Here is a 57,671-nt window from a genome sequence, read left to right as displayed (position 1 = left end):
AGGTTCTCGCAAGTGGATCCCTGCAAAAAATAACCTCATCCGTCATGATTTCATTCCAGCCATTTTCCGGATCCACAAATATAACGGGGGTACTGCTCTTCAAATCATGATTCTCAGTCCACAATTTTTTTTTCAGTTTCATGGCATCCGTTTCCGCTATATACGCCACTTTTTCAGCCAACTGCCGCAGAATTGACTTTTCCTCGTCAGAAAACTTTAACTCCGTCTGCATTTTTGCCACTTCCGGATGCTTGTAAAGGAACTGCTCTCTGAAAAGTTCTTCTCCTCTTTTAGACGTTTCTGTACCGTTGCTCATTTTTTAACTTCCTTTCTTTACTTTTACTCAAAAATATAACATTTTTATCTTTTTCCAAATTGCAAGTCAGAAGCAGATAATGACTGTACATTTTTGATTTTCATGATAAAATACTCTTATACCTGTGTTTTAAAACAGTATAAAATATTTGGAAGCCTAATTCATCATACGCTACTTACTATTTATATACATTTTTTGACCTTTCAGGAGGTACTATGCCAACTTATAAACTTCAACCAATTGCTAAGGAAGCCGGAATCATCGAAAAAAAAGGGATTTATTTTCATGATCCTTCTGATTTTGCAAGAATGCACCTGTTTTATCCTTTTTTCGGAGCGGTCTATACCTGTGTTCCCCCTTACCGGGTCAGCAGACCAAACGATTATCCTCAGTTTTATTTAATACTGTACGTCCTCGAAGGAGAACTTCATGTACAGTATGACGGCAGGCACCAGACAGCCAGAACCGACGACGTTGTTTTTTTTGACTGCAGCCGCCCCCACCAATATTGGGCAGAAAAGCAGGTAACGTTCCAGTGGCTTCACTTTGAAGGTGGTCTTACCCCTCTTTATTGCGATCTTCTATCACAGGATGGAGTCTGTCATTCCGGAAAATCTGAGATTTCATTGCTGCTTGGAGATATTTTGAATCACATTAAAAATAAAGAAATCAGCGAACACCGCCTGTCCTCTTATATCTATGATATCCTGACCAGATTAACTGTACAAAATCCGTCCAGAGAATCATCTTCCATCCGGTCTGCTGTCCGCTACATGTCACAGTATTACCGGAAGGCTCCTTCCATTGAGGAAATAGCGAATCATGTTTCTCTGAATCCACAGTATTTTTCCAGGCTTTTTAAACGGCAGATGGGTTCTTCCCCACACAGCTATCTTTTATCACTTCAGCTGCAGAATGCCAAAACACTGCTCATCGAATCCACACTCAATATACAGCAAATCTCCGAAGAATGCGGATTTACGAGCAGCACGCACTTTATACGGGCATTTAAGTCTAAAAATTTAGTCACACCGATGGTATTTCGCAAATATTATAATGTTGCAGGATTTGAAAACTAAAAAGGCTCTTTATCAACCTGTCGTTTAGTAATTACGCCCATATTAAAGAGACAGGGCTCGCACCCTGTCTCTTCACTATCTTTTGAACTAAAGTAATAACTGCTCTTCAACAGTCTTAACTACGCATTTGTAATAATCCGAAGCACTCTCCTAAGCTTCAAAATAAGCAGGAAAATTTTTCTGTATCATCTCATAATCAACTCCCGTATGATCATGATGAACATCTAATATTTCAAGCAGTTTCTTTTCATCTCCGGAAGCGATGGAATCCAGGATTTCGCAGTGCTGCTGATAGGAGTTTTCCAGTTTCCCATCCAGCTGAAGATCCAGGATCACGAAGCGGTTGTAATGTGCCCTGGATGTAGAGATAATGTCCCATATCAGTTCGTGTTTTCCATAGGCAAACAATGCCTTATGAAATTCCTGATCCTTTTTCAGATACTCTATCACATTTTTTTTCTTGACCGCAGCACGCATAAAATATAATATCTCATCCACCGCGTCGTGCAGGTCCACCTTCTCCCTGCACAGCGTCAGACAAATCTCCGTATCCAGAATGTGTCTCATATATGCCACTTCATTTGCAAATGCAAAGTCAATCCTGGAGACATACGTCCCCTTCTGAGGATAAATATCAATGAGTGTCTCACTAGACAGACGGATCAGTGCCTCCCGGATAGGAGTTCTGCTTACCCCCAGTTCAGATGCCAGCTCCTGCTCATTGATCGTTGAACCGGGCATTAACGACAGATACTGTATTGCATTTTTTAATGTTTGGTAGACATCGACCTTATTTCCCGTATATATTTTTTCTAATTCCATTTTGTACGCCTTTCTTCATTTTGATTCATAAACCAAAATTTTCCCGCCCCACGCCTTATATACTAATATAATAGATTAATTCATTTCTGTCAACCATATATTCCAGAATACTACATAAGCAATACAAACTCAATATCGAAAGTCATTCATTTGATGTCCTTGTCTCCGGCCGTATGACTGCCCTCCAGCAGCGTGCCGACCGAGTCTGTCAAAAAGACAGAGAAAGCGATGGCACCCGCTATCAGCAGCGCTTCCAGGAGATATTCTTTGGCGAGCAGGTCGTTATCCGTCATCAGGTAATATACCGACCGGTACATTGCCACTCCCGGTACGATGGGAAGAATGCCTGGAATGAAAAACACCGTCACCGGCGCTCTCCTGAACCGTGCCATGATTCTGGAATAGACAGAGACCACGCACGCAGACAGAAAGCTGGAAAATACGGTGCTCCCTGTAAGGTTCCATACGAACAGGTATGAAGCCCAGCAGATAGCTCCTGCAATGCCTGCCGGCATGACCTGCTTTTTCGGTACTTCCAGAAGAACGCAGAATGCAGTAACTGCCGCCAGTGCATATATACTCTGCAGTAACATTTACAAACCTCCGCCATTTAAGGCTCTGTATAGAAAAATTATGATGCCTACCCCGAGAGCCGCTGAAAACGCTTTGACAAATGCCTCCAGAATGCGGGCACACCCCGAGACGAAGTCACCCTGCAGTGTATCTCTCGCAGCATTCGTAATGGCGACACCCGGTACAAGAGGCATCATGGTCCCGATGATAATAAGATTCGCATCGCGGACCGCGGGCAGAAAGTGGAAAAAGCTGACGGCAACTGCCGATGAAGCCATCGCTGCACACATTTCCACAATGAACGCATGCAGCGGCGTACACCTGCCGGCCCGCAGACAGAGTTCCAGCACGGCGCCGCACAGACCCGCGGCAGCGGCATCCAATGCCGTCCCGCCAAGAAGCGCCGTGAAGGATGCTGTTATGATGATCATACACAGAAAATTAAGTTTTCCGGAATACAGCTTCTCACCCCGGATGTGCTGCAGCAATATCCATACCTGTTCCAGAGAGATCTTTTCTTCGCAGTAGTCTCTCGACACCTGATTAACACGGCAGATCTTATTCAGGTTTGTCCCCTTGCTTTTTATTCTCCGGGCTGCCGTCACAGGATCCATGCCGACTGCTGCAGCTGTCGCCACAAAACTGGTGCTCAAGACGACCGTCTCTGCATGTGATATGGAAGCTGCAGTATAGAGCATGCGGTTGATGGTGTCTTCTACCCGGCAGGCCTCGGCTCCGTTTTCGAGCATGATCTCTCCTGCCAGCGCCGCCGTCTCCATTAACATTCGGTAATCTATACGCATTACAGACTCATTTGTATCATTCATCATATTATTTTTCATTTTATTTTAAAGGATACCCACGCGCTCCCCGGGTTTAGCACAGCCGTCCAGATATGTTTTAATTACATTACAGGTATTCATTCCCAGCAGACTGCTGTCCACACACAGCTGATAGTTTTCCGCTTTTCCCCATTCACGCCCTGTATAATGCTGATAATACAGGCTTCGGCGTTTGTCCATCTCACTTACCATCTGCCACTGCTTGATCTGATCCGTATCCTTTCCCGCCGGTGCATTCTCTCGCAGAGCCTTCTTGACAGCTGAACTGCTGATAAACACATTTACCACATTGTCAAAATCGCGCAGCACATAGTCTGCACACCGGCCTACAATGACAAACGGGCCCTGAAGTGCCAGGTTGCGGATCGTCTGCGACTGAAGCAGAAACAGCCTGTCATTCTGATTGCCTGGATCAAGCAGGGTAAGTGAAAGCTGATAAGCGCTCAGTTCCGCATTGAGCTGCTCAAAGGTAGCTTCGTCCAGTCCGCTCTCCTTAGCTGCCAGGGATATCAGCTGCTTATCATAAAACGGAATGCCCAGTTCCCTGGCAAGACGTTTGCCGATATCATGGCCGCCGCTTCCATATTCCCGGCTGATCGTGATAATAGCGTTTGTTTTTGCCGTATCTGAAGATGCGGCAAAGACCGGTTCCTTCTGACCTGCCTGCGGCGTTTTTTGCTTAACCACCGCTTTTTCAGAATATTTTCCAATCTGCAGTTCTCCGATAATGCCTGAATACTCCTTGTCCAGTTTATAACGCCACAGCAGAACTGCCAGCAGCCCCCAGGCCACAAAGGGCAGCAGGAGGTACAGAGAAGAAATGGCACTGTGTGCGGAAGCCGTCTGATATACTGCTGATTTCCCGTCAAACCCTGCGGCTTCCAGTACAAAGCCGATCCCCGCACTTGTCAGACCTCCTCCTATCTTATATCCAACAGTTGCCGCACTGAACAGGAGACCTTCTGTACGCACTCCCGTACGCCAGTGACCGTACTCGATCGCATCCGCCATCATGGCGTAGACTGTTGCCCCGATCGGTCCCACACCCGCCCCCTTCAACGCTGCCCCGATCAGCACAAAGGTCAGATTCTGCGGGCTGATCAGCATGATCGCCGCACCGCTCAATGAGACGATCGCCCCGGCCAGAGACAGGTTGCGTTTTCCAAATTTCTTGATAAAGGGAGCGATGGCAATCGTCACAAGAATGGAAGGCAGTTTTTCCACAATTGAAATAATACTCATCAGTTCATTATTGCCCAGCTGATACTGAGAATAGTAAGTCAGCATCGTACCGTTTAATGTTGTATACACCGACCATCCGAAAAACATCAGGGTTACCATCCACCAGTACTTATTGCTCAGCATACAGCGGAAGCTCATTCCCATCGATACCTTTTCATCGTCCGGTACTGCCGGTATATGTACGCGCTCCTTACATCCGAAAAAGCAGACCATCAGTAAGATCATTGCAATCACCGCATAAATGACAGTGACTGTAACCCATGCCTTCTGGTCCCCGCCCAGGCGGTTGATAAGCGGCAGTGTCAGGGCTGTTACAACCAGATTGCCGGCCGGCGCCATGGACATCCTGAACACATTCAGCAGTGAACGTTCATTCTGGTCACGGGTCATCAGGGCTGCCAGGGTACCGTAAGGCAGATTGAGCGCGGTATAGACGATGGTGACCGCAAAGTTATAGGTGATAAATACATAGATAGCCTGTACTACCGTAGTCGCATCAGCCGGAACCATAAACATAAGTACTGCCGACAGCCCGTAAGGAACCGTCATCCAGAGTACCCACGCCCTCGCTTTTCCAAACCGGGATTTTGTCTTATCTACCAGAAGGCCGATGATAACGTCAGAAGCTCCGTCAAAGAGCCTTGAAAGCATCAGGATTGTTCCCACCAGGGCCGCTGACATGCCGATGACATTTGTATAAAAATAAGTAGCCAGTGACATCGTCAGCGCAAATACAACGTTACATGCAACGTCTCCGGAACCATATGCCACTTTCTCGCCTATGCGAATCTTAACCGCATCATTCTGCCGGTTTTCCACTGTGTTTTTCATGTATTGCTCCTCCATATCTTTTTAATTTTTGTCATTTTACATCAGCTGTCCCTTAAGGAATTCTATTGCCTCCGCAATATTCTCCTGTTGGCAGACCAGAAAACTGTGGTTTTCATTTTGCACCGTACGTACAGCCAACCCGGGAATTGACAGTGCTTCCATGCGCGGTCCAAATCCCGGATCAATGACCGGATCTGCAGTCCCCAGGCACAGCAGCACCGGTTTAGCGCTTTCTCTGATCGCCTGCTCCACAGAAAGATTCTCTGCATCCCGAAGAAAATGGGGACCCATGTCAAATTCCACGCCCGCATATTCATGATGAACTGTTTCCCCGTCTCTGAGTTTTTCCCAGTTCTCATCTCCCATGATTCTGCTGAATACCTCAACCGGATACAGAACGGGCGCCCAGCCTACCGCTGTTTTTACTCTGTTTTCTTTAAGCGACAGCAGTGCGGCTCCCGCACCCATGCTGATCCCCATAGCTGCCATCCTCCCGGCATCTACCTCCGGCTGCTTTGCAGCAAAGTCAAACGCTGCCAGCATATCATCCCGCCATCCTCCGAGACACGTATGTTCTGCAAAATCACCGTCACTTTCACCGGACCCGACACAGTCAGTCCGCAGAACATAGAATCCGGCTTCACTGGCCTTTTTGCCAAACGACTCAAACAAACCATGTTCACTGCAGTTTCCCGTAAACCCATGGCATAACACAATTGCAGGTGCTCTGTCGGGCGTCTTTGGTATATGTGCCCAGCCGTGTACTTTATGATGTCTGCTGATAAAAGATATTTGTCGTTCCATCATCAAACTCCTTCCTTCATGTCTTTATTAATATATTAGTATATTATTATATCAGCGTCAAGGATACGAATGAGAATAAAATAATTTAGGCATTATAACCAATTTGATCCGGGTATTTTTAATGAAATCGCCAAAGCAAAACAGCAGGCATCAGGAAGCCTTAACGCCTGATACCCGCCGCAGTTTTTTATATCTGCATTATTTCTTTTTATTCGATGTAGAATCAATAACCACAGCCGCAAGTATGATAAGTCCCTTAAATATAAGCTGCATGTTAGATGAGACATTCAGCAGCGACAGCATATTGTTCAGGACACCGATCAGCAGTACGCCTATGATCGTTCCCGTTAATTTACCGCTGCCGCCTGACATACTGGTACCTCCGATGACAACCGCTGCGATCGCATCCAGTTCATAGTTCGTCCCGATCAGCGGCGAACCCGTTCCAAGACGCGCAGCTGTCATAATCCCGCCGAGGGATGCCATCACTGCACAGATCACGTAGCTGAAGATTACCGTCTTATTGACATTGATACCGGAAAGCCTCGCGGCCAGAATATTGCCGCCGGAAGCATATACATTTTTGCCGAACACAGTAGCCCTCAGGACGAAGATAAACGCCATAAGCAAAACCGCTGTGATCGCCACCAGAATTGACAGGCCTTCCACCTGACCCGTGATGCAGGCAGCATATCCAAGAATTGCAAATGCAAAGACTTTGAGGACGGCACTCATGCCCTTTTTCTTTTTGATATCCCGAATGAGGGAGTACGCGATATAAACACCCATCAGTGCAAAAATCACGACGCATACAGGAAACGGAATATTCCCGCTTCCGAGTTTTGTAACAGCTTTGCTGCTGATGGACACAGCGGTGCTGCCTGTAACTGTCAGCGCAATGCCACGGCAGATCGTCTGTCCCGCCAGTGTGACAATAAACGCCGGTATTCCCAGTTTCGTGATAAACCATCCATAGAGGCTGCCAAGAACACACCCGAATAACAGGATAATGAACGCAGCCGGAAAAAAGCCGAGTGTCGGTATCAGATAAGCAAACAGCACACCCGTCAGTGCGACAACAGCACCAGGGGACAGATCGATCCCCCCTAAAAGAATGACAAACTGCATACCGATGGCGAGAACTCCCTGAACGGCTATCTGCTTGGCAACATTCATAATGTTGATCGGATATAAGAATGTACTGCTCAGTACCGCTGATACGATCAACAGAATAATAAGTCCAATTGCTGAGGCATAATTCTGCCATTTGAATTTGTTTTCTTTTACCATCACCTTATCCATTACATTTTCCCTCCATCGCATACCTTACTAAGATTTCTTCTGTGGCGTCACGGACGAATATTTCACCCGCAATCTGTCCTTCTCTCATGACCATGACCCGGTCACTGATTCCCAAAACCTCCGGGAGTTCTGAGGAGACGACTATGATACCGACTCCCTTGTCCGCCAGCTCCTGCAAAATGTGGTAAATCTCTTTTTTAGCACCGACGTCTATGCCTCTCGTAGGCTCATCCAGAATCAGGATTCTTGGATTCGTCAGCAGCCACTTGCTGAGGACTACTTTCTGCTGATTCCCTCCGGATAAGCTGCTCACAGCTGTATCCAGGCTGCTGAGTTTGATCCTCAGCTTATGTACCATACTCTGCGCGGCTTCTCTTTCCTTTTCCGAATCCCTTTTGAAAAATTTCCCGACATAACTCTTGATAGAGGCCAATATAATATTATCCAAAATGCTGTGTATCGTAATCAGGCCTGAATTTCTTCTGTCCTCCGTAAGGAGCGCAATGCCTGTACGAATCGCATCACTTGTTGTATTTATCTTAATTTTTTTTCCATCCAGATATATTTCTCCTTCGCTGGGGACATAATTCCCTTCAAATATTGAAGTCACCAGCTCCGTTCTTCCTGCTCCCATCAGACCGTATATTCCCAGGATTTCACCTGATCTCAAAGTCAGGTTTGCATTATCCACAACCTTTTTGGCACTGCCCTTTTCTTTATACACGGACCAGTTTTTTATCTCCAGGACCGGCTTCTCAGAGAGGTATTCCATGTTTGTCTTCGGCGCAAACATATCTTCCAGTTTTCTTCCGATCATCCAGCTGATCAATGTATCTTTGGTAACCTCAGAAGTGTTGCCCTCATTCACATATTTGCCGTCTTTTAGAATAACAACGCGGTTACAGATCTGATATATTTCATCCATCTTGTGCGTCACATAAATCATCGTTATCTCTTCTTTTTTCAGCCTTCTCATCACCTCAAACAAAGTTTCAACCTCACTGTTGGTCAGGGAACTCGTCGCTTCATCAAAAATGATCGTATGCGGATTCCTGGAAATAGCTTTTGCTATCTCCACCATCTGCTGCATGCTGATTGATAAATCCCCCAGCTTCTTCCCGGGTTCTATCTCAACCCCCAGGCGCTGCATCGCGTTTCTTGCTACTTTTTCCATCGTCTCGAAATCAATCCTGCCCCCTCTGTGGGGCATATTTCCAAGACTGATATTTTCTGCCACTGTCATCTCGTCCACGAGATTCAGTTCCTGATGCACCATTACCACACCAGATTTCTCCGCATCCAGCGTATTAGAAAATTTAACTTCTTTTCCCTCTATTTTTATAACACCATCATATGACCCATGAGGGTAGACACCCACAAACACCTTACCCAGAGTAGATTTACCGGCACCGTTTTCACCGCACAGGGCAACAATGTCTCCTTTGTTGATTGCAAGACTGACAGAATCAAGAGCAACTGTGCCGGGAAATTTTTTTGTAATGCCTTCAAATTCGATAAACGACATATCTTTATCATCCTCTCTTATCAACCACTTAGTGTATTTTGGAGATGTATCTGATCCCGACACATCTCCAATCTGTAAATATCACTATTCAAATAAATCCGGATAGCGGCCGGCACTGAACGCTTTCACATTATCGGCATTCACCATAGTGGTCGGGGCATACCACACGTTAATCCCGTCTATCTCCTTTGTGTCCGGAATTGTCTCGCCGTCTGCCAGCATCCGGGCAGCCTCAACCAGAAATCTTCCCTGCGCCTCCGTACCTTTATCGACCGTCATGACATTATAACCATCCAGAATATATTTTACCATTTCCTCTTCATGGTCTCCGCCTATAAACCACATGTTATCAACTAATCCGGCGTTTTCAGCTGCTTTGAGAGCCCCCATGGTAATCTGGTCATTGTTTCCGAACACCGCCTGAATATTTCCGTTATTTGTGGAGATTGCATCCTCCATATAGGACATACCTTTATCACGCGCCCAGTCCATGCATGACTGTTCATAGACAAGTGTCAGATTCTCATATTCTGCAACCTGATCCCTCACGCCTGCAGAGATGGATTCTGCTACTTCGTCTCCCTGTGTACCGCTTAACAGTACGACATTTGCAGGTTCTGTCGTTCCCCATTTTTTAATAAATTCATCGACCTGCTGGACACCTACCTGATAGGAGTCGGCCGTCACCCATAAGTCGGGAGTAAAATTATCGATTCGTGCCTCAATAATGATGACCGGTATCCCCTGATTCTGAGCATCTGTAACCGTCTCTGACATGGATTTCTGATCCGCTGCTTCTACAATCAGCACGTCCGTCCCCGATGCGATCATATTCTCAATCTGACTTTTCTGTACACTTACATCGATATTACAATCCTGCCAGGAAAGGTCAATCCCCAGCTTATCCGCCTCCTCCTGCGCATTGTCCCTCATAACAATATATACGGAATCCCGAAGAGTTCTGGTGGCAGCGCCTACTTTTAGAGCTCCGCCTTCTGACGCTCCCCCCTCTTTTGGCTTCCTGGCATCTTCTGTTGTGCCTGCATCCGCTGCTGCACCTGCCTTGTCATCTGCTGCTCCACACCCTGCCAGTGTTGTGAGGATCATTGACGCCGCCAGCAGACCTGCTATCAGAGTTCTTTTTTTCATATTGCTTCCTCCCTTGCTCCATCCGGTATACGACCAGATTGATATATTAGTATTTTACCTGATGCTTACATTATAGTAATATTAACTAATTATTACAAGGTGACTGTATTCACTTTAGGGTAGACCGTATTTATACATCACTCCTTCTTCCGAAAAAGGATCTCCCTTCCGCAGATCGCGGTTAGTACGACCATCCCTCCGGCAACAGTGAAAATACTGGGTCTTTCTCCGTAAAAGATCATTACCCAGACCGGGCTCAGGATGGGTTCCAGGACTGTAATGACCGTTGCCTCCAGCGCTGCAACCCGGGGAATTGCCATCGTATAGAGTACATACGCCAGACCCAGCTGAAAAAATCCCAGAAACAGGATCAGCCCCGTGTTCACAGGTGAAAATTCAAGCTGCCCCATAAACGGCAGCATCAGCAGAAAGGTAAGAATATTCCCCCAGAACACATTTTCGGCAGGTGCACGGTTTCCTCCTTTACGCATAAATACATTCATCGCCCCATAGCATACACCGGACAGCAGTGCCAGCAGATTCCCAACCATCCGTCCGCCCGTCAGCCCATCATATAAAAAAAGGACAAGTCCCGATAAGACCAGTAAGATCGTAATGATATCTTTCCTGCGCACCGGTTCCTTCAATACCAGATACCCCAGGACTGCAGAGTAGACGGGAGCTGTATATTGCAGCAGTATTGCATTGGCCGCAGTCGTCAGCTTGGTGGAAGTCACAATCAGGGTAACCAGCCCTGCATAACACAGGACAGCAGCCATCTGATGTGGACTGCGCGGCAAATGCGGACGCCTGACAACCGCCAGCATGACTGCCGCCGCGAGCAGGCTGCGCAGCCCGGCAATTGCGCATCCATTCCATGACATCAGCTTAATTCCGATGCCAGAAAAGCTCCATAATATGGAAGTGATGACCAGCAGCAGTACGGCCCGTCTATGGTTTATCGTTTTATTCATCGCATTATTCCTTTTCTTTCACGGTCGACTGCGTGCCAACCCCTGAAACACTGTTTATCTCATGAGCTGTCCGCCGTTGACATCCAGTGTCACTCCTGTCAGATAGGAGGCTCTGTCGCAGGCGAGAAAGCAGACTGCATGGGCAACTTCCTCTGGAGAAGCGGCACGTCCCAGCGGAATATTGTCTGATGGTATCCCCTCTTCACGTGACATGGGTGTGTCTACCGTTCCGGGCGAAACAGCATTGACGGTAATACCATGTGCAGCGCCCCGCAGAGCAAATGATTTGGTCAGCGCCAGCAGTCCGCCTTTCGATGCCGCATAGTGAATGCCGGAGTACAGCGCACCGCGCTCCCCCGCTATCGAAGAGATATTGACAATACGGCCATATCCCCTGCTTTTCATAAGCCCGAATGCATCACGGCACAATAAAAACGGGCCTTTCAGATTAACATCCATCATCCGATCCCATTCATCCATATTTATCTCATCCATCGTATGGGTATTTGAGATCCCTGCATTGTTGACCAGCACATCCAGCCGGCCATAATCTCGTATGATCTTCTCCATCATGGCATCTACCTGCGTGGCGTCCCCGACATCACAGCTGATAAAATCTCCCGTTTGATCAGACGCCTTAATCAACCCGAGAGTCTTTTCAGCACCTGAACGTGACCGGCAGACCACGATGACATGATCTCCCCCCCGGGCGAGTTCAACCGCAACAGCCTGTCCGATGCCCCCTCCCGCCCCTGTCACCAGCGCGATCCTCTTGTTTTCTTTCATAATCCTCTCCTCTCCATCGGTGCCGGGCGCTCACACGTCGTTGTAAGTGTTACGGTTCTTTTCAGCGTACTGCTGTCCAGGAAAGCGTGCATGATCTCCAATACATGAACCGCAACCGTATCCGCGGCGCGATGTGGTTTATTCTGCTCTATGCTCTGTGCCATCTCTGCCAGACCGATTCCGCGGTTGTTCTCAGTATAAGCAAAGTTTACGGGTACTTTGTTAAAATTCTCCTCTCCCGCCTTCAGCACCTCAATCTCGCCGCCGAACCCGTCCGGGTCCGGCGCCCGCAGTGTCCCTTCCGTGCCGTAAATCTCGATGAACGGATGTCCGTGTCCCCATATGTCAAAGCTGATTGTCACAGTCACAAGAACTCCACTCTGAAATTTCAACACACCGGTCACATGTGTGGGTGTGCCTACTTCAAAGGACTCATTAACATGCGGCCCCGGACAGGTACAGGTCCGCCTCTCAAATCCCTTTCCAGCCATTGCAGTAACCGAATCAGCCGGTCCAAACAGAGTGACAAGTGCCGTAAAATAGTATGGCCCGTAATCGAAGACCGGTCCTGCTCCATACTGGTAAAGAAATTCGGGATTCGGATGCTCATGCTCCGGACCGTGCCATCCGAAAAACACATGAGCTGAGAGTGGTTTCCCGATGATTCCGCTGTCCAGGAGCTGCCTGCTGGTCTGCACAGCGCCGCCCAGTACCGTGTCAGGTGCACATCCCAGACGGACCCCCTGCTTTTCGGCGAGCAATTGCAGTTCCTTTGCCTGCTCAGTCTCCAGGCAGATCGGTTTCTCCGAGTAAACATGTTTGCCTGCGAGAAGCGCCCTCCGGGTGATCTCATAATGTGCATCCGGAGTTGTCAGATTTAAAATCAGCTGAATCTCCGGGTTTTGCAGCAGTTCATCCACAGAGCAGGCCAGAATGCCATACCGCCTGGCAGCTTCCCGTGCACTCTTCCTATGACGCGATGCACACGCTATAATATCCGTCTGGGGAAACAGTGTCGTTAAGTTTCTGATATAAATATCACTGACATTGCCGCACCCTATAATGCCTACACCAGTCCGTTCCATAAAAGTTACCCCCTTTAGAATGTGATGACGCCCTTAATATAGTCATCTGTATGATTATGTGCGATCATCAGCATATCCTGAATTTTATGGTAATCCATAATATGTGTGACCAGTTTTCGCTGATCGAAGACACCGGCTTTTACGAGGTTTGCGGTTTTTGCCGCCTGAAGAGGAAAATGCGGGTCTCTCGCATCCGAAGTATTAACAATTTCTATCCCGCGCAGATGCCACGGCGTACAGTTGATTGTGCGTTCTCCGCGATGCCACGCAAAATTTGAGATCGTGCCGCATGTTCTGACCAGATCGCAGGCCAGCTGCAGACCGGGCTGTGAACCGGAACATTCCACCACGAGATCAATGCCGCCCTTCTTTATCATGTCTTCTATAGCCGCCTTGCCCTCAGGGGAATCTGACAGATAACATTCATCCGCTCCGCATTCCCGGGCAATCTCCAGTTTCTTCGGATCAATATCAAAACAAATCAGCCTTCCAATCAGGCTCCGCCTGAATGCCTGTACGTTCAGGAGCCCCATATAGCCGCAGCCGATCACCGCCACATCGTCCCCGGGATGAACATCAATGCAGTTGATTCCGCTGATGACACACGCTGCAGGTTCACAGACATAATACGGGAAATCTTTCTCTTCAATCAGAGGCAGATGTGCCGCTTTTTCTGAAGAGATATTAATCATCTGGGCAAGTTCAGGTCCGCCTTCAATGCAAAAAACCTGGTCGCCTGCCTTAAATCCCGTAACTCCCTCACCGACCGCTGCAACCACGCCCACGGCCTCATGTCCGAACCGAAAAGGGAACGGCTCTGTCATATCTCTGCCTAGAAATAAATATGAATCCCAGGCACAGATACCGCAGGCCTTAACTTCAATCTGCAGTTCGCCAAGCCCGGGGGCATCCAACTCTACTTTTCTGATGTCTGTCTGCTTTTCCGAAACGATATAACATGCATCCACTGTCCTCATTTAATATCCTCCTTCTTTCCATCCGGCAATATAAATTGCTCTTAGTATATTAATATATCTTTACTTTTACATTGTATTAAGATTTTTCACCTTTAACAAGAAGGCTGTATTCACTTTAGGGTAGGCTGTCTTTTCCTGTTTCTGCAGAGATCATAACCAAATGCCATAATCAGCAGGAAACCACTGACGATATTTCTGTAATGTACGCCCGAAGAAGTCATCAGAATCATATACGACAGCCACGACAACGACAGTGTACTGAGAAACACTTGTGAAACCCTCCCCGTCCCGCCTTTTACACTGATTCCGCCCAGCAAGGCCGCCGTGACCGCCGTGATTTCTATTCCGTTTCCCATCCCTGTCTGGGCAGAGCCCATCCTGGATATATGAATCAAAGTGGCACTTCCGATAGAAATCCCATAAAATACAGAAGCCATGGCTTTAATGACCGTTACATTGATCCCGGACAATTCGGCAGCGGTATTATTACTCCCCACGGCATACATATATCTTCCGGGATACGTTTTGTGCAGAAGAAGAAATGCTGTCACAAATACCGCACATGCCAGTATAAACTGGACGGAAACCGGTCCCAGGTACCCCCTCCCGATATAGCGGAATGCATCATTGTATATCAGGATTGCCCTCGAGGTTCCTGTCAGGTCTACAATTCCCTGGTATAACGTCATCGTCCCTATACTTACGATAATCAATGGCAGTTTCAAAAAGATTGACAGGGAGATATTGATCAGGTTAAGAAGGATGCCCAGCAGCAGCGCTGTTACAACGACCAGGACAACCGGCATTCCATCCAGAGTCAGCATTCTTGCACACACGATCCCGATCAGGGATATCTGGGAACCGACAGAGATATCGACAGAACCGGAGATCATCAGCACTGCCATTCCCATAGTCACTGTGATGATATATGAGTTCTGTGTCAGAATATTCATAATATTTTTAACTGAAAATGAATATCTGGAATTCAGGGCAAAGGTCAGGAATATGACAATAAAAATGATCAGATTCATGTTGTTTTTCATAAAACCATAGATTCTACTCGTATCTTTCACTCGGCATCCCCCTCAGACATTTTATTATCACTCCCTCTTTAACCATGTATACACAGTCACACACGGCAAACATCTCTTCCGTATTGGAGGAGCTGTAAATAATGGGTATTCCCTCCTGGCGCATCTGAGTCACGTAATTCCAGATATGTTTTCTGAGGACCACGTCGGCAGACATGGCAGGGGAGTTCAGCAAAAGTAATGCCGTGTCTGCCAATTTCCATCGATTCAAGGCGATCATGGTGCGTTCATTGCGGTCCAGTTTACTGACTTCCGTCTTTAGTTTACGCCTGCTTAAGAATAACCCGGTTTTCCTTTTCATTGCGTACTGGCACAGGCGCTTATTGATTCCGATACCTTTATTCTTATAAACTTTATACATTTCCAGCTGCAGGTTTTCCTCGACGGTCAGATCTAAAAAAACATTGTCCAGAGAACTGTCTCTGTCTATATACCGGATACCCCGTCTTGCAATCTCCAGTCTGCGAAACGGCGCTACTTCTGTATTGTTTAAATACAGCTTTCCCCCTGCCAGACCGTACTCGCCTTTTATTAACAACAGTATTTTTTCATAAGTGGAATATTTTTCGTCTATAAATCCGATCACCTCACCTTTGTTAATACGAAATGTAATATCCTCTGCGATTTCCGGAACTTTTAAATGCATCGCCTCAAGTACAACCTCCGGCTGTATGAAACTTTCCTTATGTTCCTGCTCGAACTTTTCCACTCCGGTCAGTATCTTATGGAGGTATTTGGGTTTTACCTGGTCCGAATAAAATATCCCCGCCTTTTCTCCCTTTCTCATCACCATAATACGGTCACTCAGAGACTGTGCCCGGATTATATCTGTATGGATCATAAAAAAACTGATTCCCTTTCTCTGCATCATACGGATTTTATTTTCATAATCAAGGTATTCGTTCTCTGAATATGAAGCATCCACCTGATTTAAAACTATAATTTTGGCGCCTGAGTACGCAGCGACCGCCAGCTCCAGCATATGTTTCTGATAAAGACTCAGATCTTCAACCCGGCGTTCAGGTTCTGCCTGAATACCATATTCAAGCGATATTTCGTTTAACTGCAGCAGAACATTCTGATGATTCAGAACCAGTTTTCTATGCTGTTTATGCAGTATTGTAAAGTTCTCAGCAATGTTCTGTCCGGGAATCAGCTTACTCTCATACTGGATCAGATAGATTCCGCTTCTCTGCCCCTCACGGATTGAGTTGAATACCGTCCTTTTCCCATCCACCCACATTGCGCCGCTGTATATGCGTTCCAGACCGGCAAGCATACGGGCCAGCGAAGACCTTCCCGCCCCTCCAAGTCCCAGCACGCCCAGTACTTCCCCCTTAAAGATGCTGAAAGAAAGATTATGTATATGGTTTTCGGCGGGAGAATGAATGCACAGCCTGTCTGCGCGAAGGATTTCGTACATTCAGATTCCCTCCTTAAAGTCATATATCTTCGGAAGATGTATCTCCGCCGTAGTCCCACACCCTTCCGTGCTGGTGATCTCCAGGCCGTACTCTTCGCCATAGTAAAATTTGATACGCTGATGAACATTCTGAAGTGCAATTCCGGCTTTATGAGGCTTTTTCTGTTTCACTGCCATGTCGGGCATTCCATTCGTGGCATCCAGTTTTTCTCTCATATCCCTCAGCTGATCTTCGGGTATACCTACGCCGTCATCACTGATGATAATGATCAGGCGGTCCTGTGTAGTAAATACTCGAATCATAATCTCCCCCTGCCCTACTTTATTTTCCAGCCCGTGATGTATGGCATTTTCCACAATTGGCTGTATTGTCAGAATCGGCATCATATAGGACATCAGATAGCCGTCTGTCTCATCAAGTAATTTCACGACCTTAAACTTATCGCGAAAACGGTACTGCTGTATGACCAGATAGCTCTCTACATTTTCCATTTCATCTGCCAGCGTCGCCATCTCCCCGGGTCTGCTGATGTTGTAACGAAACAGCGTGGCAAGCGCTTCATTCATTTTTGCAATCTCTTCATTTCCCTGAAGGATCGCCTTGCTTCTTATCGTTTCCAGCGTGTTGTAAAGAAAATGTGGATTAATCTGACTCTGCAGTGCATGGATCGTCGCTTCCGTAGACAATATCTGTGCTTTCTGTTCCCGGTTGATCAGCTCTGTGATCCCGGAAAATAGACGGTCCGGATATTCTGTTTCAGTCGGCTTATCAAGTTCATGGATAAGCACCTCTATATCCTCGCTTTCTTTTGCGTAGCTTAGAATACGGTTCATTTTAATTACCGGTATGACCCATTTTCTTACCATATAAGCAAAAACACCGATAATCCCCAGACTGGATATAAGATAATAAAATCCCATATCACCTAATATCTGTTCGTGCATGCACATCACAGTAACGCAGACCTGCGCTCCCAGCAGCAGAACAGCAATCACTGCTGCTGTGATATCTTTTATTTTTAACGGCAACTTATCTTCAGCTTTCATACACAGTTCTCCACTATCTGCTCTCGAATTTCCGGTACTCCATGGGTTTTACACCAACATGTTTTGTGAATATTTTGCTGAAATACCTGGTATCTGTGTATCCAACCCTGTCAGCAACAGTGCTCACACTCATATGCGTTTCTCTTAACAGCTTCTTTGCGGCTTCCATACGCACCCTGATCAGATAATTCGTAATATTCATTCCTGTCTGATTCTTAAACAGTGTACTCAGATAAACCGGATCAGGCATACCATTTTTCCAATATCATCCAGTGAGATTCCTTTATCATAGTTTTTTTCAATATATTCCTTTACTTCCCTGATCGGCCTTGCCTCATGACTTTTCTGCATGTCATTACAGAGTTCCATAATCTTCATCATATAATCCGTCAGATAGCCTTTACAGGCCTGCATCGAAGTGCAGCTGTTAATTCGCATTCCCCATACCTCTTTTGGGGGAAGATCTGTTTTATCCAAAAGCTTATTGCCAAGCACTGCATCTTCCAGCAATTCAATCCACCTCTCGGAAAACTTATAGATCGTCTGAACCGCCGTTTCTTTCCCATAATAATAACTTCGCAAAACCTCATCAAGACAGCTGAAAACTTCCTCTTTGTTTAACTCAAATAAGCCTTTCCTGACGCGCATCTCTATCTGCTGCGGTACCGTAACCTGATAATTCAGTTGTCCCTGCGTCAGTTTTGAAGCATCAATGATACCCCCGCTGCCGAGCTCAATCCGGTTATCAATGGCCGCCTGCGCGCTGATAAATGAATCGTGGAGATTCTCACGGCTCCTTACCTGCAGTCCAATCCCCAGTGTTACATTAAAGAATTCATACTTTTCATTGTCCTCCCTTAAGAGCTCCGTCAGGTATTTTTTCTTCTTATCCATCGGCAGATGTACATCCGGTTTATAGTTAAAAGCAATATGTCCTTTCGTGCCTTCATAAAAATATTCCGCATCGAAACTGTCACTCTTTATTTTCGTCGTGTATTTTTCACACATATTTTCCAGCACGGAAACATACGCTGAGAAATCCACGTTTTCATGCTCAATGTAGTCCAGCTTGATGGTAACAACGCTGTAAATACAGTCTTCCACGGGATGCAGCGGATCATTTTCTCCTGTCAGGATACGGTCATTTTCATCGATCTCTGCTTCATACAGGATTTTTCTTAAATAATCTCTGCGGATTCTGGAAATCTGCTCAACAAATCTTTGCTGCCTGTCCTGGTCAGCCTGCTCCTTTTCATCATTGATATGTTTCTTGCGATTCAGCCGGTTCAGTAGCAGTGCCAGTTCCTCTTCTTTGATCGGTTTTAACAGATAATCCTGCACACCATACTGCAGGGCTGTCTTTGCATACTCAAAATCGCGATACCCGCTTATGATAATAAACTCTGTTTTTCTCTCAGACTGTTTAACTTTTTCAATCAGTTTCAGCCCCGTCATACCGGGCATCCGGATATCCGAAATCACAACATCCGGATTCTTCTCAAGGATGATCCGGTAAGCCTCCAGACCATTTGAGGCCAGGCCTACAATTTCCACATCCAGATCTTTGATCAAGTAGGCAATTAAATCGACGATATCCTTCTCATCATCTGCAATCAGTACTTTTATCATATATTCACCTCATCTTTACCTGCAGCAGCGTCACATAATATATACTAATATATTTTACTATCTATCTCCGATGACGGCAAGCAGAACCCGCATATAATAGTTAACAAAATTCAGTTCCAAAATTTATTAAAATGGTGCCGGCCAAAGCTGGCGCAAAGATGCAGGAACATGAAATGCGTAGCACTCTGTAACATCAATGGGCCAAAATACTTATTGACCCCAACATTTTTAAAATTCATTTATATATGTCTTGACAAATCTTTCTTATATGTTAATATATTAGTATATAAATTGTCAATAAAAAAATAAGGAGGCTGACTATGTATATTTCAAAAGATCCGGTCCGCGGTTATAACGAATACATTAACCTGGCGGAGGGCGAGGGAAAAAAAGCAATGATGGACGTGGCACTTTTATTAATGGACGCAGGCGATACATACACATTTGCTGAGACAGAAAAGGAAATGGCCTGGATCATGTTCGAGGGGAGAGCTAAGGTTGAATTTGACGGCAGGACTGTTGAGATGGACCGTCCGAATCCTTTCGATTATAACCCGTACTGCCTTCATCTCTGCGCAGGGGACACCTGCACGATCACGGCATATGACAGTTCTGTTTTCTATGTACAAAAAACTCTGAATGACCGCAAATTCGATGCCAAAATGTATCTGCCGGAGGATACCCACACATGGGCGCGCGGAGCCAATGGAGAGCTGCAGGGCACAATCAGAAGAAACGTAAGAACATGCTTTGACTATGAAAACGCACCGTACTCGAACATGGTGCTGGGTGAAGTTGTCAATCTTCCGGGACGCTGGTCGAGCTATCCGCCGCACTGGCATCCACAGCCGGAAGTTTATCTCTTCCGTTTTGATAAACCACAGGGCTATGGAGCAGGCTGGGTAAACGATGAAGTGGTTGAACTTGGCCACAACGGTCTCGCCGTTATCACAGAAAAATCCCATCCGATGGTTGCCTGCCCGGGTTACGCCATGTGCTACGCATGGGGCATCCGGCACTTCGATGACAATCCGTGGGAGAAGACACGTATCGACGACAAAGAACACGAGTGGACGCTCGACCCGGATGCAAAGATCTGGGGAGACTCACTATAAATCCTAATTCCTTAAGAAAAAAGAGAAGCCATCGCGGCATGCTGCGGTGGCTTCTCTTTATAAATAACAAATGATCTACAATATTCTGACGAACGGGTGCGGAAGTTTCGGTAAATTCCAGCCAGCTATTCAGCGAAACCGGCATATTGGTACTTTCACATTTTTCCATATGAACGGAATGTGAGGTAAACAGCCTCGGCAGTTCCTGTGCATCACCAGTCACAAAGGTCAGGTTATGAATATTCTGTTTCTCCGCTTTACTCTTACCTGCTGAAAGCATTGCAGGGGTCATATCAAGACATACTTCTAACACAGCAATGGTAAATGACGGTCTTATGACAGTTGCATTTGACGATTTCACTACAATGCCGTTCCTTTTTTCGGTACAAAAAAAGCAGACATATCCGCTTTTTCCATCTTAAGTAACTGTACCTTTTTCTCAATTCCTCCCGCGTAGCCGGTCAGACTTCCGCTTGCTCCGACGACTCTGTGGCAGGGGATGATCAGAGATATGGAATTGTGCCCTACCGCACCGCCCACCGCCTGAGCCGACATGTTTTCAAGACCCTTTTGTTCTGCAATTTTGTCTGCAATCTCACCGTAGGTCATCGTCTGTCCATAGGGTATTGTAATCATGATTTCCCAGACGGCTTTACGGAATAAAGTTGTTTCCATTGACAAAGGTGGCGTGAAATCGGGCGCTTTACCACTGAAATAAATGTCAAGCCAGCGTTTCGCATCTTCAAAAACGTGCAGGGCCTTTTCTTCACACCTTTCCGGAAGTGTATCGCCAAAATACTTTTGACCGTCAAACCACAGTCCTGTAATCTCCGACCCGTTGCTTGAAACTGTAATGCCCCCCAAAGGAGAATTGTAATGATAAATATAAGTCATGGTATCACACCTCCAAATATGAATTAGAATCCTCAAAATCGTGTGTTCTGCCGCGCTGCTGTGCCATACGGTGTTCAGACAGATTACGCCCTTTTGTTACGCTTTCCTTATTTTCCCATACCGACATACTAAGCAGCTTCCCGTCTGCGGTACGTTTCAAACCGTTTGCGGTCTATATCGCGATGATGATCTACCATTCTGATGCCGTGCAGAATCGCCAGATCTCCAAAACTAAATATGTTCGGGCGCTGCAGGCAAGACATCCTTTTTCTTCAGGTACGCAATTTCATCGTCACCGTATTCGAAATACATTCGACTTTCACCTCCTTGACTTCTGGCGTGGTGTTTATTATGATATTATCATAATTTATCACGATAAAACATTGAAATGTAGCCAAATACTATCAAAATATATCCAAGCTCAGGTGATCACCATGTCAGAGACACAAAATCCGTTTATCAATTCAATCAATCTGAATGCAGACACAGATTTTCCCTATCTTGTCCTGGATGTTGTAAACGAGCAGAGTTATCCTCGTAATCCGGGATTTCAGGTTATGCATTGGCATGAAGATCTGCAGTTTATCTATGTGCTTGAAGGCGAGATAGAAGTAAAAACATTAGATATAACTGTTCGGGTGGGCGCAGGAAGCGGAATATTCATAAATAAAAGTGTCGTTCATCTTATACGGAAAAACAGATCGTGTCACTATAACAGTTTTATCTTTCCAGATTATTTTCTCAAATTCTATTTTGGCAGTCCCGCAAAGGATTACGTAGAAAGCATCGTGGAAAAAGAGCAATTGCCCATATATTCTTTTTCAAAGGAAACCGAATCCTGCAGGACAGTTTTAGCTACGCTGAAAAGGTTGTCAAAACTCGAACAAAACAAAACGCAGTTTTATGTTTATGAGGTTCTTGTTCTACTAGTGACTCTCTGGCTCGAGGTGCGGAAAAACATTAAGTCTCCGACAGTAAAACAAGATACCGTCATCTATGCCCGAATGCAGAAATTTTTGCAATATATCGAACGGCACTGCGGTGAGGATATTTCTTTAGACCTTTTGGCAGGCAGTGCAAATGTCAGTAAATCAGAGTGTTTGCGCTGTTTTAAGTCGACTCTGCAAACCACGCCATATAGATATCTGACAGAGTATCGCCTGTCAAAAGCGGCGGAACTGTTGAAACATACCGACGAGCCCGTCGGCAGCATTGCTGAATGTGTAGGATTTCATCAAATCAGTTATTTCGGAAAATGTTTTAAAGAAAAAACAGGATTTTCCCCCAGGGATTACAGAAATCAGAAATATCAGCCAGATGATAGCTTTGTTGGAAAATGAGCTCGATATGAACTGCTCTTGGCGTGAGCATTTTAGCAGAGCTTATGCTCACGCGGACAGACTCTCAATTGCAGGTAAGTATTTTGTTGATTACCTTATGGAGCATAAAAACGAATTGCCGTAGCGCAAAAATATAAAAGCCGGTGTACATATTGAACCTGATACAATATGACACCGGCTTATTCGTTTCTGTTAATCCTCAATTAGTTTCTTAAGTTCAGCATACACATATTTCGTAAACTCATAGACATCCGCTTCCGCTTCCCTTTTTGAAAAAGTTTCGTATGCCCACCAGCCGTCAAATCCGGTAGACTTCACTGCATGAACCCAGTCCCTGATGGGGACGGCTCCATCATAAAATGCAGCATCCCGGAAAATTTCTTCACAGGGCACCCGTTCATCCGGTTCACGTGAATTGCAGACGTGCACACCAAGGATTATATTTTTGTTGATCTGTGAAAGAAATTCAGCATCCACTCCGGAGATGAAGTTATGGTAAAAATCCACCACAATTTTCAGATTGTCCCGCCCCGCCTGTTCCACAAGCGGAATTCCTTCTTTCAGAGACGGGATCGGTGTCCAGCATAATGGTTCAAAAAACAGGGTTAGTTTAAACTGCGCTGCCAGATCAGCAAGTGCCTGCAGATTTTTAATCATCAGACTCCGTTGTTCTTCCACGGGAAGTCCCTGGAGTCCCATATATCCGTTAAAAGGGATCCCCCGTCGATAGCAGTCTGCTGCGTGCCAGTCTACCGGACCATTGATGATCTCAACGGCCTGGCTTCCGACGGATGACGCCGTCTCAAAAAGTCTTTCCGCTTCCCGCATCATCGCCACAAACTCATAACCCTGGCGTTCGATATCGGACAACCAGCCCACAGCGGACACTTCCATATCACCTAACAGCATTCTGGCATCTCCAGGCGTATATCCAGCATTGAAGAAATACTCCAGCTGGACTTTTGTAGGTTCAATACAGTCGAATCCTGCAGCCTGAGCCGCATGAATATATGTGCACAGATTAGCTCTGCCGACCGCTGAACTTTGAAGTGATATTGCGTTTTTTCTCATAAAAGCCATCCTTCCTTTTTGCCTGAATGCATATTATTTTTCTGAAGCAGGCAGAGGGTACCGGAACAAAGCGTTCCCGATTAAAATTTATGGCACAGCCATGAATTTATCTAAATGCACCCTTCAGCACATAATTCTTCAGCTGGCTGAATTCTTCGAGGCTGGTACTGATTCCTTCTCTTCCCAGACCACTCATTTTAACACCCCCGTGCCCCTGGTCGATGTGGCGGTATGCGCTGTGACCGTTTACAACTACAGTGCCTGATTCAATCTGGTTTGCAATATGAAACGCTCTCATGATGTCTTTTGACAGCACGCCGCCATTCAGTCCATAAGAAGAGTTATTCGCAATCTCAACAGCTTCTTCCTCTGTATCAAATGCGATCATGGGGAATACCGGGCCGAAAATCTCATCGTCTTTGGCAATCGACATATCCTTCGTGACACCGGTCAGCACTGTCGGGGCATAATAAGCACCTTCACGTACCCCGCCGAAAGCAATGACAGCACCTTCGGACACCGCATTCTGAACCTGTTTTTCAACGGTTATGGCAGCACTCTCTGAAATAAGCGTACTGATCTCTGTCCTGGGATCCAGCACGTCGCCCCTGACAACGGTGCGAAGGCGGGCAACCAGTTTCTCGGTAAGCTCTCCGACAACCGGACGTTCCACGATAAACCTTTTTGGTGCACAGCAGGTCTGGCCCGTATTAAACAGCCGGCCTCCGATCATCTCCTCAACCGCTTCATCCAGATCCGCATCTGCAAAGATCACAAACGGATCGTTTCCTCCCAGTTCCAGGAACATCGGCTTCAAACAGTCCGCAGCATCCTTCATCATCTGAATACCGGCCTGCGTACTGCCCGTAAGTCCTATCGCATCTACTTTCGGATTCTTAACCACCGCTTCCGTGCATGCTTCCCGGCTGCATACAATAAACGGTGCAAGATCTGCAGGCACGCCTGCCTCGGTCAGAATTCCCCCCATCCTGAGAATCGCCAGTGGATTGGATGAAGGTGCCTTCACGATCGCGGCATTTCCCATGATCAGTGCGGGAATCAACTTCAGAAGCGTCAGCTCGATCGGATAATTAAACGGAATAATACAGCCTACCACTCCGAGCGGAACTCTCCTGGTAAAGATGAGGTCTCCTTTTGCGTCTGAATCATTGTCCGGCATAACCTCACCGTACATGTGATTGGCATATTCGATGGTCCCTCTGATATTCTGTGGAACTTTTGCAACCTCTTCCCGGCTCTGGCTGTATGGTTTCCCCATCTCCAGGGAAGACAGTCTGGTCAGAGCTTCTATATTTTCTTCATATAAGTCCGCAAAATGGTATAAAATCTGTGAGCGCTCATACAGGCTTTTCTGTGCCCACGCTTTCTGAGCCTCTTTTGCTTTATCAACCAATACAAATAGTTCTTCCTTTGAGGTCAGCTGCAATTCGTCCAGCACCTCATTATTCTGTGGATTTGTAACTACTAATTTCATTTTTTACCTCCAGGTTATATCAGATTTTCCTTACCAGCCGGGGCTTCCGATCCCGGTCGCCTTCATTCTGACTTCTACAAGTTCAGACCGGCATTCTTTTATATTTGTGGTATAAACCTCTTTTTCATTTATGATGATCTGGCTGTCCGCTGCCCCGGCGCTTTCAAGCATCTCCCGCACGAAATTTTTCAGCAGGGGTCTCACGTATTCCTTCGCCTCATCCAGCGTATCTTTCACTGTTCTGTCCCATGGACTGTGTACAATATAACATTCATTTTGGCGATCAACCCTTATCAGGACCTCGGCATCATACATGACCTGACCCACCGCTGCACCTACCGCATTTGCCACCTCGGAATGTTCCGGAATAATCAGATTTCTTCCAAGTTCATGACAGACTTTCGGCATCCATGCGCCAACCGGATTACCGATTGCCACCACCGGTCTTTCGGTTTCATGACCCGCACTTGAAGTCCTGCATGCAGACATGAGCTTTTTTGTCATCAGCTCCAGCACATCCTCTGTCAGCTCCTCACGGGTTTTGTCCATCTGCCTGCCAAGCAGCAGGGAACCCAGCTGAGAAGCCTCCGTGTTCCATTTGCGGAAAGAACCTGTCACGTGCAGAATATCCGTAGGTGTCACCGCAATACGGGCAAGAATACCTTTTTCTTCCATACTCCAAACGATACGGGTGTCTCCATTTTGGGTTTGGCTGATAATATATGGCAGGCCGTGAGGACCATCCTGTAAAATATCCAGTATCCTGGCCTCCGCAGCAGACAAGCTCTTGTCCGGCTGGTCCCGCCGCGCCATAAAGCATTCCGGAATCTGTATATCGGATAAACTTCCTGTCCGGTTTCTGGCAGCTTCCATAAGCTCGTCCACCAGCCATGGGTAAAAACCGGCTGCCACACACAGCGGCGTTGCCCGCTTTGGACCGATCAATAATTTCTTCTCCCCGTCAGACCGTATATAAGAATCCCCGCCGATGCCAAATGTCAATATCTCTGCAGCCCGCACTCTGGTCTTAAATCCCCCGATCACAGCGCCGTCATCGTTCAGCTTAACTTTTCCATCACATAGAGCAGCGATGTCTGTCGTTGTTCCGCCCATATCCAGGATGAGCGCATCTTTTTCTTTTGACAGAAATGCTCCGCCTATCACACTGGCTGCGGGACCTGAAAGAATCGTTTCCACTGGTCTTGCCAGTGCAAATTCTTCTCCCATAAGACTTCCGTCACCTTTTACGGTCATGACAGGGGCATTGATCCCTCTGCTGCTCAAAACTGTTTTAACGGCCTGAATCAACCGGCGGATGACCGGTATCAGCCTTGCGTTAAAGACGACCGTGGCAGTGCGCTCCTCAAATCCAAGATTTCCGCTCAGCTCATGGGCACAGACAACCGGAACCTTAAGTTCTTCCTTTACAATCTGTTTTACCATCAATTCATGGCGGGGGTTCCTGACACTTGCATAACCCGAAACAGCCACGGCATCCGCCCGGCTGCGCAGTCTTCTGATCATCTGGCGTGCCTGCATTTCGTCAAACGGCACGATTTCTCTCCCTTTGATGTCCAGGCATCCTTCCAATACAGATTGAACTTCGACGGGCAGTTTTAAACCGGGATCCTTTCCGATCAGCAGCAGTCCGACTTTCCCTCCCTGACCTTCCACGATCGCATTCGTAGCCAATGTAGTTGACAGACATACCATATCGATTGGAATCTCTGCAATGCCATCCAGCTGATCGATGCTGTTTGTAATACCCTCCGTCAGATTTTCCCTGGTCGTAATTGCTTTCGATTTCCTTACTACCCTCTGCTCTTTCGTACAGATAATGACACTGTCAGTATAAGTGCCTCCCGTATCTATTCCCAGTATATAAGCCATGCGTTAACCTCTGTTATTTCAATTCTCCGATCTGCCGAACAGTCTTTTTGATATCATTTTCCGCATGAATTCCCATCTCCATCAGCCTGTCGGCGATCTCTGTAGGTTCCGCATCTCCCGGAAGGATCGCATTTAGCTTTCCGCCCATAAAGATCCAGTACTCTTTCCCCCGTTCTCTGGCAAGTTCCAGCAGCTGACGCGCATAATCCAGAGCCTGCCCGTTATGGCAACTGATTCCTATAATTGCGGTATTCTCCTCATCTGCCAGATCCAGCATATCCACCGGCGCCATATCCACACCGCCGTTTACAACTTCAGCGCCTGCAGCATTCAACACACCCTCAACCAGTACCAGACCGTAGGTATGCGCATCACCAGACGCAACAACTATTTTTTTACCCGCTAAGCTTCCCGTACAGTTGTCGGCATCCAGCTCATCGATAATTTCCTGCATCATATCCATTGTCTGCCTCCCGAGTACGGTCGGATAGAACGGTTCTACCTGTGTTTTGTCTGTCCCGTATGTACTTGAATGGAACATCTGCTCAAAGCGGATGGGGTTCATGTTCTTTAACACCATCAACATTTCCAGGGGATCTTCCGTATCGATACCTGCATGTTGAAACCCTTCGATCACATTGTCAAATAAAATCCTGCCTTCTCTGACCATGACATCCCGCATCTCTTCCAGCGGTTCAAAGTTAAAGTAAGGCAGCCATTCCTCAGCTTTTTCCTCTGTACGTTTTGCTGCAGTCAATATATTGATCAGCTCATCCAGCGTTGGTACCTTAATCTTTTCCGTAATAGACACCGGATTAACACCCAGGCTCATATGATATTTCTTTTCAACCAGCATCTCGAACAGGAACTCCGGAACACTGATTCCATAGTTACCGTGAATGTGATGGTCCCACTGTAAATTTGTAGAACTGTTCAGGTAGGTTAATACCGGTTGCTCCTCTGTAGACATCAGCGCATCCAGCGCCATTGCCACACCGGCACGCGTATCATTTTCACTCAGGAGACCGCCAAAACTGATCGTATAACGGGCGCCACAAAGCTCTGTACAGATATAATGCTCCAGCAGTGCATACCCGACATAAGACGCACAATCCAGAAAATAACCCGGATATCCGTCATCCAGATATGTCTCTGCCGCAAACATTTCATCGCGCTTGGACGCCATGATGCCCAGCGCCTTTACTACATCACCAAGCCGCTTCTCTTCATCGTCAAATCCATTATAGCTCCAGAAAAACTGAGTCATATCTCCGACACGCGGGGATCCTGACTGGATTGCGTAGATCGTATTTTCCAGTGCATTTGGGCTAAACAGATGGTAATCGTTAAACGTGATATCGATCGGTGCGGCCGATGCCTGTCTTTCATAGTCTTCCATCTCGAACATCTCAAAACTTGTTGTGGCGGGCGCCTTTTCCCGGTATTCTCTGGGCAGTGCAACCAGACCGCTTGGAATGGCCTGAATACAGTTTACTTTAAGCCCCGTCTCCACGGTGAAGTCATATATCTTTTTAATTGCATCTATCTGATCGTCCAGCGTAGCCAGCCCAAGCAGTATATTATAGTAAATCTTTCCCTGTTTCGCCAGGTCTTTCTTATACTCCATATGATTGGAATATTTGCTCTGGGAACGGATAAAACCGCTTCTTCCTGCTTTTATGGTTTTCCCCAGCTCCACGCCTTCCTGCACGAGTTCCTTACCCGGTCTGTGGCGCTTTGGCTTTAAATGTCTAATATATTCCAGGTTAACTTCATTCATAAGCATTCTCCTCGCATATTGGTTTCCACTGTAATATAAGAAAGTCTTATAGAACCGGTTTGTATCCACTTATTTTATGATATCCATCTTATCACACTATTAACGGCGTTTACAAGCATACGGCTTTCCTGGTTCTATAAGACTCTCCAAATGGCTGTCCTCTATTTATAACCAAATTTCTCCTCTATTTTTGTAATCTCAGCATCAAAAATATCGAATATGTCGTCAACATCACTGTCTGATACGTTGATCGGGGGGATGAAAGAAATTCTGTTGTTATAGTAGCCGTTCAGCTGAGCAAGGAGACCTGCATCTTTCATATTATCTACCAGCTCTGCGGTCTCTTTGATCGCCGGTTCTTTAGCATCTCTGTCTTTTACGAATTCAACGCCGAAGAAAATACCGCGGATAGAATAAGAGCCTACCAGTGTATGTTTTTCTATCAATGCCGCCAGCTTTTCTTCCACATATCTGCCTGCAGCCGCACAGCGCTCAACCAGCTGGTCCTCCTCAAAGATGTCAAGTACTTTATTGGCAACGGCACATCCCAGAGAGTATCCTGCGTATGTACTGCAGATGAATCCAGGACCACAGTCCTCGAAAATCTCCGCTCTTCCGACAACCGCGCTCATAGGAACGCCCGCACCCAGAGCTTTTCCAATCAACAGCAGATCCGGTGCTACACCCGAATGCTCGCACGCAAACATCTTTCCGGTTCTGCCCATCCCTGTCTGAATCTCATCAAAGATCAGAAGGAATCCATATTTATCAGCCAGTTTTCTAAGTTCAGCCAGGAACTCTGTCGGAGGTACGATATATCCTGCGGAACTCTGGCATGGTTCTACGATCATTGCGGCAACGTTCTGTACGCCCGACATCGGATTTCCCATGCTGGTCTGTCCGGATGCCATCAGGTTATCGATCGCTTTTACACATTCCATATTACAGCTGCCTTCTTCCCTGCCGTACGGACAGCGGTAGCAGTATGGATACGGAAAGCGTTCAATGTTGTGATCAGCCGACGGCATCGGGTTATACCAGCGGTGCATGCTGCCGGCTCCGGTAAGCCCCATGGTAGCCGTGCTCTGTCCGTGGTATCCTCCGTAGAAACATACGATGGTCTGTTTCTTTGTATGATAACGTGCAAGACGGATCGCATTTTCTACAGCATCCGACCCGCTCAGAGCCAGGCGCACTTTCTTTCTGTAGTCACCGGGGGTGATATCGATCAGTCTCTGTACCAATTTTAATCTCTGCGGTGTCGGGAAATCAAACCAGTTATCAAGGCTGTTCAGATACTGGTCTTTCATGGTCTCTGCGATTCTCGGATCGCAATGACCAATATTCATAGCTGACATGCCCGCGATACAGTCGATATATTCTTTTCCATCCACATCATAGACTTTATTTCCTTTTGCGTTCTCTATAATAGGAGGATTCGTCCATTTTGTAAAAAGTACATCTCCCGGATGCTCATTTTCCAGGAATTCGATGAGACCTGCCTTGTTGTTTGGTGTGATGTCGCTCTCTTTTACTCTTTCCAATAATACTTCATACGGTTTCTTTGTCATAGTAGTCACCCTTCTTTCTTAAATTTTTATCATGTCTGATAAATATCCTTTTTGGCTTCTTTGAAAAGCCATGTAATATATTAATATATCTTTATTTGCATACTAATATATTAGAATACTTTTGTCAATAACCCCGTCATTAAAATATTTTATTTGTCTATGTTGAATAAAATAATTTTATTTTTTCTGGTGATTTTTTCTATTGATTTATATACTAATATACTAGTATAATGTGGGCAGGTAATAAATTACATGAGCAGCACCGATGACTCGCAGGACACTGCTTATGCAATCGAAAGCAAAACCATATTATAATAAAGAAAAAGGAGTGTATCAAAGATGATTGTAGGATTGGTAAAAGAAATTAAAAACAACGAATTTCGTGTTGGGCTGACTCCAAACTGCGTGAAGGCTTATGTGCAGGACGGAAATCAGGTAATCGTCGAAACAAATGCAGGGACGGGTTCCGGGTTCACTGATGAAGAATATCGCACAGCCGGTGCGAAGATTTATCCTGATGCTGCTTCCGTATGGAATTCTGCGGACATGATCATAAAAGTAAAAGAACCGATCAGCAGTGAATATCAGTATCTTCGCAAAGATTTGATCCTCTATACGTATCTGCATCTGGCTGCAGATGCCCCATTGACAGAAGCATTATTGAAAAATGAAGTGAAGTCTATTGCATATGAAACAATCGTGGGACCGAAGGGTGGATTACCATGCCTCCAGCCGATGAGTGAAATCGCAGGACGTCTTTCTATTCAGGAAGGTGCAAAATATCTTGAAAAAACTTTCGGCGGATGCGGTATTTTATTATCCGGCGTTCCGGGCGTAAAAAAGGGAAAGATCGTAATCCTGGGGGGCGGTAATGTAGGAACAAATGCCTGCAAAATTGCAGTAGGCATGGGCGCGGATGTCTCCATTCTGGATGTCAGCCCGTCCCGTCTGGCTTACCTTGATGATATTTTTGGAAGCAGAGTTCAGACATTATACAGCACAGCCCCTAATATTCAGACAGAAATTGCTGATGCTGACCTTGTCATCGGCGCTGTCCTTCTTCCGGGCCGTGCTGCTCCTAAACTGGTCAGAAAAGAAGATCTGAAGTTGATGAAAAAGGGGGCCGTGGTGGTAGATGTGGCTGTAGATCAGGGGGGATGCATTGAGACAACACACGCAACCACCCATGAAGATCCGATATTTGAAGTAGATGGAATCGTTCACTACTGTGTGGCGAACATGCCGGGAGCTGTACCCAGAACTTCCACGCTGGCTCTGACAAGCACGACACTTAACCATGGTCTGTCGATCGCCAGAAACGGCTGCGAAAAAGCGGCACTCCTGGATCCCTGCTTATATCAGGGAGTCAATACCTACGCCGGAAAATGTACGTATGCCGGAGTAGCTGAAGCATTGAACCTGGACTTCTCCGAAGCCAGAGAACTTATGGATAAAGCCTCTTATACTTCTTTAAAAGTTTCCTGATATAGCTTGAACAGGGAGCCCCAAAAGCCAAAATGGCCTGAGGGGCTCCCTGTCTGTCTATACCATGATATTTTTCTTTTTTAAACGGCTGATGATGAACCCCCGGAACAGTGAGTAGATCACCGACGCGGCGGGAATAAAGATCAGCATACCCGCAATTCCCATCAGGCTTCCGCCCAGAGATACAGCCACCAGGACCCAGATCGAGGGAAGTCCGACTGAATTCCCAACTACATGAGGATAAATGAAGTTTCCTTCAATCTGCTGGAGAACCAGGAACATGATCACAAAGGCCAGTGCCTTGACCGGACTGACCATAAGAATCAAAAATGCGCCGATCACGCATCCGATAAATGCCCCGAAGATCGGTATCAGCGCGGTAAATGCTATAAGAATTCCAACCAGCAGTGCGTAGGGGAACTGCAGAACACTCATAACAACAAAGAACATGCTCCCCAGGATCACAGCTTCCACGCACTGACCCGTAAGGAAGTTTAAAAATGTCCGGTAACACAGGCCTGACACCTGCAAAACCCGGTTAACTGTCTTTTCCTTCAGCAGTGCATAGAGCACCTTTTGAACCTGAACGCTCAGTTTCTCCTTCTGCAGTACAATATAACATGCAAACACAAAGCCGATAAAGAACGTAGCCAGGCCACTGATCAGTGATTTTGCGATAGAGTACGTAGAGTTCAGCACATCACCGGCGCCGCTCTTCAGGAAATCAACAGCGGTGGAAATTATTTTATTCCAGTCAAATTTCAGTTCCTGCACCCATGATACTACGGCTGGATTTCCGTTAAACAATTCCTCTACCCAATCCTGCATTTCCGGAATGAAATCGGATATCGTTTTCCCAAGACTCACAAAAGTCTTGCCAAGCTCAGGTGCCACGATGAAAATAACTACCAGTATGACAGCCACAACAAGCAGCAGCGAGGTCAGCAGGCTGACCGGACGGGCCACTTTCCTTGCCCACTTTCTGTCTTTCATTTTTTTATTGCCAAAAAGATGGCGTTCAAAAAACTGCATGGGTGCATTGATGATGAATGCCATGCCTCCTCCCAGGATAAACGGAAACAGGATATTAAAGCCCAGTCCGATCAGGCGGAATGCCGCTTTATAGTTGACCAGCACTACCACAAGAAGTGCAGTAAACAGTATTAACCCCCTCAGTTTCTTAAGCGTCTCTTTGTTTAGCTCCATACTCTACCTCGTTTTTCTTTTTTTAATGATATAAATCATTATCACAATTATAAAGCAGAACGGTATAAAAGACAACATTCAAAAAGCATGCTTATAATTCTGCTTCCAGACACCTAAAGCCTCCTGCTCTGTCAGAAGATACGAAAAGGTATCTTTAAAACAGGTCAGATCAGCAATTCGTTCAAAAATACCATTCTGGATAACAAAATATGTAAACCAATCGCTGCACAGGGATCAGTCAATTTTCCCAATGAAACGATAGTATATCCCGATTTCCTGTGTCTTCTCGCCGTTCTCGTCTATCTCTGGTGCGTGAATGAAGATTTTCTTAATCATGGTATTTAACTGCGTCAGTTCCTTTGATACGGCATTTTCCTTGATTCAGTCTATCCACTTCTCCGCACCAGTCATTTCCTGCTTTAATTCTTTAACATTTATCTACGAACATAAATCAAATCAGTTATACCGTTATAAGTCTGAGTTTTATAAAGTTTTAGTTTTATTTCGTTTTCCATGTTGCCAAAAAGGCGAATTCCATTTCCCAACAGAGTAGGAATAACCGAAATGTAATATTTATCAATTAGGTTTTTGCTTGCTAACTGCTGCACAACATTTGCTCCGCCACAAATCCAAATGTCTTTTCCTGCTTCTTTTTTCAGCCGTTCCAACAATACAACAGGATTTTCACTTGTGAAACGAATTTGTTTAGAAGAATGATACTCTTTATGTGTCAATACATAAGTTGTAAATTCATGATACACCCATTCTTTTGGAGAAAGCTCGGTAACAATCTGATGATAAGTATTCCACCCCATTAAAACGGTATCTATATCTTTTGTAAATTCTGCATAGGTGTCAATATTTTCATGGTCATTTCCATGACCGTTTAGCCAAGCCACTCCGCCATTACTGTCTGCGATATATCCATCAAGGCTCATAGCAATAAATAAAATTATTTTTCTCATTATTTCCTCATCTCTTGTTTTCTTATGATGTTACAAACTGGAAGTTATAGTTATTATTTTTTCCTTTAATTAGATCTTCTGGTATCTCATAAATAATTTTATCAATAGAGTAATCAGTTTCACCATCACTGCTTTGGAAAGGTGTTTATACTGCCATTCGATACCGATCCGGTCAGTGCCCCCGGATCCCAAAACTCAAAATACAGGCTTAACATCACTGCGTTAAGCCTGTATCCGGGATTTTCTACATTTTATCCATCTGACAGTAGCGTTCAAGAGATACGGGTCCCTCCAGAACCTCCCGTTCTACCTTCAGTATCCGGTCTTCCCCTGCCCGTACGGACCATTTGACCAGAGAAATCTCATTGTTTTCAATTTCTATACAAGTAATGCATCGCGGATGTACACAGCTTCCAGAGTTAAAATAAAGCCCGTTTTCCGGCCGTGAAAACACCGGCCTGTGTGTATGGCCTGCGATTAATATCCTGCCTCTTTCTCTCGTATATGACACCAGTCTCTTCTCCACCCGTTCTTTTGCCTTTCTGGGCCGGCCGGAACCTGTGGGATCTAAAAATCCGATCAGTTCCATTCGCCTCCAGAAATACCGCACTAAAAACCGTGCAAGCGGCCAGAGCGTATCATTGAGGAAATCTCCCTGATGCCCGTGCGCCAGGAACAGTTCCTCTTTGCCATCCTCACTGCGCAGGATTAATCCTTCTAAAGCGTTAATTCCCGGCAGAAGCGGCAGCTCTCTGTGTGATGATTCACAGTAGTAGCAATTGCAATGCTGGTTCATATAACCTTTCCGGCGTTTTACAATATCATGGTTTCCATAGAGCATATAAAGTCTATTTTGTTCATAGAATCTAGATAATATCCAAAAAATATCACTGTGAACTTCAGTAATGACTTTTAACCGTCTGTTTTCCCACAATTCATCTCCGTCTCCCAGTTCAATATAGGTGAACATATTTTGAAAATAGTACTCCAGTGCCCCAAAGCATACCGCCTGATTGGCCAGGAAATTATCCGCTGCATTTCCTTGTCCCCTGTGACAGTCACTCATAATGACGAGCTTTGAATGAGAATCAAACGGTACGACTTTTGCATTTTCATAGACTTTGTCAAGTTTTAGCCTCACCGATTTTGTCGACGCACACTGCAGGGAAGTCATTTGTCATTACCGTCGCAGCATGAGTTTTCCCGTGTCTGTTCTTCAAGCACTTGCCGCTCCGGGATATCATCATGGGAATCTACCGACATGTGCCTGCAATCATTGTGCTCGCGCCTTGGCGGGCAGGGCTCACAGGAGTGACACGGCCTGCAGTGATGGGTCGGCCTGCAAGGTTCGCATTCAGGCTCTGGCGGGCACAGGGGTTTTGGCGGACACGGCGGGCACGGCGGACACGGCGAACACGGCGGTTCTGGCGGGCATGGCGGACACGGCAAACACGGCGGTTCTGGCGGCTCGGGTGGACGCGGTGGTTTCGGGCCCGGATGCGGTTTTTTATCACCCAGCCAGTCTTTTATCCAGCCAAATGCTTCATATATACCTTTTGCATACAGCGAATCCATAAACAGCGTGTATAGTTCCGGCACCATAGCCTTAATATATTCCAGCTTATCAAGTGTATGACTGTATTCCCTGGTCGCCGTCTCATAAAGATAACAGTTACTGTGGTTTGTCTTCTGTACAATTGCCGCCCTCACCTTATTTCTGGATTCAGTCTGAGGGGAATGTGGTTTTGTATAATGAATAGAAACTGTTTTCATACGTACCGAAAACTCATGTCTGCCGTAACCAATTCTCATTAAACTGTCTGTAAACGCATCTCTCATCTGACGATCGGGAAACGTTATCGCTGCATCCATTGTAAGCGCATTTGGTTCCGAAAATTCTCCCAGTTTAAATCCAGTAAGCCACCAGTGCAGATCTTTACGGCGCAATATTGCTTTTCCGTTTTTTTTCAGGACAAAAGAAAGACCAAGTCTTTCGTCATCTCCAATATTTTCATAAAAGGTTCCTTTGAATTTATTATCTTCAATGTCCTCACGTTCTGTATTATATACGCCAATCTCACCTCCGGTTGTAATACCGTATTGTCCCTTCCATAATTCAATCAGCCATCGTTTTCCCCCGTAAGAAAATGTAACAGGTTCACAGTCCATGATCATGTTAAACAGAGGCGCTGCCTCATCATAGAGACGGCAGTATCCAACTTCCCTCTGCCAGCAGTTCATCAGTGAATAAAAATAGTCACCGTTCATTTCATATGCAAATCCTGCTTCTTCAAGATCTGCATTCAGATCCATCTGCTTTTTCAGCAGGTCAGTACCAGGGCGGAAACGCCGGGATCTGATCCGCCATACTGTAAAAACTATTGCCAATATAATTAAAATAGCAAAAATTATTATAATAATCGCCAACACAATAAATGTTCCTTTCTCATTATTAATACATTTTATTCGACCATTTTTGTTTGGTTACATTTCCGGTCCGGTTGGCTTAGAATATCAGCAAAAGCTTATTTTTTAATGCTCATCCTGTAATCTCTCGGTGTAGCATTCATGGTTTCACGGAATACTTTTCCAAAGTAACTGTCAGAACTGAAACCACATTTTTCACAGATTTCCGTCACCGTGTCGTTAGTCCGCAGCAACATCTGGGCAGCCATATAAATCCTGAAATCACACAGATAATTACCAGGAGACCTTCGGATACAACGCTGAAAACAACGCGAACATTCTCTTTTACTGATACTTGCGGCACGTGCAATATCATCCACGCTGATCCTGTCCATATAATGCCGGTGGATAAAGCTGATCATTGTTTTAATTCGCTCGCCGTCCAGGTCATTTTTTTCACTGCTTCGGCTTCTGATTTCTCTGGTCTCCTCCAGAAGCATGCACCAAAACTGGCTCAGCACATTTCTGATCTCAAACTCATAGCCAAACCCCTCCTCTTTTACGAAATCGATAGCCTGAATCATTTTGTCCACCATACTGATACCTCTTGGATTATCAGGATGAATTTTCACCATCTGAAGATCTCTGCACTTCAATATGGGATGGAAATATTTCTGTTCCAATACGCTGTTATACATCCCTGATAAAAAATGCATATCAAACAAATACGTGTAGATCTTGACATCATCACTGACCTTACTTGTATGCATGACATCCGAATTAACAAATATCACATCCCCTTTGACAATATGTGCCACGGCCTCCGGTGTCTGCAGTTCAATCTCACCTTCTGCGGCATATGAGATCTCAAAAGCATTATGCCAGTGCCAGGGTGCCCCTTCATTTATAAAATAATCTCTTTCCGCATATTTACAGACAAAGGGGGATTCATCCGTACTGATAGGCAGAATTTCTTTGTCGTTTTCATTAATATCAAACCTGTCAATCAAAAGCATGTTTTCACCCCGTTCGTTACATGATTACTTCTTATATATCACTAATTCTCTTTTGCTGCAACACATATAATGGTCTTTTTTGCACATGTTTTCGTCTCAATTTTTATACTTTTTTTACCTGTATTACGATTTACCCGATTATTTTTTATTATGCAAAGTCCTGATCTTAATATTTTTCGTCGCAAAACCCTCTAATGGAGCTGCACAATCTGAATTATAATAACTTCATAAAAAATAAATTCACGGAGGTGATCGTATGTTCCAAAATAAAACTTTTAAAATCCATATCACCAGTCTGGCAGACGGCTGGAACTATCTGAAACTGATACACACTTTTGGCTTCTACGGAACGATGAGCACTGATACATTTACGACAGATGCCCACAACTTTATCCGTATCATCTTACACAGTCCAAAAAAGGAGTGGCGTCTTTGTCCCCGAATCCTGGATCCCATAGAAATGCGTCTGTTCAGTGACTCTTTGGCTCGTTACGGTTTGCTGGAAACAGACTGCTGATATACAGAGGGTTTTACTATAGGAGTTGTATGAAAAAAATTTTTATATTGACGTGTGGAATACTGATTGTAGCATTTGGAACTTCATTATGTAATAATACCGCTCTGGGAATCGACCCTTTTAATGCCTTTTGTGCGGGTTTATCGGTCAGTTTTTGTATTTCTCTGGGAACTGTAACTTTATGCATCCAGTTGGCAATCGCGGTATTCATCTATCTTATGAATAAACAGTATCTGGGAATCGGAACCATTATTCCAATGGTATTTTACGGATATTTTCTTCAGTTCTTTAACTGGTTTCTGTCCGATATCCGGGCATTTGATTTTTCCCCCTGGATGATCAGAATCCTCATATTTATAGCCGGAATGCTAATCTATGCTTTTGGTCTGTCCCTTTATATGGGATGCAATCTGGGCATGGTTCCTTACGACTGTTTTTCCTTCATAATCAGCGACCGTCTGAAGAAAAACGCATTTATGCTGAGAGTGTTATCAGATATCCCCGTGACAGTCTTGGCTGTACTGTTTCACGGTCCAGTCAATATCGGGACCATCTTGCTCGCCTTCGGAATCGGTCCTCTGGTGCAGTTATTTACCCAGACGGTCACCTGGAGACTGTTTGCTGTTTCTCATTAATTGTTCCTGATTTCTGCATACAAAAAGACACCGTCACATATATTGAGGTTCCGTAACGAAGGTCATCATGGCAAAGACAATCGGAAGTGTTACGTGTATTTTACTTAATTTTTTTGAAGCATTTTCCGAACTGCCTGCGGCGTTTCCCCAAACTTTTGCCGAAAGGTATGGTAAAAGTTCGATATGCTTTGACAGCCGACAGCTTTGGCGATCTCCTGCATGGTCATATCGCTCTTTTCCAAAAGGTCCAAGGAAAGTTCCATCCGCAGTGCCCGAATATATTCCCCAATACTTTTCCCTTCCGTCAACTGAAATGCTTTCTGGAGCTTGTTTTTATTCAGGGCAACCCTTTTGCAGAGCTCCAGGATGGTGGGAATGCCGACAATGTTGTCCTGGATGATCTGCTTGGCTTTTGCGACGGCAGCGATGTCCTCCTCACTTAGATAAACAGGAGGAGCAGCAGTGCAGCGCTGTACCAAATCCAAAAGATGCCCGGTAGCAGCCATTCCCTGGCCCCGCATCCAAATCCGGAAGGCTTCGCTTGTCAGGGAACATTTTTCAATCCGTTGAAAAATAGAAAGAAGCTCCGGGGAATGGATTGCATTACAAGTGATGGATCGCTTCGCATCTTCCCAAAAGCTATCGTATAACCGGATGCCGTTCTCCCTAAAAAAGGATTCCTGAAAGTACATCCCGCGAAACCGGAGACGCTGGCCGCCGGATATTTTCATAAACAGCGGCGACGGAGAATTAAACACATAGCAGTCCGCGCCTGTACGGGACTCCCGGATTTCTGTTTTCCGGTTATAGGTTATGACGCTGCCTTCTTCTGTGAAGCTGACCCCAATATACCGCTCATGGAACTGAGACCTGGTAATCATATCCTCTGGAAAAGTAAAATCGACAGACGCCACGCAAAAGCCGTGCAGATCCCCCCAAAACCGAACATAGGAAGTTCGATCCGGAAAAGTAAACCAGGAGCCGTTTCCCGTTTCTCTCTGTGTTGCGCCGAGGGACGCATAGAACATAAGGGTTTCATCTACATTGTGTATCGTAACCATGCTATCATTCGTGTGCTGAATTGGCACACGCCTTTCTATTTTGGCACAAAATTTTATTAGTCAAAACTAACTGACAAGATGAACTATACCAGATAAACAGCAAGAAATCAAGGTGTGTGACTTCCTGGAAACTCTTTTTAAGGCACTTGAGAGCAGCTTGACGGCAAAGACTTTCTCTTTCATAATAAACGGTGGTTAGCGTTTACTAACTATGTGAATTTATATCTGTCTCTCGCTGCTTTCTATCGGCGGGGCAGAGAAAGGAGAACTATGAAAGAGACAACGAAAAATGCCGTCTTCCGGGTGTTTCACACTGCCCGTTGCGGTTCCGCCCGATATGTTTTGGGTGTGGCATGTTCTTCTGTCAGTGTTTTGCTATCAGGCGTTCCCTATTACGCGGTCTACCGGATTGTGAAAATTTTCCTGGAAGCGTCTTTGAACGGTATGGAGGCTGATTTGTCCACTGTGTGGCTTTGGGCTGGTATCATCCTAATCAGTATCACAGTTGGCATCGCGCTTTCCATCATCGGAAGCTTTGTGTGTCATGCCTGTGCATTTCATGCACTGTATGGCCTGCGGATGCGCATTCTGAATCATATGGGAAAGCTGAATCTCGGCTTTTTCACGGGCGGCCAGGCGGGAGCAGTGCAAAAGACCATGAACGACAACATTGAAAAAATGGAAAACATCATTGCTCACGACGTGTCCAATCTTGTGGGGGCTGGCGCACTGCTGTCTGCTTTGGGGGTACTGCTGTTTTCCATCAACATACCGCTTACACTTACCATTATCATCGCCCTGGCTGTTGCTTTTGTTATTCAGTTTTCAGCATTTGGCGGGAAACGGGGACAGAAAGTCTGGACGGATTTGAACCGTTCCTCTACCGAATTGGACGCAGCCTTTTCGGAGTATGTATCCGGTATGGAGGAGGAAAAAATATTTGGTCGTCCGGAGACCGCCGCACAGCGTTTGACCGGGGTTGTAGAGAAAAACCGCAGGCATTGGCTGGCGTATTTGAAAAGGGTCACGCCAATTTATGGAGCATATAAGACCATCACACTCTCTGTGCTGGCATTCATCCTTGCTATTGGCTGCTTACTGCTGTATCTGAATCCGGGAGACCACAATTTAATCATGGAACTTTTGATGTTCCTGATCGTAGGCCCTGCCGTCATCAATCCCCTGATGGAGCTGGTGGAATTTGGGGCTGATCTGCGGAATCTTGCGGTGCGGATGGATCAGATCGACGATATCATGAAGATGGAACCTGTGGCAGAGGGAACTTGCGAAATCGTACCCGTTCGTACAGACCTTTCGTTCCATGATGTGAGCTTTTCCTATCAGAAGGCGGCGGATCCCCTGCGCCGTATGGCGCTTCAACATATCAATATGCAGATCCCTGCAGGCAGCTTTGTCGCCCTTGTAGGCCCTTCCGGCGGCGGCAAATCTACGGCGGGACAGCTTTTAGCCCGGTTTTGGGATGTGGAGAGCGGCAGCATTTCCATTGGTGGAAAAGACATTCGGGATTATACCACAAAGGCGCTGATGGAAACGGTATCCTTTGTGTTCCAGGACACCTACATCTTCGCAGAAACCGCTTACGACAATATCGCCATGCATCGAAATGTGAGCCGTGAAGAAGTAGAGCGCGCCGCAAAGGCCGCCCGGTGCCACAAATTTATCCAGAGCTTCCCGGAGGGTTACGACACAAAGCTGGGCGATGGCGGGCACAAGCTATCCGGCGGCGAGGCACAGCGCATCGCCATCGCTCGCGCCATCTTAAAGGATGCCCCCATTGTTGTGCTGGATGAAGCCATGGCCTTCGCCGACGCTGAGAACGAGCTGGCTCTCCGGGAAGGCATGGCAGAGCTGCTTCGCGGCAAGACTGTGCTGATGATTGCCCACCGCCTGTACTCCATCCAGGATGCGGACTGCATTTTTGTGCTGGACAGCGGGCATCTCGTAGAAAGCGGTACGCACAAAGAACTCTTGAAAAAGAAGGGATCGTACGCTCACCTGTGGGCCATCCAAAATGAGACCGAGTCCTGGCAGATGAAAGGAGGAATGGCACATGCTTAACATGATCCGGCAGTTTACCTTTCACAAGCCCAGAGAGATTCTCCAGCCGACGCTGTGGCTCTTTCTTTCCCAGGCATGCAGTATGATTCCCGCAGTGCTTGCCTATATGGCGATTTACACGCTGGGTCAGGTGTTTTTTCCGCCCTATACGCTTGATTTATCCCTGCTCATCAGGCTGGCGGCTGTCAGTCTTGGATATGTACTTGTGCAATACGCTGTGGAAATCATCTCCTATTACTTTACATATGGCCGTGCTTACCGGGACACTGCTGATAAACGCATCGCCTATATCCAAAAGCTGCGCCGGCAGCCGCTGGGCTTTTTCTCGTCGAAGGAGTCCGGGGAACTCATCAGTTCTTTTGCCAGTGATTTTGCCAATGTGGAATATACCCTGTGTTACTGGTTGCCCTATCCTCTTGGTGTAGGGCTGCTGCTGGTGGTTTCCATTGTGTGGATCTGTGTTTATGACTGGCGCATGGGGCTTGCCATGTTTGCCATGCTGCCCATCTGTGCGCTGCTCATGCTGGTTATTGCACGGGTAAAAGAAAAACACAGCCGTCGAGTGATGGCTGCAAAAACGAAGGCGGCAACACAGCTCAATGAATACCTCCATGGCATGAAGGATTTGAAGGCATACCACCGCACGGGCAGCGGCTTTGAATCTCTGGAAGCCTCCATGCGCAACCTGCGAGACGAATCGCTGAAGGATGAGGCCGTAGCAGGCAGCCTGTCCACCCTGTGCGCTTCACTGGTGAAATTTATAGTCCCGGTGACTGCAGCGGTTGGATTTTACCTGTTGATGAGGGGGACCTTATCTGTACTGGATTTTGCGGGATTTTTAATTCTTGCAACAAAGCTTACCGAGCCGGTGCTGATGGTTGTCACCAGCATCTCTGCCCTGCGGGGAATGACACCATCTGGAGAACGGCTGGATAAGGTGATGACCGCCGCTGAGCCTCCTGGTGAGGAAAACATCAAAAAAGCGACAGCTTATCAGTTTGAGAATGTATCCTTCCGCTACGGAGAGGGTGCGAATGTCATTCAAGATGTATCTTTCAACACGCCACCCGGCTTTCTCACCGCCCTGGTAGGACCTTCTGGCAGCGGGAAATCCACACTACTGCGGTTGATGGCCCGTTTTTGGGATAACCAGGGCGGCCATATCCGAATGAATGGCAGGGACATGAAAGAAATCCAGCCAGACAGCCTGCTTACTCATATTTCCATGGTGATGCAGAACGCCTATCTGTTTCGGGGAAGCATCCGGGAAAACCTCTGCTTCGGCAATGAGGCCATTACGGAAGAACTGATGGTGGAAGCCTGCAAAAAAGCGCATTGCCACGAATTCATCTCCGTCCTGCCAGAAGGGTACGACACCATGGTAGGAGAAGGAGGCGCCACGCTTTCCGGTGGAGAACGGCAGCGGATTTCTTTGGCCAGAGCTTTTTTGAAGGACGTACCGATTCTGCTCCTGGATGAACCCACTGCCTCCCTGGACGCCGACAATGAGGCCATGGTGCAGAAGGCGCTGGATGAAATCTCAAAAGAACGCACCGTCGTCATGATCGCACACCGTTTGAAAACTGTACGGGGTGCGAAGCAGATTCTTGTCCTTCAGGATGGGAAAATCTTGCAGAAAGGAACCCATGACCAGCTTGCCGGACAGGATGGCCTTTATGCCCGGCTGTGGGGATTGCAGAATCAAGCTGGAAACTATACATTCAAACAATCCTAGGAGGGTATTCAATGAAACAGTCAAAATTTTTAAGTCTCAGGGAATTTGTCATCGTACTGCTTCTGGCCTGTGTGGAAACCGCCATTGCCGTTGTAATCGCCATGCCGTTTGCAGCGAATTTGCAACTGGTCTATTTTCTCGTGCCTGGGCTTGCCGGCTTAATTAACGGCATTATCTACGTTCTGTTGATTAAAAAGTGTCAGAAGATTGGCACGCAGTTCATCATTCCGTTTATGTATGGATTGTATTTCCTGTTCTCCGGCAGCGTCTACGTCTTTTTGTTCTTCGCCATTCTGGCCGTGAGCAATGAGCTGATCATGATCGGCGGATACGGAAAAAAAGTCCGGCAGGCGATCCCCCATGTTCTTACCTGGATGCTCAATTCCATGGGCAGCACACTGACCCTGCTTTTGTTCCGCGACAGCATGGTGCAGGCTTATGTGAATATGGGGATGGATACAGCGTCGGCAGATGCGGCAATTGCATCCATTGAGGGCTTTTGGCTGGCTCCCCAAAATATTGCAATTGCATTGGTGGCAGCGGCAATCCTGTCCATTACCGGCTACTTATTGGGAATGAAGATGCTGGACAAACACTTTAAGCCTGCCGGAGTTGCATAATGGCTGATGAAAAACAGGAGCACTGTGGACAGGATCCCCGTACATGGCTGCTGCTTTGTCTGACAGGAATTGTTTCCATTATTCTGATTCATTCTGAGCTTGGCGGGTTGTGTGTATTCCTGTGCTGCATTCTCATTCACCTTTTTACAGGAAAAGCCGTCCGCGCTTTCTCTTATCTCACAGGTTATCTCATTTTTACCGGGATTGCCTGGGCCGGTGTGAAGCTTGTGGAAAACGATATCCTCTTTTCTGTCAGTTCCATGCTGACCAGCATTGGCATACTGGGGCGCAAGGCGATCATCCCACTTGCGTTTGCAGCTCGTCTTGCACAGGAACCGACGGGATCCTTAATGGCAGCTTTTCAGAAGCTGCGTTTGCCTAAAACAATGGGAATCGCGACGGCCATTTTGCTGCGCTTTTTTCCAACCATATCCGGGGAGTATCAGGCGATTCGTTCCTCACAGCGGTTTCGGGGAATTGGGGCAGGCGTGTTTCGCACGCTTATCCATCTTCCCTCTACAGTGGAATATATTCTTATCCCACTGATCCTGCGCACTACAAAGGTGGCGGAGGAACTCTCCGCCTCTATGACCGTGCGGGGCGTGCGTTTTTCCGGAGAAACGGTGAGCTACCGTGCGATTCGCTTTACATGGAGGGATGCCATCTGCTGTGTGCTGATGCTCCTTGTTTCCGGGCTTGTTTTTACCCTTGAGCGAGGAGGTTTCCTATGATTGAATTAAACGAACTCTCATTTACCTACGAGAATAGTCGTGAAGGAGTCAGCCAGCTGCGCCGGATCAACCTGCATGTCAAGAAAGGGGAACTAATCCTTCTGGCAGGCAAAAGCGGATGCGGAAAAACAACCCTGACACGGGTGCTCAATGGGCTGTGCCCGCAGTTCTATCCGGGGAAGCTTACGGGAAACTACCGTTTAGACGGGCAGGACGCCCTCAAAATGCCGGTTCATCAGCTGGGCACGATGGCAGGCAGCGTGTTCCAGGATCCGCGCAGCCAGTTTTTTGCCACCAATACGACGGACGAAATTGCTTTAGGTATGGAAAATATCCCGTTGGAACGCACAGTTATACATGAACGTGTAAAAACGGTGTGTGCGCAAATGAACATTGCAAGATTGCTGGACCGGCGGATTTTTCCCCTGTCCAGCGGGGAAAAGCAGCTACTTGCCATTGCTTCGGTCTGTGCTATGGAGCCAAAGGTAATTGTGATGGATGAACCCTCCGCCAATCTGGACAGCAACGCTATGGTGCGGCTGGGCATATTGCTTTACCGGCTGAAGGAGGCTGGACATACGATTGTCCTGTCGGAACACCGCTTCCATTACGTCCGGGATTCCTTTGACCGGCTTGTTTTAATGGAGAACGGAGAGCTCTCAACAATCTACAGCCATGATGAGGCGTTAAAGCTTTCGGAAGATCAGCTTACCGGCATGGGGCTGCGTCCTTTTGACGCACCGGCCTTTCAGGTGGGCGGAGCCTTCCAGTCAGAGCCGGACGATACCCTGCAAGTTTCAGAAATATCCTGCATGCTGGACGGACGGCAAATTTTAGATGAGATCTCCTTTTCCGCACGAAGCGGTAAAATACTTGCCATCGCCGGACCTAACGGCGCGGGAAAATCCACCCTTTGCAGAACCATCACCGGCCTGTACCGGGCAATGGGAACCGTTCAGATCGACGGTGAATACCTGAAGCGCAAACAGCGTACAAGAAATTCCTTTTTCGTGCAGCAGGACTCTGACTATCAGCTCTATGCACCTACCGTTCTGGACGAATTTTTCATCGGGAAAAAGGAAACGTCCTCTCTCAAAGAAGACGCTTTGGGCAGGCTGCGGGAAATGGGAATGGATGAATTTCAAAACCGGCATCCAGCCTCACTTTCCGGCGGGCAGAAGCAGCGGCTTTTACTAACCATCGCAGCGGCAAGCAGGAAAAATCTATTGGTATTCGACGAACCTACCAGTGGACTGGACGGATACAATATGCGCCTGACGGTGAAACTGTTTAAGCAACTTGCCAGGGAAGGGCGGTGCATTCTGCTAATTACGCATGATATGGATTTGATCGCAGAGGCAGCAGACTGTGTGATCTATATCGAACAGGGAACATTACGTTACTGCCGCAATATAATGCGGAAGATATAAAGTGAAAGGAGATTTGCCATTTGCCTCTGACATCATCCATCAGCCGAGCGGTCAAAGAGCTGTATAAAAAAGAGTATCTGATGAAAAAGGACGATGGCACAATCCCCCTCACAGAGCAGGGCCAGCGGATTGCACAACAACTTTATGAGAAGCATCAATTTTTCACTAGCAGCTCATTGGGGCTGGAAAAGGGCCATATGGGATTCCCCGGACAAAAAGACCCTGAAAAGATTTTCATCCTTTCAAGGCCTGATACACACATTATAAAATTTTTTATCTCTGCATGAAATTATGCATCGCTTGAAATTTTCCCCACCTTATTTGTCAATTTGAATCAATACAGTTTAGCACCTGCCGGGATCCGGTCATCCACCATCAGCAGATTCAGCCCTTCATGACCATCCACTTCGTGAACCGCAGAGATGAGCATTCCACAGGAATCAATTCCCATCATCGGTCTTGGCGGCAGGTTTGTGATTGCGATACAAGTCTTTCCAACCAGCTCTTCCGGCTCGTAATACTCGTGAATACCGCTTAAAATCACGCGTTCTACGTCTGTTCCGTCATCAAGAATAAACTTCAGAAGCTTCTTGCTCTTCGGTACAGCTTCACAGGCTTTTACCTTAACAGCTCTGAAATCAGACTTACTGAATGTCTCAAAATCTACCATCTCTTCAAAAAGCGGCTCAATTTTTACATTAGAAAAATCAATCTTTTCCGGTGCTGCTTCGACTGCCTTTTCAGCTGGCTTTTCTGTTTTTTTAGAAGTTTCAGAACCTCCAATGCTCTTCATCGTCGGGAACAGCAAAACATCCCTGATCGCCGCGGAATCCGTCAACAACATTACCATACGGTCAATGCCGAAGCCGATACCGCCTGTCGGGGGCATGCCGACCATCAGCGCATTCAGAAAGTCTTCATCTGTCGTATTAGCTTCCTCATCGCCCTGTGCAAGAAGCTCTTCCTGAGCTTTAAAACGTTCTTTCTGATCGATCGGGTCATTCAGCTCGGAATAGGCATTCGCCATCTCCCACCCGTTCATAAAGAATTCGAAGCGTTCTACGTATTCCGGATTTTCCGGTTTCTTCTTGGTAAGAGGCGAGATCTCAATCGGATGATCCATGACAAATGTCGGCTGAACCAGGTGCTCTTCCGCAAATTCCTCGAAAAAGAGGCTTAAGATATCACCCTTTTTATGTCTGTCCTCATATTCTACATGATGCTCATCCGCTGCTGCTCTTGCCTCTTCAAGCGTATGAATTTCATTAAAGTCAACGCCCGCATACTTCTTTACGGCATCCACCATTGTGATCCGCTCAAATGGTTTGCCGAGATCCATCTCAATTCCATTGTAGGTGATGGTCGTGGTCCCCAGAACCTCCTGTGCCACGTAACGGTATAGATTCTCCGTAAGATCCATCATCCCGTTATAGTCTGTATATGCCTGGTACAGCTCCATCAGCGTAAATTCCGGATTGTGTCTCGTATCAAGACCCTCATTCCTGAATACACGTCCAATCTCATAGACGCGCTCCATGCCGCCCACGATCAGACGTTTCAGATAAAGCTCCAGTGAAATGCGCATCTTTAAATCTTCATCCAGCGCATTGAAATGCGTCTCAAACGGACGCGCAGCCGCCCCGCCTGCGTTTGCCACAAGCATCGGCGTTTCCACTTCCATGAAACCTTCCCCTGCCAGATATTTACGGATGCTGGCAATGATCTGGGAGCGCTTGACAAAGGTATCTTTTACTTCCGGGTTCATGATCAGATCCACATATCTCTGGCGGTAGCGAAGATCTGTGTTTGTCAGCCCATGAAATTTTTCCGGAAGAATCTGAAGGCTCTTGGAGAGTAACGTCACACTGGAAGCGTGGATGGAGATTTCTCCCGTCTTCGTTTTAAATACTTCGCCCCTGATGCCGACGATATCGCCGATATCCATCTTTTTAAAATCCTTGTAGAAGTCTTCACCGATACTGTCTCTCGCCACGTAAGACTGAATGGTACCCTGAAGATCCTGAACGTTGCAAAAAGAAGCTTTCCCCATTACACGCTTCTGCATGACGCGGCCTGCAACGGAAACTTCTTTCCCTTCCAGCGCCTCAAACTGATCTTTAATATCCATGCTGTGATGTGTCACATCATATTTTGTAATTTCAAACGGATCTTTACCATTTTCCTGCAGTGCCTGTAATTTTTCCCGGCGAACTTTTAATAACTGGTTAACATCCTGTTCCTGTGCCTGCTTTTGCTGTTCAGCCATACCTTTTTCCCCTCTGTTATCTTAGATATTTCTTTCTATATTTAATACTTCATACTGCATAACGCCAGCAGGAAGTTCAACGTCTACGATCTGTCCCTGTTTCGCCCCGATCAGAGCCTTGCCAACCGGTGATTCATTTGAGATTTTTCCCTGAAGGCTGTTTGCTTCTGTAGATCCTACGATCTGGAACTCCATATCCTCATCATACTCCATATCATGAACCGTCACTTTGCAGCCAACACTGATCATCGTATAATCTACCTCATCCTCAACGACAACCTCTGCATTTTTCAGGATTTTTTCAATTTCCTCAATACGGGCTTCAATATCTCTCTGCTCATCTTTTGCTGCATCATACTCCGCATTTTCAGACAGGTCACCCTGCTCTCTCGCTTCTTTGATCTTCCCGGCTACTTCTTTACGTTTCACCACCTTCAGGTCATGAAGCTCGTCCTCTAACTTTTTCAACCCCGCATATGTTAATATGTTTTTCTTTTCTTCCATTTTCCTGCACCCTTTCATTACCATCTTAACAATCATAGTATTATATAAGAATACCCTGTAAATGTCAAGAATTTAAAGTTTTATTTTTTAGTATATGAATCTGCTAAACGCAGCATACCTGTATATATTTAACAATCCGTTAAAACTTATTCATCAGCATGTCTTCCAGCTCTTCCAATGTTGATATTTCGTTGACCATACCGCGCAGCCTGGCGGAATGTGGAAATCCTGCCGTATACCAGGCGACATGTTTTCTCATCTCACGCATCCCCGTATCCTCTCCCTTCACCTCGATCTGGAGTCTTGCGTGCCTCAGGATCATATCCCTGACTTCTTCTTTTGTTGGTTTGGAAATAACGGTTCCATGCTGCAGATATTCATTCACCTGCCGGAAAATCCATGGATTTCCTCTCGCAGCCCGTCCGATCATAATGCCGTCACAGCCGGTCTCCGCCACCAGCCTTCCCGCACTTTCGGCATCGCTTACATCGCCGTTTCCGATGACCGGAATGGATACTGCGTTCTTCACCTGGCGGATGACATCCCAGTCGGCATTTCCGGAATAATACTGCTCTCGTGTGCGCCCGTGTACTGCGATGGCTGCCGCCCCGCAGTCCTCTATAATTCTGGCAATGTCAACCGCATTTACATGAGACTCATCAAAGCCTTTGCGGATTTTCACTGTAACAGGCTTTTTTACCGCTTTCACCACTGCAGAAACAATCTCTCTGACTCTGGCAGGGTCCTTCATAAGCGCTGACCCTTCGCCATTATTTACCACCTTGGGAACCGGACAACCCATATTGATATCCAGGATATCGAAAGGATGATCTTCAATCTGCCGTGCGATCAGCCCCATCACAGACGGTTCCGATCCAAACAGCTGAAGCGACACCGGCCGCTCTTTCGGATCGATCTCCATCAGTGCCTTAGTATTCTTATTTTTATACATAATGGCTTTTGCACTGATCATTTCTGTACAGAGAAGTCCGGCGCCCTGTTCTTTGCAGAGCAGACGAAATGGCAGGTCTGTTACGCCTGCCATCGGGGCCAGGATCAGTGGATTTTCAAAAACCAGCTTACCTATCCGAAGTGTCATGGCCGTCCATCCCACTCCTCTCCCAGAAAGAACACCCTGTAGTATGTCTCCAGTGATTCCAGCAGTTCCTGTTTCGTCCTTTGAATCTCCTTGATCTTCAAGGTACTGCCAATCTCGTCAAACATGGCATCGCCCGCGGCAGATTCCACCTTAAAATTCAATGACCCGTTTTCATCAAAGATTAACATCAGTATGCCGCCGACATCCTCCGTATAAAGTACGCAGAGAATATGAAGCTCATTTTTGATATCTTCCGGCAAAGACTGAAAGTCTTCATTAAAATAATATTTCTGTTCGTAGGCACTCGCTCCGCAGAGCACCACTTCCTCTGAACCCACGTCAATTCCTCCTTCGGTTTTATACGTATCCGTAAAGCCCCCGCACCGATACTTCGCCGCCTGAAACTGCTGTGACACTTCCGTCCTTCCGTTCAACCAGAAGTTCCCCCGACGGGCTAATCCCCTTCGCCACACCTTCAAACACTTCGCCCGGTCCCATAACCTTAACCTCACGGTTATAATTTATCATTTTTTCCCGATAGGCTTCCATCAGTCCTTCCAGGCTGCAGCTGTCAAGATAAACTTTATAATTCTTTTCAAAACAACGTATCACGGAGGCAGCAAGTTCAGCCCTTGATACGATATGTCCGAGCTGATCCGCCGCCGAAGTAGCCATATCCTTTATCTCATCGGGAAACACCTGAGTGTTGACATTAATTCCGGTTCCGATTACCAGATAGTCCACATAGTCCATCTGGGCACTCATCTCTGTTAATATACCGCAGATCTTCTTCCCGGAAACCACAACATCATTCGGCCATTTGATCCCGGCCGAAAGTCCCAGGGTGTCATCCAATGCCTGGGCTACGGAAAGTCCCATCACAAGTGTCAGAGGTGCCGCATACTGCGGAAGAATTTCCGGCCGCAGCAGCAGTGTCATATATACTGAGGTGCCTTCCGGCGAACTCCACACCTTCCCCCTGCGCCCTTTTCCCTGTGTCTGGCGGTCAGCCACAGCCAGTGTTCCGGAGGGGCTTCCCCCCTCCGCAAGACGTTTAGCCCAGGTATTTGTAGAGTCCGTCTCCGCTCTGTAAAGTACTTCCTGGATCAGACTGCTCTCCCCGAGCCGGCTCTTGATCTCACTGGCGTTGAACACATCTGCAGGCGCCTGGACCATACGGTAGCCTTTGTTTCTGACGGCTTCTATCTGATATCCTTCTTCCTGCAGCTGCCGGATATTTTTCCAGACTGCAGTTCTGGATACTCCCAGCCGTTCACACAGTTCCTGACCGGACACATGCGAACTGCTCTGCCTGAGCACCTTTAAAATTTCTGATTTCATTTTATTCTCCGAGTGTTGCCACGATCACCGCTTTGATTGTATGCATACGGTTCTCCGCCTCATCAAACACTACAGACTGCGCGGATTCAAAGACTTCGTCCGTCACTTCCAGCTCCGTCAGGCCGTATTTTTCAAAAACCTGCTTCCCGATTATAGTATTCAGATCATGGAATGCCGGCAGACAGTGCATAAAGATTGCCTCTTTCGATGCAAGATCCATTACGTGTTTATTTACCTGGTACGGTTTCAGTGCATTAATTCTCTCTTCCCACACTGCCTCCGGTTCACCCATGGATACCCATACATCGGTGTAGATCACGTCGGCATCCCTGACTCCCTTTTCAACATCCTCGGTCAGCGTAATCGTAGCCCCGCTTTCTTTGGCGTATTCTTCGCACTGAGCCACCAGTTCCGGATTGGGAAAATACTCTTTCGCCGTACAAGCCGTAAAATGCATCCCCATCTTTGCACAGGCGATCATCAGAGAGTTGCCCATGTTGTAGCGGGCATCTCCCATGTAGACCAGTCTTACCCCTTCCAGACGTCCCAGATGCTCTCTTATGGTCAGTAAATCTGCCAGCATCTGTGTTGGATGATATTCATTTGTCAGTCCGTTCCACACGGGAACCCCCGCATGTCTGCCCAGTTCTTCCACGATATCCTGTCCAAAACCACGATATTCGATTCCTTCATACATGCGCCCCAGAACCCGCGCTGTATCCGCAATACTTTCTTTCTTTCCAATCTGGGATCCGGAGGGGTCCAGATATGTGACGCCCATCCCCAGATCGTGTGCTGCCACCTCAAAGGAACAGCGTGTTCTGGTACTTGTCTTTTCAAAAATCAGTGCAATATTTTTCCCTTCATAAAAGCGTACAGACTGCCCCTGCTTTTTGTATGTTTTGAGCCTTGCGGCAAGATCAAGGAAATATTCAATCTCTTTTTTTGAAAAGTCCTTCAGCGTCAGGAAATTCCGGCCCACAAGCCCCCTGCCCGTAGAAAACTTTTCTGTCATCTGCTGTCTCTTTTCTTCATTTGCCATTGTAATTCTCCTCCACTATGTCTCTGTCCAGGAAACGTATGAATGCCGGCATCATATCTTTTTCTTCACTCCCCAGCATTCGAAGTCTCTGAACGACTTTTTCTCTTAACTCATCCACCGTATAGATACAGTATTTTGGAATCTTGCACAATTTTGCCGTGGCTTCCAGCACCGCCAGATACAATTCGCGGTATGTCCAGTATTTCCCCAGCTTAAATTCCAGTGCCAATGCCGGAAAAAACATTTCCGTCAGCGTCCGCAGAGAATCCCTGGGTTTCGGTGCCAGATGATAGGATACTGTCAGCCCTTCGTAAGAAGCCTGCGGAATTTCCAGCAGTTGCTTTAAATAATAGCACTCTTCATGATTTTCTTCAATATAATATATCTTTCCGGCAAGCCCGTAAATCACCCGTTTCGCATCGTAGTATCCGATTTTCATATTTCTTCGGCTCTTCTCAGCATCGAAGTCCAGCATATTGCCCAGATGGACTCTCGGTGCAATGGTAACGACAGTGGTATCCCCGGGAATTTTAACAGGTTTTTCCCGTCCGATCCCAAAAATACGAATTACAATAATATCCTTATAATCCCGTTCGATCAGCGAACCCAGCGGCACATTATTGATGGCACCGCCGTCAATAAACCGCTTGCCGTCAATCTTTTCATTTTTGAACAGCGGAAAGATGTAGGCACTGGCCAGCAGATAATCCTGCATCATGCCTTCTCCAACCTCCTTCAGGTTGAGGTCCAGCTCCTTCATATGATCAACATTGAACGTCAGTATAAACAGCTCGATGGGTGACTTTTTGATATCTTCTTCACGGATGTATGTACGGATCAGCTCTTTCAGCGGCTCCACATCCACACCACCGTCTCCGAATGTCTTAAAAAAAATGGACATCGCCTCTCCCAGCGTTGCCTCATTCTTCATCAGACGGCGCATTTCCTCATCGTCCACCTTCATGACGCTGGAATTTGCGATATGCTCCCAGACATACTCTGCCTTCTCAATGTCATCCATACAGATAAATGCGCCATTCAGCGCACCAACACTTGTGCCCGCAACACCCTTAATCCTCACGCCGGCTTCCTTCAGAGCTTTCCATGCACCTATCTGATACGCACCTTTCGCTCCGCCGCCCTCCAGAACTATACCGTATTCTTTCGATAAATCAATAACAGGTTTCAAAAAATCCCTCCTTATGAAACCAGAGAGAGGGTGCTGCGGCGGTGATGCACCACCTTTGCAGCATCCTCTCTGTTCCGAAATTCAAAACGAATTTCCTACTCTTTCATAATCTCTTTCAGCGAAGTAGCAAGACTTGCCAGCCCCTGAATGTCAGACGGAACGATGATCTTGGTCGCATTGCCCTCCGCAAGTGTGCCGAGTGCTTCCAGACTCTTCAGCGTCAGAACAGACTCATCCGCACCTGCTTCTTTCAGGAACCGGATACCATCTGCATTTGCCTGCTGTACCTTCAGGATCGCTTCCGCTTCACCTTCTGCTTCACGGATCATTTTTTCTTTCTGTGCCTCTGCTCTCAGGATAGCAGCCTGCTTTTCAGCTTCAGCATCCAGAATTGCAGATTCTTTCTTACCTTCTGCTACAAGAACTGTAGACTTTTTCTCACCCTCTGCGATCAGTATCGCTTCACGGCGCTCACGTTCCGCCTTCATCTGTTTCTCCATCGCTTCCTGGATGGCAGCAGGCGGCATGATATTCTTCAGCTCCACACGGTTAACCTTAATGCCCCACGGATCGGTTGCGATGTCCAGTGCAGCGCGCATTTTTGTGTTGATGGTTTCACGTGAAGTCAGGGTCTCATCCAGCTCCATATCTCCGATGATATTTCGCAGAGTCGTCGCCGTAAGGTTTTCGATCGCCATGATCGGGCTTTCCACTCCGTATGCAAACAATTTCGGGTCTGTGATCTGGAAAAATACAACCGTATCGATCTGCATCGTTACATTATCTTTTGTTATGACCGGCTGCGGCGGAAAATCAACAACCTGCTCTTTCAGATTAACTTTCTTCGCCACCCGCTCAATAAACGGCAGTTTCATGTGGAGACCGGTTGACCAGGTTGCCTGATATGCCCCGAGACGCTCGAGCACGTACGCTTTCGCCTGCGGCACGATTTTGATGCACGATGAAACAACCAGTAAGATCAGTATTAAAAATATAACTAAAATCAGTACTCCGCCCATTTTAATTCTCTCCTTCTCTCTCTACAATTAGTTTAACACCATCTACGCGGACGATGCATACAATTTCATCTTTTTCAATTACTATATCATCATTCAGGCTTCTTGCCGTCCATTCCAGACCGTTTACCTGTACCTGGCCGTGACCTTGAATATTTTCAATCCGCTCAGTCACTACTGCCTTTTTGCCAATCAGGCTTTCCACATTCGTTCTGACACGCGTGCGGTTCAGATACCGCATGGCGACCGGACGTGTGGACACGAGCAGCAGAATGGATATCACCAGAAATAAAACAACCTGAATCACTACATTCACATTCAGAAGAGACGCAACAAATGCCACCAGCGCGCCGCCTGCGAACCAGATGGTAGACAGCCCCATCGTAATGATTTCTATGATGATCAGAACAACCAGTAAAATCAACCAGACTATCGGATCCATATCGCTTTTTCACTCCTTTTTTATAATTACAAAGTATACGCTATTTCCAAAAAAAAAGCAATGGGAACCGCATTGCGAAATGCGAATTCCCATTTGCCAGTTTTATGTTCTGTGATTAATAAAAATGCTGATTTCCAATCTGTATACCCCTGCCGCTTCCGCTGTTGAAGTACAGGCTGTTTCCTACCGGATTGACCCCATTGAGTGCCTCCTGGGCAGCGGCGTAACAGTCGCTTCTCGCCCCCTCCTGAAGAACAGATGACAGCTTTCCGCTTGCAACCGGTGAAAACTGTCCGCTCTGATAAACGACATCACTGATGCTGTCCGGAAAATCACTGCTCTGGATACGGTTCATAATGACTGCTCCTACTGCTACTTTTCCCTCGTGGCTCTCCCCGCCGGCTTCGCACTGGATAATGGCCGCAAGCAGATCAAGTTCTCCGCCGGATACTCCGACGCCTGCGGTTTCCTCCGTTTCCTCTTCTTCAGGTACCGGCTGAGCCTGGGCTTCCGGAGCAGCCTCTTCAGGAGTGCTCTCTGCCTGAGGAATTTCCTGCTGAGCTGCCTCCTCCTGAACGGTCTCCTCTTCCGCAGTTTCTTCTGTTACGGTTTCCTCAGAAGTTTCCTCTGAGCCCTGGCCGCCTGCTGAATCAACAGTATTCTCTGCGGGAAGCGCCGCCGCAACAGAACTTCCATAAAGAGCTTCATAGATCGCTCTCGCCTCTTCCCCGAAAGCGAGAAGGTCGTTTCTTATGTAACCTTCTATACCTCCTGAAGAAATCAGTGTCCAGGCTTCTCCTTTTTCTACTACATCAGCCATGGCTCCCGACGGCAGGATACCCACACGGGCCGATTCAATTGTTCCCTCACTTCTGATATTCGCACATGAGATCACATTGGCAACAGCCCGCGTATCCCACACATTTTCTTCCGAAGCCTCCACCTGCTGCACAGCTTCTGTCTCTGTGCCGTCTGCAAATACCGGTACTGCCATCAGTAATGACAGCGCTGCTGCTCCACCGAGTGTCCGTATGATCTGTATTAACCTGTTTTTCATATAATAACCTCCTGAACATCATTTATTACAAAATTGTTAAGTTTTATTACGAAGTTATTCTAACAAGTTTACATTTTTAAGTCAAGGAAAACCGGTCGCCAATATTTTACAGTAGAAACTAGGTTTGGTACGCTTTCATCAAAAAAGCGTTTACCCGCTGTCGGATAAACGCTTTTTTCCTCAATATCTCTTGTACTATTCTAAATGAAGCTCCAGCAGATCTCTGGACGGAATCTTCCGTGTTGAAGCCGCCTGAAGTTTTTTCAGTTCCCCCGCCGCAGTTTTCACAGAAACATTCGTGCCTGCCCCGGCCATACATCCGCCCGGACATCCCATTCCTTCGATCAGACAGCCGTTAAGTTTCCCTGCTTTCGCCATCATAAGAGCTTTCCTGCAGTCAGCAAGTCCCTCTGCATGTTCTATATGAACCGGTACATCCGGATAATATTCTTCCAGACATTGACGGATCGCTTCCGCCACGCCTCCGGCAACAGCGTACCCGCGTCCCGCAGCAGTAGCATCATTCATGGCAAAATTGCCTCCTGAAGGCTCCATCTCCTCCAGATCGATACCTTTTGCCTCGAACATGCCAACCAGCTCTTCAAATGTGATGACAAAATCCACATCACTCCGAACCGTGCGTCTGGAAGCCTCCAGTTTCTTGGAAGCGCAGGGGCCGACAAACACCACCCGTGCGTCCGGATGCTTCTGTTTGATACTGCGGGCCGTTGCCACCATAGGAGTCAGCTCCTGAGACACACTGTCTACCAGATCAGGAAAATGTTTCTTTGCCAGCAGCGACCAGGATGGACAGCAGGAAGTCAAAAGAAACGGAAGTTCACCCGTAGCAACTTTCTGCGCATAATGATGGGCCTCCGCCACGGCTCCGATATCAGCCCCCAGTGCTACCTCATAGACTTCCCTGAAACCCAGAAGCAGCAGAGCCGCCTTTAATTTCTCCGGTGTCACATTTTTTCCAAATTGTCCAATATAAGCCGGTGCAACCTCAGCTACAATAAACTGTTCTTCCCGCAGCGCCTTGCACAGCTGAAAGATCTGAGACTTGTCAGAAATGGCGCCAAACGGGCAGCTCACCATGCACATACCACAGGATACACACTTTTTGTGATTGATCGTAGCACGTCCCTGCTCATCACTGTCAATGGCATTGACCCC

At 46.7% G+C, this 57,671-nt stretch carries 55 protein-coding genes (2 of these 55 cut by a window edge); 12 read left to right on the top strand and 43 right to left on the bottom strand.

Annotated elements, in window-relative coordinates; all coding sequences use genetic code 11:
- Positions 1 to 316 carry the beginning of a hypothetical protein gene (locus tag MCG98_RS04000; protein WP_240300542.1) on the bottom strand. 1,016 nt of this gene lie to the left of the window's left edge, so only the first 316 of its 1,332 coding nucleotides appear in the window; the start codon lies at positions 314 to 316; the stop codon falls past the left edge of the window.
- A 215-nt stretch (positions 317 to 531) separates the two neighbouring features.
- Here MCG98_RS04000 and MCG98_RS03995 point away from each other — a divergent pair, with 215 nt between their 5' ends.
- Positions 532 to 1,395, top strand: coding sequence for an AraC family transcriptional regulator (locus tag MCG98_RS03995; RefSeq protein WP_240300541.1), 864 nt, complete (start codon positions 532 to 534; stop codon positions 1,393 to 1,395).
- 150 nt (positions 1,396 to 1,545) lie between these two features.
- Here MCG98_RS03995 and MCG98_RS03990 read toward each other — a convergent pair whose 3' ends face one another.
- The 17 genes from MCG98_RS03990 to MCG98_RS03910 form a co-directional block, all read right to left on the bottom strand.
- Positions 1,546 to 2,217, bottom strand: coding sequence for a GntR family transcriptional regulator (locus tag MCG98_RS03990; RefSeq protein ID WP_240300540.1), 672 nt, complete (start codon positions 2,215 to 2,217; stop codon positions 1,546 to 1,548).
- 146 nt (positions 2,218 to 2,363) lie between these two features.
- Positions 2,364 to 2,810, bottom strand: coding sequence for a threonine/serine exporter family protein (locus MCG98_RS03985; protein ID WP_240300539.1), 447 nt, complete (start codon positions 2,808 to 2,810; stop codon positions 2,364 to 2,366).
- A complete protein-coding gene (locus MCG98_RS03980) occupies positions 2,811 to 3,620 on the bottom strand; it encodes a threonine/serine exporter family protein (RefSeq protein ID WP_240300538.1) in 810 nt (269 codons plus the stop codon). It abuts the gene before it with no gap.
- An 18-nt stretch (positions 3,621 to 3,638) separates the two neighbouring features.
- Positions 3,639 to 5,705: a cytidylate kinase family protein gene (locus tag MCG98_RS03975; protein ID WP_240300537.1), complete on the bottom strand. Its 2,067-nt coding sequence runs from the start codon at positions 5,703 to 5,705 to the stop codon at positions 3,639 to 3,641.
- Positions 5,706 to 5,741: 36 nt separating this feature from the next.
- Positions 5,742 to 6,512 carry an alpha/beta fold hydrolase gene (locus MCG98_RS03970; RefSeq protein WP_240300536.1) on the bottom strand — a complete coding sequence of 257 codons (771 nt, stop codon included), beginning with the start codon at positions 6,510 to 6,512 and terminating at the stop codon, positions 5,742 to 5,744.
- Positions 6,513 to 6,707: 195 nt separating this feature from the next.
- On the bottom strand, positions 6,708 to 7,811 hold the full coding sequence (locus MCG98_RS03965) for a ribose ABC transporter permease (protein WP_240300535.1): 1,104 nt from the start codon (positions 7,809 to 7,811) through the stop codon (positions 6,708 to 6,710).
- Positions 7,804 to 9,336 carry a sugar ABC transporter ATP-binding protein gene (locus MCG98_RS03960; protein WP_240300534.1) on the bottom strand — a complete coding sequence of 511 codons (1,533 nt, stop codon included), beginning with the start codon at positions 9,334 to 9,336 and terminating at the stop codon, positions 7,804 to 7,806. Before MCG98_RS03960 ends, MCG98_RS03965 begins: the two co-directional genes overlap by 8 nt.
- 84 nt (positions 9,337 to 9,420) lie before the next feature.
- Positions 9,421 to 10,485, bottom strand: coding sequence for a substrate-binding domain-containing protein (locus MCG98_RS03955; RefSeq protein ID WP_240300533.1), 1,065 nt, complete (start codon positions 10,483 to 10,485; stop codon positions 9,421 to 9,423).
- Positions 10,486 to 10,622: 137 nt separating this feature from the next.
- Entirely contained in the window at positions 10,623 to 11,459 is an 837-nt protein-coding gene (locus MCG98_RS03950) for an EamA family transporter (protein WP_240300532.1), read from the bottom strand.
- 54 nt (positions 11,460 to 11,513) lie between these two features.
- Positions 11,514 to 12,245 (bottom strand): SDR family NAD(P)-dependent oxidoreductase, encoded by a 732-nt coding sequence (locus MCG98_RS03945; protein WP_240300531.1) that lies wholly within the window; start codon positions 12,243 to 12,245, stop codon positions 11,514 to 11,516.
- Positions 12,242 to 13,330, bottom strand: a complete 1,089-nt coding sequence (locus tag MCG98_RS03940; protein ID WP_240300530.1) for a Gfo/Idh/MocA family oxidoreductase — start codon at positions 13,328 to 13,330, stop codon at positions 12,242 to 12,244. The genes MCG98_RS03945 and MCG98_RS03940 overlap by 4 nt, the downstream gene beginning before the upstream one ends.
- A gap of 14 nt (positions 13,331 to 13,344) precedes the next feature.
- Entirely contained in the window at positions 13,345 to 14,307 is a 963-nt protein-coding gene (locus MCG98_RS03935; RefSeq protein ID WP_240300529.1) for a zinc-binding dehydrogenase, read from the bottom strand.
- Positions 14,308 to 14,417: 110 nt separating this feature from the next.
- Positions 14,418 to 15,380 (bottom strand): ABC transporter permease, encoded by a 963-nt coding sequence (locus tag MCG98_RS03930; protein WP_240300528.1) that lies wholly within the window; start codon positions 15,378 to 15,380, stop codon positions 14,418 to 14,420.
- Positions 15,364 to 16,821: an ATP-binding cassette domain-containing protein gene (locus MCG98_RS03925; protein WP_240300527.1), complete on the bottom strand. Its 1,458-nt coding sequence runs from the start codon at positions 16,819 to 16,821 to the stop codon at positions 15,364 to 15,366. Before MCG98_RS03925 ends, MCG98_RS03930 begins: the two co-directional genes overlap by 17 nt.
- Positions 16,822 to 17,868, bottom strand: a complete 1,047-nt coding sequence (locus tag MCG98_RS03920; protein WP_240300526.1) for a sensor histidine kinase — start codon at positions 17,866 to 17,868, stop codon at positions 16,822 to 16,824.
- A 13-nt stretch (positions 17,869 to 17,881) separates the two neighbouring features.
- Positions 17,882 to 18,118, bottom strand: a complete 237-nt coding sequence (locus MCG98_RS03915) for a helix-turn-helix transcriptional regulator (RefSeq protein WP_240300525.1) — start codon at positions 18,116 to 18,118, stop codon at positions 17,882 to 17,884.
- On the bottom strand, positions 18,097 to 19,497 hold the full coding sequence (locus MCG98_RS03910) for a response regulator (protein WP_240300524.1): 1,401 nt from the start codon (positions 19,495 to 19,497) through the stop codon (positions 18,097 to 18,099). Before MCG98_RS03910 ends, MCG98_RS03915 begins: the two co-directional genes overlap by 22 nt.
- Positions 19,498 to 19,817: 320 nt before the next feature.
- Between MCG98_RS03910 and MCG98_RS03905 the strand changes: the two genes are divergently transcribed.
- A complete protein-coding gene (locus tag MCG98_RS03905) occupies positions 19,818 to 20,612 on the top strand; it encodes a 5-deoxy-glucuronate isomerase (protein ID WP_240300523.1) in 795 nt (264 codons plus the stop codon).
- A 360-nt stretch (positions 20,613 to 20,972) separates the two neighbouring features.
- On the opposite strand, the gene MCG98_RS03900 is transcribed toward MCG98_RS03905, so the two are convergent.
- Positions 20,973 to 21,506, bottom strand: a complete 534-nt coding sequence (locus tag MCG98_RS03900) for a methylated-DNA--[protein]-cysteine S-methyltransferase (RefSeq protein ID WP_240300522.1) — start codon at positions 21,504 to 21,506, stop codon at positions 20,973 to 20,975.
- Between the two features lie 4 nt (positions 21,507 to 21,510).
- Entirely contained in the window at positions 21,511 to 21,633 is a 123-nt protein-coding gene (locus tag MCG98_RS18825) for a hypothetical protein (protein WP_275891231.1), read from the bottom strand.
- A gap of 55 nt (positions 21,634 to 21,688) precedes the next feature.
- Between MCG98_RS18825 and MCG98_RS03890 the strand changes: the two genes are divergently transcribed.
- Complete coding sequence (locus MCG98_RS03890) at positions 21,689 to 22,846, top strand: AraC family transcriptional regulator (RefSeq protein ID WP_345891618.1); 1,158 nt, start codon at positions 21,689 to 21,691, stop codon at positions 22,844 to 22,846.
- Positions 22,847 to 23,038: 192 nt separating this feature from the next.
- Here the strand turns inward: MCG98_RS03890 and MCG98_RS03885 are convergent, their stop codons facing one another.
- The 5 genes from MCG98_RS03885 to MCG98_RS03865 all read right to left on the bottom strand — a co-directional run bounded on the left by MCG98_RS03885 (position 23,039) and on the right by MCG98_RS03865 (position 30,653).
- Positions 23,039 to 23,917, bottom strand: coding sequence for a sugar phosphate isomerase/epimerase family protein (locus MCG98_RS03885; RefSeq protein WP_240300521.1), 879 nt, complete (start codon positions 23,915 to 23,917; stop codon positions 23,039 to 23,041).
- Positions 23,918 to 24,023: 106 nt separating this feature from the next.
- Positions 24,024 to 25,412, bottom strand: coding sequence for an aldehyde dehydrogenase family protein (locus MCG98_RS03880; RefSeq protein ID WP_240300520.1), 1,389 nt, complete (start codon positions 25,410 to 25,412; stop codon positions 24,024 to 24,026).
- Positions 25,413 to 25,442: 30 nt separating this feature from the next.
- Positions 25,443 to 27,302, bottom strand: coding sequence for a hydantoinase/oxoprolinase family protein (locus tag MCG98_RS03875; RefSeq protein ID WP_240300519.1), 1,860 nt, complete (start codon positions 27,300 to 27,302; stop codon positions 25,443 to 25,445).
- A gap of 13 nt (positions 27,303 to 27,315) precedes the next feature.
- The gene (locus MCG98_RS03870) at positions 27,316 to 29,082 is read right to left on the bottom strand and encodes a cobalamin-dependent protein (RefSeq protein WP_240300518.1); all 1,767 of its coding nucleotides are present in this window, start codon (positions 29,080 to 29,082) and stop codon (positions 27,316 to 27,318) included.
- A gap of 161 nt (positions 29,083 to 29,243) precedes the next feature.
- Positions 29,244 to 30,653: an aspartate aminotransferase family protein gene (locus MCG98_RS03865; RefSeq protein WP_240300517.1), complete on the bottom strand. Its 1,410-nt coding sequence runs from the start codon at positions 30,651 to 30,653 to the stop codon at positions 29,244 to 29,246.
- A 339-nt stretch (positions 30,654 to 30,992) separates the two neighbouring features.
- Here MCG98_RS03865 and ald point away from each other — a divergent pair, with 339 nt between their 5' ends.
- Complete coding sequence (ald, locus tag MCG98_RS03860) at positions 30,993 to 32,138, top strand: alanine dehydrogenase (protein WP_240300516.1); 1,146 nt, start codon at positions 30,993 to 30,995, stop codon at positions 32,136 to 32,138.
- Between the two features lie 57 nt (positions 32,139 to 32,195).
- Here ald and MCG98_RS03855 read toward each other — a convergent pair whose 3' ends face one another.
- The 6 genes from MCG98_RS03855 to MCG98_RS03830 form a co-directional block, all read right to left on the bottom strand.
- Complete coding sequence (locus MCG98_RS03855; protein WP_240300515.1) at positions 32,196 to 33,344, bottom strand: AI-2E family transporter; 1,149 nt, start codon at positions 33,342 to 33,344, stop codon at positions 32,196 to 32,198.
- 234 nt (positions 33,345 to 33,578) lie between these two features.
- Positions 33,579 to 33,698 carry a DUF4368 domain-containing protein gene (locus tag MCG98_RS03850; protein WP_275891369.1) on the bottom strand — a complete coding sequence of 40 codons (120 nt, stop codon included), beginning with the start codon at positions 33,696 to 33,698 and terminating at the stop codon, positions 33,579 to 33,581.
- 80 nt (positions 33,699 to 33,778) lie between these two features.
- Complete coding sequence (locus tag MCG98_RS03845; protein WP_240300513.1) at positions 33,779 to 34,309, bottom strand: dihydrofolate reductase family protein; 531 nt, start codon at positions 34,307 to 34,309, stop codon at positions 33,779 to 33,781.
- A gap of 244 nt (positions 34,310 to 34,553) precedes the next feature.
- Entirely contained in the window at positions 34,554 to 35,483 is a 930-nt protein-coding gene (locus tag MCG98_RS03840) for a metallophosphoesterase (protein WP_240300512.1), read from the bottom strand.
- Entirely contained in the window at positions 35,480 to 36,622 is a 1,143-nt protein-coding gene (locus MCG98_RS03835; protein ID WP_240300511.1) for a DUF4474 domain-containing protein, read from the bottom strand. The genes MCG98_RS03840 and MCG98_RS03835 overlap by 4 nt, the downstream gene beginning before the upstream one ends.
- 212 nt (positions 36,623 to 36,834) lie before the next feature.
- Entirely contained in the window at positions 36,835 to 37,731 is an 897-nt protein-coding gene (locus tag MCG98_RS03830; RefSeq protein WP_240300510.1) for an AraC family transcriptional regulator, read from the bottom strand.
- Positions 37,732 to 37,987: 256 nt separating this feature from the next.
- Between MCG98_RS03830 and MCG98_RS03825 the strand changes: the two genes are divergently transcribed.
- Together MCG98_RS03825 and MCG98_RS03820 are read left to right on the top strand one after the other, a co-directional pair.
- Positions 37,988 to 38,248 (top strand): hypothetical protein, encoded by a 261-nt coding sequence (locus tag MCG98_RS03825; protein WP_240300509.1) that lies wholly within the window; start codon positions 37,988 to 37,990, stop codon positions 38,246 to 38,248.
- A 29-nt stretch (positions 38,249 to 38,277) separates the two neighbouring features.
- Entirely contained in the window at positions 38,278 to 38,883 is a 606-nt protein-coding gene (locus tag MCG98_RS03820; RefSeq protein WP_240300508.1) for a hypothetical protein, read from the top strand.
- A 104-nt stretch (positions 38,884 to 38,987) separates the two neighbouring features.
- Here the strand turns inward: MCG98_RS03820 and MCG98_RS18940 are convergent, their stop codons facing one another.
- A complete protein-coding gene (locus MCG98_RS18940; protein ID WP_240300507.1) occupies positions 38,988 to 39,971 on the bottom strand; it encodes an AraC family transcriptional regulator in 984 nt (327 codons plus the stop codon).
- Between the two features lie 243 nt (positions 39,972 to 40,214).
- Between MCG98_RS18940 and MCG98_RS03810 the strand changes: the two genes are divergently transcribed.
- The 6 genes from MCG98_RS03810 to MCG98_RS03785 are packed head-to-tail and all read left to right on the top strand — an operon-like array spanning position 40,215 to position 46,826.
- On the top strand, positions 40,215 to 42,023 hold the full coding sequence (locus tag MCG98_RS03810; RefSeq protein ID WP_240300506.1) for an ABC transporter ATP-binding protein: 1,809 nt from the start codon (positions 40,215 to 40,217) through the stop codon (positions 42,021 to 42,023).
- A complete protein-coding gene (locus tag MCG98_RS03805) occupies positions 42,016 to 43,758 on the top strand; it encodes an ABC transporter ATP-binding protein (RefSeq protein ID WP_240300505.1) in 1,743 nt (580 codons plus the stop codon). Before MCG98_RS03810 ends, MCG98_RS03805 begins: the two co-directional genes overlap by 8 nt.
- A gap of 11 nt (positions 43,759 to 43,769) precedes the next feature.
- On the top strand, positions 43,770 to 44,378 hold the full coding sequence (locus MCG98_RS03800; protein WP_240300504.1) for an MptD family putative ECF transporter S component: 609 nt from the start codon (positions 43,770 to 43,772) through the stop codon (positions 44,376 to 44,378).
- A complete protein-coding gene (locus MCG98_RS03795) occupies positions 44,378 to 45,109 on the top strand; it encodes an energy-coupling factor transporter transmembrane component T (protein WP_240300503.1) in 732 nt (243 codons plus the stop codon). The genes MCG98_RS03800 and MCG98_RS03795 overlap by 1 nt, the downstream gene beginning before the upstream one ends.
- A complete protein-coding gene (locus tag MCG98_RS03790) occupies positions 45,106 to 46,539 on the top strand; it encodes an ABC transporter ATP-binding protein (RefSeq protein WP_240300502.1) in 1,434 nt (477 codons plus the stop codon). Before MCG98_RS03795 ends, MCG98_RS03790 begins: the two co-directional genes overlap by 4 nt.
- A gap of 20 nt (positions 46,540 to 46,559) precedes the next feature.
- Positions 46,560 to 46,826 carry a hypothetical protein gene (locus MCG98_RS03785; RefSeq protein ID WP_240300501.1) on the top strand — a complete coding sequence of 89 codons (267 nt, stop codon included), beginning with the start codon at positions 46,560 to 46,562 and terminating at the stop codon, positions 46,824 to 46,826.
- Between the two features lie 47 nt (positions 46,827 to 46,873).
- Here the strand turns inward: MCG98_RS03785 and lysS are convergent, their stop codons facing one another.
- The 11 genes from lysS to MCG98_RS03730 form a co-directional block, all read right to left on the bottom strand.
- Complete coding sequence (lysS, locus tag MCG98_RS03780) at positions 46,874 to 48,805, bottom strand: lysine--tRNA ligase (protein WP_240300500.1); 1,932 nt, start codon at positions 48,803 to 48,805, stop codon at positions 46,874 to 46,876.
- 21 nt (positions 48,806 to 48,826) lie between these two features.
- Positions 48,827 to 49,309 carry a transcription elongation factor GreA gene (gene greA / locus MCG98_RS03775; protein WP_240300499.1) on the bottom strand — a complete coding sequence of 161 codons (483 nt, stop codon included), beginning with the start codon at positions 49,307 to 49,309 and terminating at the stop codon, positions 48,827 to 48,829.
- Between the two features lie 139 nt (positions 49,310 to 49,448).
- Positions 49,449 to 50,408 carry a tRNA dihydrouridine synthase DusB gene (gene dusB / locus MCG98_RS03770; protein WP_240300498.1) on the bottom strand — a complete coding sequence of 320 codons (960 nt, stop codon included), beginning with the start codon at positions 50,406 to 50,408 and terminating at the stop codon, positions 49,449 to 49,451.
- Positions 50,405 to 50,746 carry a DUF6145 family protein gene (locus MCG98_RS03765; protein WP_240300497.1) on the bottom strand — a complete coding sequence of 114 codons (342 nt, stop codon included), beginning with the start codon at positions 50,744 to 50,746 and terminating at the stop codon, positions 50,405 to 50,407. The genes dusB and MCG98_RS03765 overlap by 4 nt, the downstream gene beginning before the upstream one ends.
- 19 nt (positions 50,747 to 50,765) lie before the next feature.
- Positions 50,766 to 51,749, bottom strand: coding sequence for a biotin--[acetyl-CoA-carboxylase] ligase (locus MCG98_RS03760; protein WP_240300496.1), 984 nt, complete (start codon positions 51,747 to 51,749; stop codon positions 50,766 to 50,768).
- A gap of 1 nt (position 51,750) precedes the next feature.
- Positions 51,751 to 52,791 (bottom strand): ornithine carbamoyltransferase, encoded by a 1,041-nt coding sequence (argF, locus tag MCG98_RS03755; RefSeq protein ID WP_240300495.1) that lies wholly within the window; start codon positions 52,789 to 52,791, stop codon positions 51,751 to 51,753.
- Positions 52,781 to 53,980, bottom strand: a complete 1,200-nt coding sequence (locus MCG98_RS03750; protein WP_240300494.1) for a patatin-like phospholipase family protein — start codon at positions 53,978 to 53,980, stop codon at positions 52,781 to 52,783. The genes argF and MCG98_RS03750 overlap by 11 nt, the downstream gene beginning before the upstream one ends.
- A 95-nt stretch (positions 53,981 to 54,075) precedes the next feature.
- A complete protein-coding gene (locus MCG98_RS03745; RefSeq protein WP_240300493.1) occupies positions 54,076 to 54,999 on the bottom strand; it encodes an SPFH domain-containing protein in 924 nt (307 codons plus the stop codon).
- Position 55,000: 1 nt separating this feature from the next.
- On the bottom strand, positions 55,001 to 55,438 hold the full coding sequence (locus tag MCG98_RS03740) for an NfeD family protein (RefSeq protein ID WP_240300492.1): 438 nt from the start codon (positions 55,436 to 55,438) through the stop codon (positions 55,001 to 55,003).
- A gap of 115 nt (positions 55,439 to 55,553) precedes the next feature.
- Positions 55,554 to 56,495 carry a cell wall hydrolase gene (locus MCG98_RS03735; RefSeq protein WP_240300491.1) on the bottom strand — a complete coding sequence of 314 codons (942 nt, stop codon included), beginning with the start codon at positions 56,493 to 56,495 and terminating at the stop codon, positions 55,554 to 55,556.
- Positions 56,496 to 56,690: 195 nt separating this feature from the next.
- Positions 56,691 to 57,671, bottom strand: the 3' portion of a protein-coding gene (locus MCG98_RS03730; protein WP_240300490.1) for a 4Fe-4S dicluster domain-containing protein. It continues 534 nt past the right edge of the window; 981 of the gene's 1,515 nt are visible here — the last part of the coding sequence; its start codon lies off the right edge, out of view — the gene reads right to left on this strand; its stop codon occupies positions 56,691 to 56,693.

The sequence above is a fragment of the Ruminococcus sp. OA3 genome (assembly GCF_022440845.1).
GTDB lineage: Bacteria > Bacillota > Clostridia > Lachnospirales > Lachnospiraceae > Ruminococcus_G.
This window is presented reverse-complemented; position numbering and strand designations above follow the sequence as displayed.

Bases quoted from the DNA above. Each gene is read 5' to 3' on its own strand.
- MCG98_RS03995 (WP_240300541.1), top strand. From the start codon at position 532: ATGCCAACTTATAAACTTCAACCAATTGCTAAGGAAGCCGGAATCATC.
- MCG98_RS03990 (WP_240300540.1), bottom strand. From the start codon at position 2,217: ATGGAATTAGAAAAAATATATACGGGAAATAAGGTCGATGTCTACCAA.
- MCG98_RS03985 (WP_240300539.1), bottom strand. From the start codon at position 2,810: ATGTTACTGCAGAGTATATATGCACTGGCGGCAGTTACTGCATTCTGC.
- MCG98_RS03980 (WP_240300538.1), bottom strand. From the start codon at position 3,620: ATGATGAATGATACAAATGAGTCTGTAATGCGTATAGATTACCGAATG.
- MCG98_RS03975 (WP_240300537.1), bottom strand. From the start codon at position 5,705: ATGAAAAACACAGTGGAAAACCGGCAGAATGATGCGGTTAAGATTCGC.
- MCG98_RS03970 (WP_240300536.1), bottom strand. From the start codon at position 6,512: ATGATGGAACGACAAATATCTTTTATCAGCAGACATCATAAAGTACAC.
- MCG98_RS03965 (WP_240300535.1), bottom strand. From the start codon at position 7,811: ATGGATAAGGTGATGGTAAAAGAAAACAAATTCAAATGGCAGAATTAT.
- MCG98_RS03960 (WP_240300534.1), bottom strand. From the start codon at position 9,336: ATGTCGTTTATCGAATTTGAAGGCATTACAAAAAAATTTCCCGGCACA.
- MCG98_RS03955 (WP_240300533.1), bottom strand. From the start codon at position 10,485: ATGAAAAAAAGAACTCTGATAGCAGGTCTGCTGGCGGCGTCAATGATC.
- MCG98_RS03950 (WP_240300532.1), bottom strand. From the start codon at position 11,459: ATGAATAAAACGATAAACCATAGACGGGCCGTACTGCTGCTGGTCATC.
- MCG98_RS03945 (WP_240300531.1), bottom strand. From the start codon at position 12,245: ATGAAAGAAAACAAGAGGATCGCGCTGGTGACAGGGGCGGGAGGGGGC.
- MCG98_RS03940 (WP_240300530.1), bottom strand. From the start codon at position 13,330: ATGGAACGGACTGGTGTAGGCATTATAGGGTGCGGCAATGTCAGTGAT.
- MCG98_RS03935 (WP_240300529.1), bottom strand. From the start codon at position 14,307: ATGAGGACAGTGGATGCATGTTATATCGTTTCGGAAAAGCAGACAGAC.
- MCG98_RS03925 (WP_240300527.1), bottom strand. From the start codon at position 16,821: ATGTACGAAATCCTTCGCGCAGACAGGCTGTGCATTCATTCTCCCGCC.
- MCG98_RS03920 (WP_240300526.1), bottom strand. From the start codon at position 17,868: ATGAAAGCTGAAGATAAGTTGCCGTTAAAAATAAAAGATATCACAGCA.
- MCG98_RS03915 (WP_240300525.1), bottom strand. From the start codon at position 18,118: ATGCCTGATCCGGTTTATCTGAGTACACTGTTTAAGAATCAGACAGGA.
- MCG98_RS03910 (WP_240300524.1), bottom strand. From the start codon at position 19,497: ATGATAAAAGTACTGATTGCAGATGATGAGAAGGATATCGTCGATTTA.
- MCG98_RS03905 (WP_240300523.1), top strand. From the start codon at position 19,818: ATGTATATTTCAAAAGATCCGGTCCGCGGTTATAACGAATACATTAAC.
- MCG98_RS03900 (WP_240300522.1), bottom strand. From the start codon at position 21,506: ATGACTTATATTTATCATTACAATTCTCCTTTGGGGGGCATTACAGTT.
- MCG98_RS18825 (WP_275891231.1), bottom strand. From the start codon at position 21,633: ATGTCGGTATGGGAAAATAAGGAAAGCGTAACAAAAGGGCGTAATCTG.
- MCG98_RS03890 (WP_345891618.1), top strand. From the start codon at position 21,689: ATGATGATCTACCATTCTGATGCCGTGCAGAATCGCCAGATCTCCAAA.
- MCG98_RS03885 (WP_240300521.1), bottom strand. From the start codon at position 23,917: ATGAGAAAAAACGCAATATCACTTCAAAGTTCAGCGGTCGGCAGAGCT.
- MCG98_RS03880 (WP_240300520.1), bottom strand. From the start codon at position 25,412: ATGAAATTAGTAGTTACAAATCCACAGAATAATGAGGTGCTGGACGAA.
- MCG98_RS03875 (WP_240300519.1), bottom strand. From the start codon at position 27,302: ATGGCTTATATACTGGGAATAGATACGGGAGGCACTTATACTGACAGT.
- MCG98_RS03870 (WP_240300518.1), bottom strand. From the start codon at position 29,082: ATGAATGAAGTTAACCTGGAATATATTAGACATTTAAAGCCAAAGCGC.
- MCG98_RS03865 (WP_240300517.1), bottom strand. From the start codon at position 30,653: ATGACAAAGAAACCGTATGAAGTATTATTGGAAAGAGTAAAAGAGAGC.
- ald (WP_240300516.1), top strand. From the start codon at position 30,993: ATGATTGTAGGATTGGTAAAAGAAATTAAAAACAACGAATTTCGTGTT.
- MCG98_RS03855 (WP_240300515.1), bottom strand. From the start codon at position 33,344: ATGGAGCTAAACAAAGAGACGCTTAAGAAACTGAGGGGGTTAATACTG.
- MCG98_RS03845 (WP_240300513.1), bottom strand. From the start codon at position 34,309: ATGAGAAAAATAATTTTATTTATTGCTATGAGCCTTGATGGATATATC.
- MCG98_RS03840 (WP_240300512.1), bottom strand. From the start codon at position 35,483: ATGACTTCCCTGCAGTGTGCGTCGACAAAATCGGTGAGGCTAAAACTT.
- MCG98_RS03835 (WP_240300511.1), bottom strand. From the start codon at position 36,622: ATGGATCTGAATGCAGATCTTGAAGAAGCAGGATTTGCATATGAAATG.
- MCG98_RS03830 (WP_240300510.1), bottom strand. From the start codon at position 37,731: ATGCTTTTGATTGACAGGTTTGATATTAATGAAAACGACAAAGAAATT.
- MCG98_RS03825 (WP_240300509.1), top strand. From the start codon at position 37,988: ATGTTCCAAAATAAAACTTTTAAAATCCATATCACCAGTCTGGCAGAC.
- MCG98_RS03820 (WP_240300508.1), top strand. From the start codon at position 38,278: ATGAAAAAAATTTTTATATTGACGTGTGGAATACTGATTGTAGCATTT.
- MCG98_RS03810 (WP_240300506.1), top strand. From the start codon at position 40,215: ATGAAAGAGACAACGAAAAATGCCGTCTTCCGGGTGTTTCACACTGCC.
- MCG98_RS03805 (WP_240300505.1), top strand. From the start codon at position 42,016: ATGCTTAACATGATCCGGCAGTTTACCTTTCACAAGCCCAGAGAGATT.
- MCG98_RS03800 (WP_240300504.1), top strand. From the start codon at position 43,770: ATGAAACAGTCAAAATTTTTAAGTCTCAGGGAATTTGTCATCGTACTG.
- MCG98_RS03795 (WP_240300503.1), top strand. From the start codon at position 44,378: ATGGCTGATGAAAAACAGGAGCACTGTGGACAGGATCCCCGTACATGG.
- MCG98_RS03790 (WP_240300502.1), top strand. From the start codon at position 45,106: ATGATTGAATTAAACGAACTCTCATTTACCTACGAGAATAGTCGTGAA.
- lysS (WP_240300500.1), bottom strand. From the start codon at position 48,805: ATGGCTGAACAGCAAAAGCAGGCACAGGAACAGGATGTTAACCAGTTA.
- greA (WP_240300499.1), bottom strand. From the start codon at position 49,309: ATGGAAGAAAAGAAAAACATATTAACATATGCGGGGTTGAAAAAGTTA.
- dusB (WP_240300498.1), bottom strand. From the start codon at position 50,408: ATGACACTTCGGATAGGTAAGCTGGTTTTTGAAAATCCACTGATCCTG.
- MCG98_RS03760 (WP_240300496.1), bottom strand. From the start codon at position 51,749: ATGAAATCAGAAATTTTAAAGGTGCTCAGGCAGAGCAGTTCGCATGTG.
- argF (WP_240300495.1), bottom strand. From the start codon at position 52,791: ATGGCAAATGAAGAAAAGAGACAGCAGATGACAGAAAAGTTTTCTACG.
- MCG98_RS03745 (WP_240300493.1), bottom strand. From the start codon at position 54,999: ATGGGCGGAGTACTGATTTTAGTTATATTTTTAATACTGATCTTACTG.
- MCG98_RS03740 (WP_240300492.1), bottom strand. From the start codon at position 55,438: ATGGATCCGATAGTCTGGTTGATTTTACTGGTTGTTCTGATCATCATA.
- MCG98_RS03735 (WP_240300491.1), bottom strand. From the start codon at position 56,495: ATGAAAAACAGGTTAATACAGATCATACGGACACTCGGTGGAGCAGCA.